45 protein-coding genes (1 of these 45 running past the window's edge) are annotated in these 48,734 nt (G+C 68.9%); 21 read left to right on the top strand and 24 right to left on the bottom strand.

Translation table 11 applies throughout. The annotated features are described in order from the left end of the window. Together rpsR and rplI are read left to right on the top strand one after the other, a co-directional pair. On the top strand, window positions 1–201 hold a 201-nt coding region (rpsR, locus tag ACWDAG_RS15525; protein ID WP_450696113.1), incomplete at its 5' end, for a 30S ribosomal protein S18. 18 nt (window positions 202–219) lie between these two features. Beyond that, the gene (rplI, locus tag ACWDAG_RS15520; protein WP_030938854.1) at window positions 220–666 is read left to right on the top strand and encodes a 50S ribosomal protein L9; all 447 of its coding nucleotides are present in this window, start codon (window positions 220–222) and stop codon (window positions 664–666) included. A 130-nt stretch (window positions 667–796) separates the two neighbouring features. Here the strand turns inward: rplI and ACWDAG_RS15515 are convergent, their stop codons facing one another. Further along, window positions 797–2,134: an MATE family efflux transporter gene (locus ACWDAG_RS15515; protein ID WP_450696112.1), complete on the bottom strand. Its 1,338-nt coding sequence runs from the start codon at window positions 2,132–2,134 to the stop codon at window positions 797–799. A 462-nt stretch (window positions 2,135–2,596) separates the two neighbouring features. Here ACWDAG_RS15515 and dnaB point away from each other — a divergent pair, with 462 nt between their 5' ends. Beyond that, a complete protein-coding gene (dnaB, locus tag ACWDAG_RS15510; RefSeq protein WP_450696111.1) occupies window positions 2,597–4,075 on the top strand; it encodes a replicative DNA helicase in 1,479 nt (492 codons plus the stop codon). 67 nt (window positions 4,076–4,142) lie between these two features. Next, on the top strand, window positions 4,143–5,534 hold the full coding sequence (locus ACWDAG_RS15505; RefSeq protein WP_450696110.1) for a serine hydrolase domain-containing protein: 1,392 nt from the start codon (window positions 4,143–4,145) through the stop codon (window positions 5,532–5,534). 53 nt (window positions 5,535–5,587) lie between these two features. Here ACWDAG_RS15505 and ACWDAG_RS15500 read toward each other — a convergent pair whose 3' ends face one another. Beyond that, entirely contained in the window at window positions 5,588–6,040 is a 453-nt protein-coding gene (locus tag ACWDAG_RS15500; protein ID WP_450696109.1) for an N-acetyltransferase family protein, read from the bottom strand. 39 nt (window positions 6,041–6,079) lie between these two features. After that, window positions 6,080–6,946: a GNAT family N-acetyltransferase gene (locus ACWDAG_RS15495; protein ID WP_450696108.1), complete on the bottom strand. Its 867-nt coding sequence runs from the start codon at window positions 6,944–6,946 to the stop codon at window positions 6,080–6,082. Between the two features lie 191 nt (window positions 6,947–7,137). Between ACWDAG_RS15495 and ACWDAG_RS15490 the strand changes: the two genes are divergently transcribed. Both ACWDAG_RS15490 and ACWDAG_RS15485 read left to right on the top strand, forming a co-directional pair. Further along, the gene (locus ACWDAG_RS15490; protein WP_450696107.1) at window positions 7,138–7,770 is read left to right on the top strand and encodes an HAD family hydrolase; all 633 of its coding nucleotides are present in this window, start codon (window positions 7,138–7,140) and stop codon (window positions 7,768–7,770) included. Between the two features lie 412 nt (window positions 7,771–8,182). Beyond that, on the top strand, window positions 8,183–9,685 hold the full coding sequence (locus tag ACWDAG_RS15485) for a globin domain-containing protein (RefSeq protein ID WP_450696106.1): 1,503 nt from the start codon (window positions 8,183–8,185) through the stop codon (window positions 9,683–9,685). 15 nt (window positions 9,686–9,700) lie between these two features. Here the strand turns inward: ACWDAG_RS15485 and ACWDAG_RS15480 are convergent, their stop codons facing one another. From ACWDAG_RS15480 to ACWDAG_RS15460, 5 genes are all read right to left on the bottom strand, one after another. Further along, window positions 9,701–10,183 carry an NUDIX domain-containing protein gene (locus tag ACWDAG_RS15480; protein WP_123966210.1) on the bottom strand — a complete coding sequence of 161 codons (483 nt, stop codon included), beginning with the start codon at window positions 10,181–10,183 and terminating at the stop codon, window positions 9,701–9,703. Between the two features lie 88 nt (window positions 10,184–10,271). Continuing rightward, complete coding sequence (locus ACWDAG_RS15475; RefSeq protein ID WP_450696105.1) at window positions 10,272–11,177, bottom strand: LysR family transcriptional regulator; 906 nt, start codon at window positions 11,175–11,177, stop codon at window positions 10,272–10,274. A gap of 242 nt (window positions 11,178–11,419) precedes the next feature. Further along, window positions 11,420–12,571, bottom strand: a complete 1,152-nt coding sequence (locus ACWDAG_RS15470; RefSeq protein WP_450696104.1) for a cystathionine gamma-lyase — start codon at window positions 12,569–12,571, stop codon at window positions 11,420–11,422. Then, on the bottom strand, window positions 12,568–13,059 hold the full coding sequence (locus ACWDAG_RS15465) for a low molecular weight protein-tyrosine-phosphatase (RefSeq protein ID WP_450696103.1): 492 nt from the start codon (window positions 13,057–13,059) through the stop codon (window positions 12,568–12,570). The genes ACWDAG_RS15470 and ACWDAG_RS15465 overlap by 4 nt, the downstream gene beginning before the upstream one ends. Window positions 13,060–13,066: 7 nt before the next feature. Continuing rightward, window positions 13,067–13,444 (bottom strand): phage holin family protein, encoded by a 378-nt coding sequence (locus tag ACWDAG_RS15460; protein WP_450696102.1) that lies wholly within the window; start codon window positions 13,442–13,444, stop codon window positions 13,067–13,069. A 59-nt stretch (window positions 13,445–13,503) separates the two neighbouring features. Between ACWDAG_RS15460 and ACWDAG_RS15455 the strand changes: the two genes are divergently transcribed. The 4 genes from ACWDAG_RS15455 (at window position 13,504) to ACWDAG_RS15440 (ending at window position 15,854) form a co-directional block, all read left to right on the top strand. Then, the gene (locus tag ACWDAG_RS15455) at window positions 13,504–13,821 is read left to right on the top strand and encodes a cupin domain-containing protein (RefSeq protein WP_099930040.1); all 318 of its coding nucleotides are present in this window, start codon (window positions 13,504–13,506) and stop codon (window positions 13,819–13,821) included. A gap of 149 nt (window positions 13,822–13,970) precedes the next feature. Continuing rightward, window positions 13,971–14,183: a DUF5326 family protein gene (locus ACWDAG_RS15450; protein ID WP_123966204.1), complete on the top strand. Its 213-nt coding sequence runs from the start codon at window positions 13,971–13,973 to the stop codon at window positions 14,181–14,183. Window positions 14,184–14,489: 306 nt separating this feature from the next. After that, on the top strand, window positions 14,490–15,317 hold the full coding sequence (locus ACWDAG_RS15445) for an IclR family transcriptional regulator (RefSeq protein WP_450696101.1): 828 nt from the start codon (window positions 14,490–14,492) through the stop codon (window positions 15,315–15,317). Between the two features lie 99 nt (window positions 15,318–15,416). Continuing rightward, window positions 15,417–15,854 carry an SsgA family sporulation/cell division regulator gene (locus tag ACWDAG_RS15440; protein ID WP_450696100.1) on the top strand — a complete coding sequence of 146 codons (438 nt, stop codon included), beginning with the start codon at window positions 15,417–15,419 and terminating at the stop codon, window positions 15,852–15,854. Window positions 15,855–15,990: 136 nt separating this feature from the next. On the opposite strand, the gene ACWDAG_RS15435 is transcribed toward ACWDAG_RS15440, so the two are convergent. Continuing rightward, complete coding sequence (locus ACWDAG_RS15435; protein WP_450696099.1) at window positions 15,991–17,475, bottom strand: YibE/F family protein; 1,485 nt, start codon at window positions 17,473–17,475, stop codon at window positions 15,991–15,993. 253 nt (window positions 17,476–17,728) lie between these two features. Between ACWDAG_RS15435 and thiC the strand changes: the two genes are divergently transcribed. Beyond that, complete coding sequence (gene thiC, locus ACWDAG_RS15430; protein ID WP_450696098.1) at window positions 17,729–19,531, top strand: phosphomethylpyrimidine synthase ThiC; 1,803 nt, start codon at window positions 17,729–17,731, stop codon at window positions 19,529–19,531. A gap of 149 nt (window positions 19,532–19,680) precedes the next feature. Here thiC and ACWDAG_RS15425 read toward each other — a convergent pair whose 3' ends face one another. The 3 genes from ACWDAG_RS15425 to ACWDAG_RS15415 all read right to left on the bottom strand — a co-directional run bounded on the left by ACWDAG_RS15425 (window position 19,681) and on the right by ACWDAG_RS15415 (window position 23,140). Then, on the bottom strand, window positions 19,681–20,550 hold the full coding sequence (locus tag ACWDAG_RS15425) for a hypothetical protein (RefSeq protein ID WP_450696097.1): 870 nt from the start codon (window positions 20,548–20,550) through the stop codon (window positions 19,681–19,683). Between the two features lie 193 nt (window positions 20,551–20,743). Continuing rightward, the gene (locus tag ACWDAG_RS15420) at window positions 20,744–21,826 is read right to left on the bottom strand and encodes a metallophosphoesterase (protein WP_450696096.1); all 1,083 of its coding nucleotides are present in this window, start codon (window positions 21,824–21,826) and stop codon (window positions 20,744–20,746) included. Window positions 21,827–22,027: 201 nt separating this feature from the next. Then, window positions 22,028–23,140 carry a LacI family DNA-binding transcriptional regulator gene (locus tag ACWDAG_RS15415; RefSeq protein ID WP_030938801.1) on the bottom strand — a complete coding sequence of 371 codons (1,113 nt, stop codon included), beginning with the start codon at window positions 23,138–23,140 and terminating at the stop codon, window positions 22,028–22,030. 400 nt (window positions 23,141–23,540) lie between these two features. Between ACWDAG_RS15415 and hisC the strand changes: the two genes are divergently transcribed. Then, window positions 23,541–24,620 carry a histidinol-phosphate transaminase gene (hisC, locus tag ACWDAG_RS15410; protein WP_450696095.1) on the top strand — a complete coding sequence of 360 codons (1,080 nt, stop codon included), beginning with the start codon at window positions 23,541–23,543 and terminating at the stop codon, window positions 24,618–24,620. A 7-nt stretch (window positions 24,621–24,627) separates the two neighbouring features. On the opposite strand, the gene ACWDAG_RS15405 is transcribed toward hisC, so the two are convergent. Then, the gene (locus ACWDAG_RS15405; protein WP_450696094.1) at window positions 24,628–25,029 is read right to left on the bottom strand and encodes a cyclophilin-like fold protein; all 402 of its coding nucleotides are present in this window, start codon (window positions 25,027–25,029) and stop codon (window positions 24,628–24,630) included. A 232-nt stretch (window positions 25,030–25,261) separates the two neighbouring features. On the opposite strand from ACWDAG_RS15405, the gene ACWDAG_RS15400 reads away from it, so the two are divergent. The 4 genes from ACWDAG_RS15400 (at window position 25,262) to ACWDAG_RS15385 (ending at window position 32,576) form a co-directional block, all read left to right on the top strand. After that, window positions 25,262–26,770 (top strand): cytochrome ubiquinol oxidase subunit I, encoded by a 1,509-nt coding sequence (locus ACWDAG_RS15400; RefSeq protein ID WP_450696093.1) that lies wholly within the window; start codon window positions 25,262–25,264, stop codon window positions 26,768–26,770. Window positions 26,771–26,788: 18 nt separating this feature from the next. Next, the gene (gene cydB / locus ACWDAG_RS15395; protein ID WP_450696092.1) at window positions 26,789–27,793 is read left to right on the top strand and encodes a cytochrome d ubiquinol oxidase subunit II; all 1,005 of its coding nucleotides are present in this window, start codon (window positions 26,789–26,791) and stop codon (window positions 27,791–27,793) included. A gap of 60 nt (window positions 27,794–27,853) precedes the next feature. Next, window positions 27,854–31,375, top strand: coding sequence for a thiol reductant ABC exporter subunit CydD (cydD, locus tag ACWDAG_RS15390; protein WP_450696091.1), 3,522 nt, complete (start codon window positions 27,854–27,856; stop codon window positions 31,373–31,375). Window positions 31,376–31,517: 142 nt separating this feature from the next. Continuing rightward, complete coding sequence (locus tag ACWDAG_RS15385; RefSeq protein WP_450696090.1) at window positions 31,518–32,576, top strand: peptidoglycan DD-metalloendopeptidase family protein; 1,059 nt, start codon at window positions 31,518–31,520, stop codon at window positions 32,574–32,576. Window positions 32,577–32,614: 38 nt separating this feature from the next. Here the strand turns inward: ACWDAG_RS15385 and ACWDAG_RS15380 are convergent, their stop codons facing one another. The 6 genes from ACWDAG_RS15380 to ACWDAG_RS15355 all read right to left on the bottom strand — a co-directional run bounded on the left by ACWDAG_RS15380 (window position 32,615) and on the right by ACWDAG_RS15355 (window position 38,861). Continuing rightward, window positions 32,615–33,484: an HAD hydrolase family protein gene (locus ACWDAG_RS15380; RefSeq protein WP_450696089.1), complete on the bottom strand. Its 870-nt coding sequence runs from the start codon at window positions 33,482–33,484 to the stop codon at window positions 32,615–32,617. Window positions 33,485–33,578: 94 nt separating this feature from the next. Further along, complete coding sequence (locus ACWDAG_RS15375; RefSeq protein WP_450696088.1) at window positions 33,579–34,490, bottom strand: LLM class flavin-dependent oxidoreductase; 912 nt, start codon at window positions 34,488–34,490, stop codon at window positions 33,579–33,581. 96 nt (window positions 34,491–34,586) lie between these two features. Continuing rightward, entirely contained in the window at window positions 34,587–35,135 is a 549-nt protein-coding gene (locus tag ACWDAG_RS15370) for an RNA 2'-phosphotransferase (RefSeq protein WP_450696087.1), read from the bottom strand. Between the two features lie 138 nt (window positions 35,136–35,273). After that, entirely contained in the window at window positions 35,274–36,206 is a 933-nt protein-coding gene (locus tag ACWDAG_RS15365; RefSeq protein ID WP_450696086.1) for a MerR family transcriptional regulator, read from the bottom strand. A 43-nt stretch (window positions 36,207–36,249) separates the two neighbouring features. Beyond that, entirely contained in the window at window positions 36,250–38,022 is a 1,773-nt protein-coding gene (locus ACWDAG_RS15360) for an SDR family oxidoreductase (protein ID WP_450696085.1), read from the bottom strand. Continuing rightward, complete coding sequence (locus ACWDAG_RS15355) at window positions 38,019–38,861, bottom strand: M24 family metallopeptidase (protein WP_450696084.1); 843 nt, start codon at window positions 38,859–38,861, stop codon at window positions 38,019–38,021. Before ACWDAG_RS15355 ends, ACWDAG_RS15360 begins: the two co-directional genes overlap by 4 nt. Window positions 38,862–39,095: 234 nt before the next feature. Between ACWDAG_RS15355 and ACWDAG_RS15350 the strand changes: the two genes are divergently transcribed. The 5 genes from ACWDAG_RS15350 (at window position 39,096) to ACWDAG_RS15330 (ending at window position 42,899) form a co-directional block, all read left to right on the top strand. Continuing rightward, window positions 39,096–40,058 carry an ABC transporter ATP-binding protein gene (locus ACWDAG_RS15350; protein ID WP_450696325.1) on the top strand — a complete coding sequence of 321 codons (963 nt, stop codon included), beginning with the start codon at window positions 39,096–39,098 and terminating at the stop codon, window positions 40,056–40,058. Next, entirely contained in the window at window positions 40,048–40,956 is a 909-nt protein-coding gene (locus tag ACWDAG_RS15345; protein ID WP_450696083.1) for an ABC transporter permease, read from the top strand. Before ACWDAG_RS15350 ends, ACWDAG_RS15345 begins: the two co-directional genes overlap by 11 nt. Further along, window positions 40,953–41,864 (top strand): ABC transporter ATP-binding protein, encoded by a 912-nt coding sequence (locus tag ACWDAG_RS15340; RefSeq protein ID WP_450696082.1) that lies wholly within the window; start codon window positions 40,953–40,955, stop codon window positions 41,862–41,864. The genes ACWDAG_RS15345 and ACWDAG_RS15340 overlap by 4 nt, the downstream gene beginning before the upstream one ends. 11 nt (window positions 41,865–41,875) lie before the next feature. Further along, window positions 41,876–42,595 carry an ABC transporter permease subunit gene (locus tag ACWDAG_RS15335; RefSeq protein WP_450696081.1) on the top strand — a complete coding sequence of 240 codons (720 nt, stop codon included), beginning with the start codon at window positions 41,876–41,878 and terminating at the stop codon, window positions 42,593–42,595. A 103-nt stretch (window positions 42,596–42,698) separates the two neighbouring features. After that, window positions 42,699–42,899 (top strand): SGM_3592 family protein, encoded by a 201-nt coding sequence (locus ACWDAG_RS15330; protein WP_450696080.1) that lies wholly within the window; start codon window positions 42,699–42,701, stop codon window positions 42,897–42,899. Between the two features lie 437 nt (window positions 42,900–43,336). On the opposite strand, the gene ACWDAG_RS15325 is transcribed toward ACWDAG_RS15330, so the two are convergent. The 5 genes from ACWDAG_RS15325 to ACWDAG_RS15305 all read right to left on the bottom strand — a co-directional run. After that, entirely contained in the window at window positions 43,337–44,140 is an 804-nt protein-coding gene (locus ACWDAG_RS15325; RefSeq protein WP_450696324.1) for an HAD family hydrolase, read from the bottom strand. Between the two features lie 11 nt (window positions 44,141–44,151). Next, window positions 44,152–45,429, bottom strand: a complete 1,278-nt coding sequence (gene serS / locus ACWDAG_RS15320) for a serine--tRNA ligase (RefSeq protein WP_450696079.1) — start codon at window positions 45,427–45,429, stop codon at window positions 44,152–44,154. A gap of 544 nt (window positions 45,430–45,973) precedes the next feature. After that, a complete protein-coding gene (gene pheA / locus ACWDAG_RS15315) occupies window positions 45,974–46,906 on the bottom strand; it encodes a prephenate dehydratase (protein WP_450696078.1) in 933 nt (310 codons plus the stop codon). A 34-nt stretch (window positions 46,907–46,940) separates the two neighbouring features. Further along, window positions 46,941–48,263, bottom strand: coding sequence for an iron uptake transporter deferrochelatase/peroxidase subunit (gene efeB / locus ACWDAG_RS15310; RefSeq protein ID WP_450696077.1), 1,323 nt, complete (start codon window positions 48,261–48,263; stop codon window positions 46,941–46,943). Between the two features lie 8 nt (window positions 48,264–48,271). Further along, a protein-coding gene (locus ACWDAG_RS15305; RefSeq protein WP_450696076.1) for a copper resistance CopC/CopD family protein crosses the window boundary here: on the bottom strand, window positions 48,272–48,734 show its final stretch. The gene runs 1,691 nt beyond the window's last position; the window shows 463 of its 2,154 coding nt (coding positions 1,692–2,154); its start codon lies off the right edge, out of view; it ends in the stop codon at window positions 48,272–48,274.

Raw genomic sequence — 48,734 nt, 5'->3', positions numbered from 1 at the left:
GTCTGCGCTTTCTGCAAGGACAAGGTCACGTACGTGGACTACAAGGACACGAACATGCTGCGGAAGTTCATTTCCGACCGCGGCAAGATCCGTGCCCGCCGCGTGACCGGCAACTGCACGCAGCACCAGCGTGACGTCGCCACGGCCGTCAAGAACAGCCGTGAGATGGCGCTGCTGCCCTACACCTCCACCGCGCGATAAGGGAAGGGTGACCGAAACATGAAGATCATCCTCACCCACGAGGTCTCCGGCCTCGGCGCCGCGGGCGACGTTGTCGACGTCAAGGACGGTTACGCTCGCAACTACCTGATCCCGCGGAAGTTCGCTATCCGTTGGACCAAGGGTGGCGAGAAGGACGTCGAGCAGATCCGTCGCGCTCGCAAGATCCACGAGATCCAGACCATCGAGCAGGCCAACCAGGTGAAGGCCCAGCTCGAGGGCGTCAAGGTCCGTCTGGCCGTCCGCTCCGGCGACGCCGGTCGTCTCTTCGGCTCCGTCACCCCGGCCGACATCGCCTCGGCGATCAAGGCCTCCGGTGGCCCCGAGGTCGACAAGCGCCGCATCGAGCTGGGCGCGCCGATCAAGACGCTGGGCGCTCACGAGACGTCCGTGCGTCTGCACCCCGAGGTTGCCGCCAAGGTCAACATCGAGGTTGTCGCGGCCTGATCGCCGCGCTCGGCTTGAACAGCTGAGGGAAGGGGCGGCACCCATGTAGGGTGCGGCCCCTTCTTCGTGCTCGGGTTCGGTACGGGACCGCACACGTTTCACGTGAAACGCCGGTTTCACGTGAAACACATCAGCGGGTGGCGCCCGTGACGATCCAGCGGCCCGAACGGGTCCGCAGCCAAAGGGTCAGCATGCGCACCGTCATCATCAGCGTCATCGCCGCCCACAGCGCGGTGAGGCCGCCGCCGAGCGCTGGGACCAGCAGCGCCAATGGGGCGAAGACGGCAAGGGTGAGCACCATCGCCCAGGCCAGATAGGGGCCGTCACCGGCTCCCATCAGGACGCCGTCCAGGACGAAGACGACGCCGCAGATCGGCTGGGAGAGAGCCACCACGAGCAGGGCGGGCAGCGCGGCGTCCTTCACCACGGTGTCGCTGGTGAACAGCGGCAGGAACACAGGCCGGGCGACCACTACCAGGACACCGAGCACGACACCCACCGCGATGCCCCACTGCACCATGCGGCGGCAGGCGTTGCGAGCGCCCTCGGCGTCCTCGGCGCCGAGATAGCGTCCGATGATGGCCTGACCGGCGATGGCGATGGCGTCAAGAGCGAAGGCGAGCAGGCTCCACAGGGACAGGATGATCTGGTGTGCAGCGATGTCGGCGTCGCCGAGTCGGGCGGCGACGGCTGTGGCGATCATCAGGATCGCTCGCAGTGAGAGTGTGCGGACCAGGAGGGGAACGCCTGCTTGTGCAGAGGCGCGTATCCCGGCCGCGTCGGGACGCAGTGAGGCGCTGTGTCTGCGGGCTCCGCGGACGACCACGGTGAGGTAGACGGCTGCCATGCCGCACTGCGCGATGACGGTTCCCCAGGCGGAACCAGCGATGCCGAGTCCGGCGCCGTAGACGAGACCTGCGTTGAGGACGCCGTTGGCGACAAAGCCGGCGACGGCGACCCGGAGTGGTGTCTTGGTGTCCTGCAGCCCGCGCAGCACACCCGTCGCGGCGAGTACGACGAGCATGGCCGGGATGCCGAGAGCCGAGATGCGCAGATAGGTGGTCGCGTAGGGGGCCGCACTGTCCGAGGCGCCGAAGAGTGCCACAAGGGCCGGTGCCGTGGGCAGCACGGTGACGATGACGGCGGCGCCGAGCAGAAGCGCGAGCCAGACGCCGTCCATGCCTTGCCGGATGGCGGCCTGGATGTCGCCGGCACCGACCCGTCGGGCGACGGCGGCGGTGGTGGCATAGGCGAGGAAGACGAAGATGCTGACTGCTGTCGTGAGGAGGGCCGAGGCGACACCCAGGCCGGCGAGCTGGGCCGTGCCGAGGTGGCCGACGATCGCGCTGTCGGCCAGGACGAAGAGGGGCTCGGCGACGAGTGCACCGAAGGCCGGGACGGCCAGCGCGACGATCTCTCGATCGTGCTGTCGCGGGGTGACCCTGGGGGTCGCGGGAGCCTGTGTCATGAGCACCAATCTAATCGTCCACAGGTAAGAGATGCAAAGCTTTTTTGACCCTTACCTTGTGTCTTGCTGCGTGGTCTTTCGTGCGTCGTTCGAAGCGATCTTGGCCCGACTGGGAAAGTTTTTCTTCTGCACAGCCGGTGGACGGGAAAGGTGCAGGTCAGGGCGGTTGGGGCGGAAGAGGCTGAGGCTTGTTCACAGGGCTGTCCACCGTGTCGTGCACAGGTTTTGCGGAGTTCTCCACAGCATCCGGGCCGTCGTCCACATGGCCTGTGGATAACCAGATTGGCTGACGGTGCCCGCAGGCCTACCGTGGTCCGGCGCCCGCTCCGTTCGTCGGCAAGGAAAACCAGCACAAAGCCGACGTGCACCAACCGGAGTTGGGCCTCTCATTTGTCAGTGCCGTGCCGTAGAAAAGAGGGCATGGCTAGGTCCGCGCGGCAGCGGACGGGAGGAGGTGGCTCGGTGAGTATTTCCGAGCCCTTGGACGATCCGTGGGCCGACAGCGGTCCAAGCGATCGCCTGCCTGCCTCCCGTCGACGCGGCGACGGGGGCCGGGGCCGTGACGACCAGCACGACCGCGGCCGGGACAACGGCGAATGGGACGGCGGAGGTACGTCCTTCGAGCGAGTGCCGCCCCAGGATCTGGATGCCGAGCAGTCCGTCCTCGGCGGCATGCTCCTGTCCAAGGACGCCATCGCCGACGTCGTGGAGATTCTCAAGGGCCACGACTTCTACAAGCCGGCGCACGAGACGATCTTCCAGGCGATCCTCGACGTCTACGCCAAGGGCGAGCCGGCCGATCCCATCACGATCGCCGCCGAACTCACCAAGCGTGGCGAGATCAACAAGGTCGGTGGCGCATCGTATCTGCACACCCTCGTGCAGACGGTGCCGACTGCGGCCAACGCCGAGTACTACGCGGAGATCGTCCACGAACGCGCGGTGCTGCGCCGTCTGGTCGAGGCGGGCACCCGCATCACCCAGATGGGATACGCGGCCGACGACGACGTCGACGAGATCGTCAACCGCGCCCAGGCCGAGATCTATGCGGTCACCGAGCAGCGCACCAGCGAGGACTACCTGCCCCTCGGCGACATCATGGAGGGCGCCCTCGACGAGATCGAGGCGATCGGCTCCCGCAGCGGCGAGATGACCGGTGTACCCACGGGATTCACCGACTTCGACTCGCTCACCAATGGCCTGCACCCCGGCCAGATGATCGTCATCGCCGCCCGTCCCGCGATGGGCAAGTCCACGCTCGCGCTGGACTTCGCCCGGGCCGCGTCGATCAAGCACAACCTTCCGAGCGTCATTTTCTCCCTCGAAATGGGGCGCAACGAGATCGCGATGCGTCTGTTGTCCGCCGAGGCCCGTGTCGCCCTGCACCACATGCGCTCCGGCACGATGACCGACGAGGACTGGACACGGCTGGCCCGACGGATGCCGGACGTCTCGGCCGCGCCGCTGTTCATCGACGACTCCCCGAACCTGTCGATGATGGAGATCCGCGCCAAGTGCCGCCGTCTCAAGCAGCGCAACGACATCAGACTGGTGGTCATCGACTACCTCCAGCTGATGCAGTCCGGCGGCTCCAAGCGTGCCGAGAACCGTCAGCAGGAGGTCTCGGACATGTCCCGTAACCTCAAGCTCCTCGCCAAGGAGCTGGAGATTCCGGTCATCGCGCTGTCCCAGCTGAACCGTGGTCCCGAGCAGCGCACGGACAAGAAGCCGATGGTCTCCGACCTGCGTGAGTCCGGCTCCATCGAGCAGGACGCCGACATGGTCATCCTGCTTCACCGCGAGGACGCCTACGAGAAGGAGTCGCCGCGTGCGGGCGAGGCCGACCTGATCGTGGCCAAGCACCGTAACGGCCCGACGGCGACGATCACGGTCGCCTTCCAGGGCCACTACTCGCGGTTCGTGGACATGGCGCAGACCTGATCCGGCAGATCCCCGTGCCGGACAAATGAACTCGACGGCCGAGTGTCCCGCGGGATGGACTGGGCCCATGACAACACCTCAGGAAGAGCTGCTCCCCGGTACGCGACGGGCGCTGCTGCACCGCATCGCAGTGGCGCAGGCCGAAGGACGTGCACCGTCGCTGGTCGCGGCGGTGGTGAGGGGCGGACGGCCCGTGTGGCACGGCGCGCGGACCTCGGTGGACGGGCATGGTCCGGACGAGACTGTGCAGTACCGCATCGGTTCGATCACCAAGACCTTCACCGCAGTTCTGGTGCTTCGGCTGCGTGACGAGGGGCTGCTCGATCTCGGCGACCCGTTGGAGAAGCATCTGCCGGGAACCGGTGCGGGGGAGGCCACCATCGCCGATCTCCTCGCCCACACGAGCGGGCTGGCGGCGGAGTCGCCCGCCCCGTGGTGGGAGCGCACTCCGGGATCCCTGCGTCCCGAACTCTCGGACGTCCTGGGAGAGCAGCCTCTCCTGCATCCGGTGGGCCGCCGCTTCCATTACTCCAATCCCGGCTACACCGTGCTGGGGGCGCTGGTCGAGAAGCTGCGTGCGGCACCGTGGGATGAGGTACTTCGGCGTGAAGTGCTCGAACCTCTGGGCCTCGACCGTACGAGTGGTCACCCTCAGGCGCCCCATGCGGGTGGATGGGCCGTGCACCCCTGGGCCGATGTCATGCTGCCCGAACCCGCCGAGGACCTGGGACGGATGGCCCCCGCGGGGCAACTCTGGTCCACCACGGGTGACTTGGCGCGTTTCGCTGCCTTCCTGGCACAGGGCGACGACCGGGTACTGAGTGCCGAGACCGTGAGAGAGATGCGAACGCCGGCTGCGCCGGCCGAGGCGGCGGATGTCGTGCAGGGGGTCGCCTACGGGCTGGGGCTGCAGATCCAGCACCGGGACGGTCGGCTGCTCGTGGGGCACTCCGGGTCGCTGCCGGGGTTTCTGGCGAACCTCACCCTCAGTGTCGAGGACGACGTCGCAGCTGTGGTGCTGGCCAACTGTACGTCCGGCCCCCTGCTGTCCACGGTCGGAGCCGATCTCGTGCGGATCGTCGCCGAGGCAGAGCCCCGCATTCCGGAGCCGTGGCGGCCGCTGCCAGAAGTCGATGCATCGGTGCTGGAGTTGGCAGGGCCCTGGTACTGGGGAACGCAGGCGTTCGCCCTGCGGTTGGCCGCAGCCGGGGGTGTCTCCCTGGAGCCGCTGTCGGGAAGTGGCCGCCGCTCGCGTTTCAGGGCGAACGGTGACGGTACCTGGACCGGCCTGGAGGGCTACTACGCCGGAGAGCTCCTGAAGGCCGTACGGCGCCCGGACGGGACCCTGAGCCATCTGGACCTCGGGTCGTTCGTGTTCACGCGTCAGCCGTACGACGAGGAGGCTTCCGTGCCCGGTGGAGTGGATCCGGACGGGTGGCGGGGGATCGGCCAGGCGTAGGTGCCCGGCAGCCGCGCTGTTTCACGTGAAACGTGACCCCTCATGTCACGGCCTCACAATTGGAGCTTGAAGCCCACGTGTGAGGCCGTGAAGCCGAGCCGCTCGTAGAAGCGGTGGGCGTCGGTGCGGGTGTTGTCGGAGGTCAGCTGGACCAACTGGCAGCCCTGTCGCCGGGATTCGTCGATCGCCCACTCGATGAGCTGTGTGCCCAGGCCGCTGCCGCGCTCATCGGCGTGGATGCGGACACCTTCGATGATCGATCTGACGGCGCCGCGTCGCGACAGGCCGGGGATGACCGTGAGCTGAAGTGTGCCGACGACGCGGCCCTCGCGAACGGCGACGACCAGATGCTGGTTCGGATCGGACGCAAGACGTTCCAGCGCGGCCAGATACGGGGTCAGGTCGTCCGGCGACTCACGCTGGGCGCCCAAAGAGTCGTCGGCGAGCATCGCGACGATCGCGGGCACATCGTCCGCTGTGGCGGGCCGTATCTCAAGATCTCCCATATCCCGCACCCTACGCATCCGAGCCCTGTAGGCCGGGGTTCAGCCCGCAGCCACCGTCAGCGGAGCGAATCGTCTGGTCCAGTCGCCAGGCAGTACCGGGATTCCGTACGTCATGACCGCGTTGAATGCGACGGACGCCAGCCCTCGCTCCTTGGCCCACGCCAGCAGCTCTTCGTGCCGTACGTCGATGTCGGTGCGCAGGGGGCGGTCGGTGTGGGCGGCGAGAGAGGCGATGAGTGCCTTTGCCGTCTCCGTGTCCCTGGCAATCAGCGGGCCCACGACATGGGTCTCCATATTGGGCCAGGCGGCCGCGTACCCGATGAGCCGGCCGTCCTCCTCGGCGACGCGCAGTAGGTCCGCGAAGGCGGGCAACCGTGTGATGACGGGTGTGCGGTCGGCGCCGAACACTTCCTCGTCGAGCCGGAGGATCGCAGGGAGATCCTCGGCGGTGGCCGCACGTGTGAACACCTGGGGCTCCGGCCCGCCGACCGTGAAATGCCCGCGGAGCATCTCGGCCCGGCCGATGACCTTGAAGCCGAGTTCTTCGTAGAGCGGACGGCCGTACGGCGTCGCATTCAGCGTCAGGGGGGTGGTGCCCATGGCCGAGACGATGTGCCGCATCAGGTGGCGTCCGATGCCTTGGCGGGCATGCCGTTCGGCGACCAACACCATGCCGATGGCCCCGAGAGCGGGGTGGTCCTGCGGCCCGTACTCGGTGACCACGCAGGCGCTGACAAGGCCGCCGTCGGGGGCGTCGATGCCGTATCCCTTCCCGGCTGTGAGGAGAAGTCCCCACTTGTGCTCCTCGCGCGGCCACCCCCGGTCCTCGGACAGGTCGGCGCAGGCGGTGAGATCGCGAAGCGTCAGACGACGGACGGCAAGAGGGGGCAGAGAAGGAGTCGGCACGCAGGTCAGGCTGTCCGACGGCTGCCCTCGGCGTCCACTTCTTTCCGGCGAGAAGCAGGAGCTTTTGGCCATGTGGTGGGCAAGTGCACAGGCGCGGACAGCAGTTGGGTGTTTCACGTGAAACACGGGCGAACACCGAGCATCACGTGGCACGCGAGGAGTCGCCATGGGTCCCGTTAGCCTCGGGTCCCATGGCGAGACTGCATCTCTTCGATCTCGACGGCACGCTGCTGCAGGGCACGACGGCGCCCGTGGAGATCTCACGGCAGCTGGGACTCGAAGCCGAGACGGTGGCGCTCGATCAGGCGATCTCGGCGGGGCTGATAGGCCCGCCGGAGTATGCGGCGCAGGTGTACGAGCTGTGGACGGAACTCACCGAAGTGCACGTGTCGGCCGCCTTCGAAGGTGCCCCGTGGCTGGAGCGCATCCGTGAGGTCTGGGAGGAGATCAGGCAGGTGGGCGACTACTGTGCCGTCGTATCGCTCTCGCCCTCCTTCTTTGTGGAGCGGCTCATCGGTTGGGGCGCGCACGCGGCATTCGGGTCCCTCTTTCCCGCCGTGCCGTTCACCGAGCCCGTCGATCCGTCCGGAGTTCTCACTGCCGCGGCCAAGGTCGAGATCGCCGACCGACTCTGCGGGGAGTTCGGCGTGGCCCGGGAGGACTGCATTGCCTATGGCGACTCGCTGTCGGACACGGATCTCTTCACTGCGGTGCCGGTCTCGGTAGCGGTCAATGCGGACCGCCATCTGTCCGGTCTCGCGACACACTCGTACATGGGTGGGGATCTGTGGGAAGCCTATGAATTGGTGCGTCACGCCCGGTAATTGAAGGAATTGCTGGTTCGCCCGCTCTCCCATTCGTGGTGGAGGAAGGGGGGACTTGTGATCGGAGCGTTGGCCGGTATGGTCGACTCCGGTTCGTTGCAGGGCAAGGCGTACACATCCTGTGTGGACCGAGGGCAGGGCGATGCAGCGTAACGGGACGGAGAGATCGAAGACCCGCATTTGCGGTTATGCGGTCGGAGTGTCCGTGCCGGATGGGATGCTGCGGTGAGAGCACTGCGGTCAATGTCACACTCTCGCCTTACTTGTCCGTACAGAACGTGAATCCGGGTTGAATGTGGCCGCATTGGCCGCGGCATGAAACGGGGAAAGCAAGCCGTCTGCGGGGGAAAAGGCACCTTCCGACCGAGGAAGTGCGCAGACCGACCGAAAGATGTTCGAGGCGAGGCACACCATGGACGCTCCGACCACCGCGTCGGCCGACAACGGCACTTCCGGCGGCGGGGGCGGCGGCTGGTTCACGCCGCGCACGCAGCCGGCGACGACTCCGGACGGCGAGCGTGAAGCGGCCGAAGGCAGCCGCCTCGCCGCGATGCGCCCGATGGGCAGGACCACGGCGGACACGGACAAGGACCAGCCGGCGAAGGACGTTCCGCCGTCGGTACCACCCGCCGAACCCGCTCCGGCGGCGGCCGCCCCACAGTCCTCAGTTGCGCAGCCCCCTCCGGCAGAGCCCACTTCCCCCGAGGCACTCTCCGCCGATCTGCGAGCGCCCGGCCAGCGCTCCACCGCTCCCGCAGGGCGGCCGCAGGAGCCCGCCGCTCAAGTCGGCGCCGAGAGCGCGTCACCGGACGCTCTTCTCATCCGTCGGACCATGGCCGAGGTGGCGCCGATCGCCGACAAGGTCACCTCGTACTTCTACGCGCTGCTCTTCGTCCGACACCCCGATCTGCGGTCGCTGTTCCCGGCCGCGATGGACACCCAGCGCGACCGGCTGCTCAAGGCGCTGCTCACGGCGGCCGAGCACATGGACAACACCGAGGTCCTCGTCGCGTATCTGCAGAACCTCGGCCGTGGTCACCGCAAGTACGGCACCAGGGCCGAGCACTACCCGGCCGTCGGCGAGTGCCTGATCGGCGCGCTGAGCAAGTACGCCTCAGACATCTGGGACGCGGAGACGGAGGCGGCCTGGGTCCGGGCGTACACGACCATCTCGCAGGTCATGATCGACGCAGCGGCCGTGGACGAACTGCGTGCCCCGGCCTGGTGGTACGCCGAGATCGTCGCGCACGACCTCAGGACTCCGGACGTGGCGGTCGTCACGGTCCGCCCCGACCAGCCTTATCCGTTCCTCGCCGGGCAGTACACGAGCCTGGAGACGCCCTGGTGGCCGAGGATCTGGCGGCACTACTCCTTCGCCTCGGCACCCCGCTCCGACGGTCTGCTGACGTTCCATGTGAAGGCCGTCCCCGCGGGCTGGGTCTCCAACGCCCTGGTGCACCGCGCCCGCCCCGGCGACATCATCCGCCTCGGTCCGCCGGCCGGTTCGATGACCGTCGATCACACCACCGACAGCGGACTGCTGTGCCTGGGCGGCGGCACCGGCATAGCACCCATCAAGGCTCTGGTGGAGGACGTCGCCGAGCACGGCGAACGGCGGACGGTCGAGGTGTTCTACGGCGCCCGCACCGACCACGACCTCTACGACATCGACACGATGCTCAGGCTTCAGCAGTCCCACCCGTGGCTCTCGGTCCGTGCGGTCATCGACCAGCAGGCCCATCTCCAGCTCCCGGACGCCATACGCGAGTACGGGCCGTGGAACGAGTTCGACGCCTATCTGTCGGGCCCGCCCGGAATGATCCGCAGCGGGGTGGACGCGCTCAGGAACATCGGCATCCCGTCGGAGCGAATACGGCACGACGCGGTGGAGGAACTCGTCGCCACCGGAGACTGATCCGGCGCGGGGGTATCAGCCCAGGTCCGGGGCGTGCATGGCGCGTACGCCCTCGATGTTGCCGTCCAGGTAGTGCCGCAGGGAGAGCGGTACGAGATGTACGGAGGCGATCCCGACGCGGGTGAACGGCACCCGCACGATCTCGTACTCACCGGCGGGTTCGTCCACCTCGGGGCCGTGCCGCAGGGACGTGTCCATCGACTCCAGCCGGCAGACGAAGAAGTGCTGCACCTTCACGCCGGTTGCGCCGCCGTCCTCGCCGATGTGTTCCACGGTGTCCACGAAGCAGGGCACCACGTCGGTGATCTTGGCGCCGAGTTCCTCGTACACCTCGCGGTGCAGAGCGTCGACGACGGTCGTGTCGCCGGGCTCGACGCCGCCACCGGGAGTGACCCAGTAGGGATCGACACCGGGTTTGGTGCGCTTGATCAGGATCAGGTTGTCGCCGTCCAGCAGAACGGCACGTGCGGTGCGCTTGACCACGGGTCGGACGGTCATGGGAGAAATGTGGCCCGGTTGGTTCCACGTGAAACATCGCGGGATGTCACCGGTCGAGCTCACCCCGTGATGGCCGGGAAAGTGCTGGTCAGCACCAGTCGACGGCCGCTCGCAGCAGCCATTCGTGAGCCCTCGCGATGTGTGGCATCGCGAGGGTGCCGGTGCGGACCACCAGGAAGTACGTGCGCAGCGGAGGTACCGGGGGTTCGTGGAGGGCGACGATCTCGCCGCGATCCAGGGCGTCCCCGCACAGATAACGGGGCAGTACCGCGAGCCCCGCGCCCGCGACGGCGCAGGCCAGGACCGCACGCAGGTCGGGAACGATGACCATGCCCGGCGCCGCCGGACGGGAGTCGAAGACGGAGGCCCAGTAGCGGGAGACGAAGGGCAGCGACTCGTGCACCTCGATCACGGGGACGTCCTCCAGGGCGGGTGCTCCCTTGCGGCGCGGCTTCCCGGGGCCTATCTGCTCGGCCCGCTCCGGGGCGGCGACAAGGACATGCTCTTCGTCGCAGAGCGGAGTCGCCGTGAGCAGGGCACCGCGTGGGCGGGCCGTACAGATGGCCAGATCGTGATGTCCGGCGGCGAGTCCCTCCAGGGCTTCCTCGGCGTTCCCGAAGGAAGCGCGCAGCGCGAAGCCCTGGCCGTCCTCCCCGGTCAGCTCCGTGAGGGCGGGCAATGCCCGTTCCGCGGTGAACTCAGGAGGACCGGCGAGATGCAGGGTTCGTAAGGCGGACTCGTCGTCGAGGCCGGTCTCGGCGATCTCCACCAGGGCGTCGAGATGCGGAGCGGCCTTGTGCGCGAGTTCGTCCCCGATGGTCGTCGGGGTCACTCCGCGGGCCTGACGCAGGAACAGAGGGCGGCCCAGCTGCCGCTCCAGTGTGCGGATCTGCGAGGTCACGGCCGGCTGCGACAGGCCGAGCAGCGCGGCGGCGCGGGTGAAGGAGCCGGCCCGGTGCACGGTCACGAAAGTGCGCAGCAAGGCCAGATCCATGGTTCGCCCTCCCCAGTTCCCTGCCCTTCTCCCGGCCCCCAGGCAGGGCCCAACTATAAATAAGTCGATAGGTCTCTGTCGCTACTGTGATTGGACACTGACACAGAGTCAACTAGCCTTGGTCGCGCGGTTCTTCGCGCGCGGAACCGAGGACGGTCCGAGCCACGAGGGGGGAGGCTCGGACCGTCCGTTGTGCGTAGCCGGGCATCGACCCGGCGACCGTAAGGCAGTCGCCGATGCCGTCATTGCGCCGACGCGTCCAGCGCGCGGAGCACATCCGCCACCAGGTCATCGGGGTCCTCGGCGCCGACCGAGAAGCGGATGAAGCCCTCCGGCACTGCGTCCCCGCCCCAGCGCCCGCGCCGCTCGGCCGTCGACCGCACCCCGCCGAAGCTCGTCGCGTCGTCCACGAGCCGCAGGGCATCGAGAAAACGGTCGGCACGCGCGCGCGTGGGCAGCGTGAAGGAGACCACGCATCCGTAGCGGCGCATCTGCTGCGAGGCGATCTTGTGCGAGGGGTCTTCGGGCAGGCCCGGGTACCGCAGGCCTGTCACCTCGGGCCGCTTCCGCAGCGCCTCGGCGACGGTCAGAGCCGTCGCGCACTGCCGGTCGACGCGCAACTGGAGCGTGGCGATCGAACGGTGCGCGAGCCAGGCCTCCATGGGCCCAGGAATCGCGCCGACGATCTTGCGCCAGCGGCGTACGGCAGCCATGGTTTCCGCGTCGCGGCCGACGACATAGCCGAGCAGGACGTCCCCGTGCCCGGTGAGCTGTTTGGTGCCGCTGGCCACGGCGAAGTCCGCGCCGAGTTCCAGCGGACGCTGGCCCAGCGGCGTGGCGAGGGTGTTGTCGACGGCGACGAGGGCGCCACGCGCGTGTGCCGCCTCGACGAGCCGCCGGATGTCGCACACGTCGAGCCCCGGGTTGGAGGGCGACTCGATCCACAGCAGCTTCGCGCCGTCGAGGACGTCGAGCTGGGCGTCGCCGCCGGTCGGTGCCGTGCGCACCTCGACGCCGTACGCCTCCAGCTGCTCGCGCACCATGGGGAGCACCTGGTAGCCGTCGCTGGGCAGGACGACCGTGTCGCCTGCGCGCAGTCGGGAGAAGACCACCGCCGAGATGGCGGCCATCCCGGAGGCGAAGGCGAGCGTCTCGACGCCCTCCTGCCCGGGTGCCTCCAGCTCGCCGATGGCCCGCTCCAGCAGGCTCCAGGTCGGGTTCTGGTCGCGCCCGTAGGTGTACGGGCCGTCGACGTCACCCGGCAGGTGATAGTGGGCGGCGAACGCCGGCCCGGGCAGGTGCGGCTGGTTCTTCGCCGGCTCGGGCAGCCCGGCCCGCACTGCGCGGGTGCCGTCACCGCTGCCCGTCGACGGGCCCGTTCCGGGATCGCTCATACCGCCTCCACCTCCACTTGCTCACGTACTGCGGCGAGCAGACCCTCGCTCGCCGCCTCCACCATCTCAAGGCACTCCTCGAAGCCGTCCATGCCCCCGTAGTACGGGTCCGGTACGTCGAGGTCGTCGCCCGCCACGGGATCGTAGGAGCGGAGCAGCCGCACCTTCGCCGCGTCCTCCTGAGTGGGTGCGAGGCGGCGCAGGGCCCTGAGATGGCCGGTGTCGAGGGCGATGACGAGGTCCAGGCGGGAGAACCACGACGGCTGGAACTGCCGTGCCGTGTGGCCGCTGTCGTAGCCGTTCTCCTCCAGGACGGAGACGGTGCGCGGGTCGGCGCCGTCGCCCTCGTGCCAGCCGCCCGTGCCGGCGCTGTCGACCTCGACCAGGCCGTCGAGTCCCGCCTCCGTAACGCGGGCACGGAAAACGGATTCGGCCATCGGGGAGCGGCAGATGTTGCCGGTGCAGACGAAGCAGACGCGGTAGCTCATCGCGTGCTCAGTCGTTGTCGGGCAGGACGACGTGGAGCGCCCAGGACACGATGGAGATGATCAGGCCGCCCAGGACCGCCGTCCAGAAGCCCTCGACGTGGAAACTCAGGTCGAGCTTGTCGGCCAGCCACGAGGTGAGCAGCAGCATCAGTGCGTTGACCACCAGGGTGATCAGACCCAGCGTCAGAATGAACAGAGGGAAGGTCAGCAGCTTCACGATCGGCTTGACCAGGAAGTTCACCAAGCCGAAGATCAGAGCGACGACGATCAGGGTGCCGGCCTTCTTGCCCGTGCTGTCACCGGTCAGGGTGATCTTGTCGAGCAGCCATACGGCGACCGCCAGGGCACCTGCGTTGGCGATCGTCTTGACTACAAAATTCTTCATGTGTCTGATCGTGGCAGACGAGATCGGTCACGAGCAGTGGGACGAGGGCGACAAGGGCGATGAAGGCATTCCGGCTGGACGAACTGGAGGCGGAACGTGCCGCCAACGAGGGTGCCTACCTGCAGTTTCTGCGTGAGCGGCACATGTCCGTCGGTCTGTATGCGCTCAATGCCGGCGAACATGATCCACAGAAGCCGCACAACCAGGACGAGGTCTACTTCGTCGTGAGCGGCCGCGCCTCGATCACCGTCGGCCTGGAGACCACCGAGGTCGCCCGCGGCAGCGTGGTGTACGTGCCGGCCGGCGTCGCCCACAAGTTCCACCACATCAGCGAGGACCTGCGGGTGCTCGTGGTGTTCTCTCCGCCGGAAAGCTGACCCGCCGTCTCGGGGTTCCCTAGGGGATCGGTCAGGGGAGGACAAGGGATGCGAGGCCCCCGCCGGGGCCCCTGTCGGCCCTAGCATCGAGTGCAGGACATCAAAGGGCCCCTGCACAGCAGCCGGGCGGAGAGGTAAGGACGAGCGCAATGGGTGAGATCTTCGGCGGACTGCCGTGGTGGGTGAAGTGGATCGCGGTGCCGGTCATCGCCCTCGTCGTGTTCGGCGGGCTGATAGCCAGCGTCGTCGGCTTCGTCATCGGGCTGCTGTTCAAGGTGCTGGTCTTCGTGGCACTGGTCGGCGGACTGATCTACGTCGTGCGGAAGTTCACGTCGAGTTCCTCGTCGCGCAGCGACTGGTGAGGGCCCTGGGAAACCGGTGATCGGTAACAGGAATCACCGGTTCCCTCGCGCGAGGGAAGTTTTCCGGACAGGGCGCCTGAAGGCGCCATCTGGCCATTAGAGTCCGGAATTCGACGCGGGGGCGACCCCGCGAGCGGCGTACACCCCTCCCGTGTTCCCCACAGCACGGGCAGCCCCCTCGCGCTTCGGGAGTGCCCCTTGGCCACGGTAGACACCGCACCCACGGACCCCCACGTACCCCCCACCCCCGCCCCCGGACGCCGCATCAGGCCCCCCGAGCAGCCAGGCCCCTCCACTCAGGAGCGCGTGACGGCACCACCCGCATCGTCGCGCCTGACCGCACCACCGGTGCAGCCGGCACCGGAAACCGCTCCGGCGCAGCCGCAGTCCGCGACACTCATCGGATCCGTCCAGCGCGCGATGCGCCTACTGGAATGCGTCGCCGGGCACGAGTACGGAGCCCCCGCCAAACAGCTGGCCCGCGAGACGGGACTGGCGCTTCCCACGGCGTACCACCTGCTGCGCACCCTCGTCCACGAGGGCTATCTGCGCCGGGACAAGGGCCTGTTCTTCCTTGGTGACGCGGCGGTGCGACTGAGCAGCAGCGGAGCCCAGCAGAAACGTCGCAGCACGATCGTCGACGCACTCGCGGGCTGGCGGGACGCGATCGGTGTGCCCGTGTACTACGCCGTGTACCGGGACGGCGAGATCGAGGTCATGTGTGTCTCCGACACTCCGGGCAATCCGGCCGTCGAGGAGTGGGCCGACTTCCGCGAGACCGCACACGCGCATGCGATCGGCCAGTGCCTGCTCTCGCAGCTGGACGACGCGGCCCGCCGCGACCACCTCGACCGTTACCCCGTGCAGTCCATCACCCCGTACACCGTCCGTGACAACCAGGCCCTGCTGCGGCGGCTGGAGCGGACCCGGCGGATGGAGCCGGTGACGGAGCGGCAGGAGTACGCGCTGGGCACGGTCTGCGCAGCTATTCCGATCACCGTGGGCACGACGGCCGCGACGATGGCCATTTCTCTGCCCTCCCATCAGGCCGATCGGCTGATGTCCGCGGCCCGGCAACTGCAGAGCGAAATCGGGCGGCTGATGGGGTCACTCGCGCTCTCTATCAGTATCTGAAAACTCACTCCTTGTGATCTGTCGTGTACGTTCAGCAAGATTCCACCAGTGTCAGGGGATCACTCCCAGCCGGTCGGCTTCACATGACGGGGTTAGGCGATGCGCGAGTCCGTACAGGCAGAGGTCATGATGAGCTTTCTCGTGTCCGAGGAACTCTCCTTCCGCATCCCGGTGGAGCTGGGCTACGAGAGCTGTGATCCCTATGCCGTGAGGCTGACCTTCCACCTGCCCGGCGATGCGCCGGTGACCTGGGCATTCGGTCGTGAGCTGCTCATCGACGGGGTGTGTCGGCCGTGCGGGGAAGGAGATGTGCGCGTCTCACCCGCCGAACCGGACTCCCTGGCCGAGGTGCTGATCCGGCTTCAGGTCGGCCGCGACCAGGCGCTCTTCCGTGCGTCCACGGCCTCGCTCATCGCTTTCCTCGATCGCACCGACAAGCTGGTGCCACTCGGTCAGGAGGGCTCCCTCGCCGACTTCGACGCCCACCTCGACGAGGCCCTGGACCGCATCCTGGCGGAGGAGCAGAGCGCGGGCTGAGGCGTGACCACGGGGGGACCGGAACGCTTCTGCGTGGGATGCAGAGGGCGAAGTAACGCTTCTCCATGCGCAGGGCGGCTGGAGCCCGAACTGCCTCAACCATCCGTTCACTCGTGTCGGAGTGCCCCTCCTGGCCTCACCGCTTGCGCCGTCGGCCCCGCCCCGTGCGCGCCACACCAGGTGCTGCGCCCATCGTGCCTGCCGCCTGCTCAGGGCCGGGACGGTCGGCCGCGACCACCAGTGCCGCGAGCAGCGTCGTGACCGGCACCGAGGCGACCAGGCCGATCGAGCCCACCAGCGTGCGTACGATCTCTTCCGCCACCAGTTCGCTGTTGGCGACCGTCCCCACACCGCTCTGCGCGATGGAGAAGAGCAGCAGCAACGGCAGGGCGGCGCCCGCGTAGGCGAGGACGAGGGTGTTGACGACGGAGGCGATGTGGTCGCGGCCGATGCGGATGCCCGCCCGGTACAGCCCCCGCCAGCCCATCGACGGATTCGCTTCGTGCAGTTCCCAGACCGCCGAGGTCTGGGTGACCGTCACATCGTCGAGGACACCGAGCGAGCCGATGATGACGCCCGCGAGCAGCAGGCCACTCATGTCGATCGACGGATACAGGCCATGGATCAGACCGGTGTTGTCGTCCGTGTTGCCGGTCAGCGCGGCCCAGCCGATGAACTCGGAGCCGAGCAAGCCGATCAGCACCAGCGAGAGCAGCGTGCCCAGCACTGCCACGGATGTACGGGCCGACAGGCCATGACACATGTAGAGCGCGATCAGCATGATGGCGCTCGATCCGATCACCGCCACGAGCAGTGGATTGGATCCCTGCAGGATCGCGGGGAGGATGAAGAAGGTCAGCACCATGAAGCTGACGGCCAGCGCGATCAGGGCCATCAGCCCGCGCATCCGGCCCACCACCACGACGGCGAGCGCGAAGATGCCGGCCAGCAGCGCCATGGGGAACCTGCGGTTCACATCGGCGACCGAGTACTGCAGGTCCTTCGGCGCGGAGGGCTCATAGGCGGCCACGACCTTCTCGCCCTCGTGCAGTTGCCGTGACTGGTCCGGCTGCACGATCTCGGTGAACGTGCGGCCCTTGTCCTTGCCCGAGTCGACGCGGATCGTCGCCTTCTTGCAGGTGCCGTTCGCCTGCTGCTGGGCGGAGGCTCCCTCGGCGGTGGAGGTGTCGCCCGTCGGGGTCTCGCCCGAGGCGTTCACCGACTTGCAGCTCACGCTCACGACCTGGGTGACCGTCGCCTGCTGGGTCTGCCGGTCGAAACCCACACCGGTGCGCTGGTGCGGTGGGGCACCGCCGGGCCACAGGACCACGAGCCCGACCGCCACGGCCGCGGCGAACGGGATGAGGATGGCGGCGATGACCTTGCGCAGGTGCTTGGAGACGGGGGTCGCGGGACCGTGGCTGTGCGAGTGACCGTGCCCGCCACCGGAACCATGGCCGTGTCCCGGCTCGTGCCTGCCACCGGACTCGTGGCCATGTCCCGCGCCGGCTCCCGGCCCGTGGTGGTGCCCGGCCCCGGGACCGAGACCGCCGCCGGCACCGGAGCCGTGCCCGCGGGGCGGCTCCGGAGGGGGGTACGGGGGCTGATGTGTCGTGGTCACCGCCCGATCATCGCAAGAACGACAGGGGCCCTCTGTTCAGCGCGCCCGAATTGAGGCTAGCGTGGAGGCACCTTTGCACACGCGGGAGCTCGGAGCACCGGGCTGAGAGGGCGCTGACCTCCGTCCCAGCGATGTTTCACGTGGAACATCACCGAAGTCGAGTGATGTTCCCCACGAAACGTCGACAGACGGAAACCGCTGCGTCGACCGCCGAACCTGTTACCGGGTAATGCCGGCGTAGGGAGTAGGTCTCATGACCAACAAGGACGCACGCACGCCTGCCTCCAGCCAGGACGAACAGCCCATTCAGGGCGAAACGTCCGAGGAGGTCAGGAAGTCCATCGGCTGGCACAAGGCGTATGTCGAGGGCTCACGCCCCGATCTGCGGGTGCCTGTCCGTCAGGTGCATCTCACCAACGGGCAGTCGGTCACGCTGTACGACACGTCGGGCCCGTACACCGATCCGCTCATCGACACCGATGTGCGCAGGGGGCTCGCACCCCTGCGCGAGAACTGGATCATCGCCCGCGGGGACACCGAGGAGTACGCGGGCCGGCCCGCCCGTCCCGAGGACGACGGGATCAAGCACACCTCTCCGCGAGGCGGTCTGCGCAACCTCGACGCGGTCTTCCCGGGCCGGCCGCGCCAGCCGCGCCGTAGCCGCGACGGCAAGGCGGTCACGCAGCTCGCGTACGCCCGCCGCGGAGAGATCACGCCGGAGATGGAGTACGTGGCCATCCGGGAGAACGTCTCGCCCGAGGTCGTCCGCCAGGAGATCGAGGCGGGCCGTGCCGTGTTGCCGGCCAACGTCAATCACCCGGAGATCGAGCCGATGATCATCGGCAAGCGGTTCCTGGTGAAGGTCAACGCCAACATCGGCAACTCCGCGGTGACGTCCTCCATCGAGGAGGAGGTCGAGAAGATGACCTGGGCGACCCGCTGGGGCGCCGACACGGTCATGGACCTCTCCACCGGCCGCAACATCCACACCACGCGTGAGTGGGTGCTGCGCAACTCCCCTGTCCCCATCGGCACGGTGCCGCTCTATCAGGCCCTGGAGAAGGTGGACGGCCGCGCGGAGGAGCTCACCTGGGAGATCTACAAGGACACCGTCATCGAGCAGGCCGAGCAGGGCGTGGACTACATGACCGTCCACGCGGGCGTCCGTCTGCCGTACGTCCCGCTGACCGCGAACCGCAAGACCGGCATCGTCTCGCGCGGCGGCTCGATCATGGCCGCGTGGTGCCTCGCGCACCACAAGGAGTCGTTCCTGTACGAGAACTTCGAGGAACTCTGCGAGATCCTCGCCGCCTACGACGTCACGTACTCGCTGGGCGACGGCCTTCGGCCGGGGTCGATCGCGGACGCCAACGACGAGGCGCAGTTCGCGGAGTTGCGCACGCTCGGGGAACTCAACCGGATCGCCAAGCGTTTCAACGTACAGACCATGATCGAGGGTCCGGGACATGTCCCGATGCACAAGATCAAGGAGAACATCGACCTTCAGCAGGAGATCTGTGATGAAGCTCCGTTCTATACGCTCGGCCCGCTGACGACGGACGTCGCGCCGGCGTACGACCACATCACCTCCGGCATCGGTGCCGCGATGATCGCCTGGTGGGGCACGGCCATGCTCTGCTACGTCACGCCCAAGGAACACCTGGGCCTGCCCAACCGTGATGACGTCAAGACCGGCGTCATCACCTACAAGATCGCCGCCCATGCAGCCGACCTCGCCAAGGGGCACCCGGGTGCGCAGGAGTGGGACGACGCGCTGTCCGACGCCCGCTTCGAGTTCCGGTGGGAGGACCAGTTCAACCTCGCCCTGGACCCGGACACGGCACGGGAGTTCCACGACGAGACCCTCCCGGCGGAGCCGGCCAAGACCGCCCACTTCTGCTCGATGTGCGGGCCGAAGTTCTGCTCGATGAAGATCTCCCAGGACATCCGCCGTGAACACGGCGGAAGCCGGGCCGAGATCGAGCAGGGAATGGCCGAGAAGTCGAAGGAGTTCGCGGCCGCGGGCAACCGGGTGTACCTGCCGATCGCGGACTGACGTATGCCGGTGTGAGTGGATCCTCCGACGTGGAAAGACGGTCCCGCTCTTCGGCGTGAGGTGCCGCAGGGCGGAGCCGTCGGGGGGATCGGTGTTCGGCTTGCGCTCCCCCTGCGGGCCTTTCTGATGCGGGGGGCGCAAGCCGACGGTTACTCCGGCTGGTGTTCCGGGCCTCCGAAGTCCGGGCTGGTGTAGTCCGGGCTGGTGAAGCTCGGGCGCGAGCCGGGGGCCGAGCCGTCGTCCGGGCTGCTGAAGCCCGGCCGGTCGTAGCCGAGGTGAGGCATGCGGCCGGTCGACGTCGGCGGTGTGACGCTGTGCAGCGCCGCGGCGGTGCCGGGGTCGGCGAGTGCCTCCCGAAGGAACGGCATGATGCCCCGCTCCAGGAGTGCTTCCCGCCAGGCCTCCCTGGCCAGGGCCACTTCCCCGCTCAGTTCGCCGTACGGTCCGGACTCCAGCGAGGGCTGGTTGCGCAGCGCGGTGAGCAGGAGCCCGACAGCGGCGACGAGGATCGCGGCCGCGGTCATGGCACCGAACACCCAACCAGCGGTGATCATGGTCTTGCCGAACACCTGTTTGGGTTCAACCGACTTGATGATGTACCCGACGAGCAGGAAGATCACCGCAGCCGTTCCGGCGAGGACGGGGGTGAGGACGGCGGCGACGGCGACGGCGCCCGCGCCGGCCGGCTCGGCGGCCTCGCCGAGGGTGGTGGCGAGCCCCACCGCCGCCGCGCCCGGCTCCGCGGAGCCGGATTCGCGGGTGGACGGCGGGGTGGACGGCGCCGGCTGGCGCAGTTCCTCGCGAACCTTCACGTAGTGCTGGTACTCGGCCGCAGCGGCCACCGTGATGAGTGCGGTGGCGTTGAGTGCCATCGTGCGCAGCTGTTCGGGGTTGAGCCGCTTACCGACAGCGGCCAGTTCCGGGCGGTTTGGGGCGGAGCGCAGCGCCTCATCGAGGACCCGCTCGTACTCCTGGCGGTCCTCGCTCAGCAGGTGCTGCGGAACGCTGTTCATGTGCATCCCCCGATGCTCCGTAGGGCTTGGGGCTCGCATGCCAACGAGCCGTCGGGCAGAAACGGAGGGGAGCCTGCTACGGATAAGCCGATGGTAGAGCGGGGACGGCACACGGTGACAGGGGGTTTGAAGAAATTGGGCCCTGGCCTGCGCCGTTTATCGCGATTCCTCCGTGGGGGGACGCCTGCCCTGTGAACGTTCAGATATCCAGGGGCAGCTGTTGGACCAGCAGCTTTCCGGCCATGGTCACTCCGCCGTCCATCGCGATGGCCAGGCCTTCGGCGTAGACGTGCGGTCCTTCGACCACAGGACCTGCGCTGTCCTCGCCGTCCTCGGAGCCGACCTCGCCCAGCAGATACGGAATGGGGCTGTGGCCGTGAACAATCCGGGTGCCGCCGTACGTATCCAGCAGGGAGCGTACGGCGTCTGCACCGCCTTCGTCGCGGAAGGAGAACCGCTTGGTGAACTTGCGGAACAGATCCCAGCATTCGTCGGCGTCGTTGCGCGTGAGCGTTTCGCGGACGGTGTCGTTGACCGCCTCGATCGAGTCGCCGTAGTCGAGGTAGGCCGTGGTGTCGGAGTGGACGAGCAGATAGCCGTCGACCTCCTCGACGGCGTCGAGACGGGCCATCCACTGGAGGTGGTGGTCCTGGAGGCGGTCCATGTCGGTCTTCTGGCCGCCGTTGAGCAGCCAGGCCGCCTGGAAGGTGGCAGTCCCCGCACCGGAGTTGACGGGGGTGTCGCCGAACCGCTTGGCGCCCAGCAGCAGCAGTTCGTGGTTGCCCATGAGCGCCTTGCAGTAGCCGCCGGCCGCGGCCGCCTCGGCGGACAGGCGCATCACGAGGTCGATGACGCCGATGCCGTCCGGGCCGCGGTCGGTGAAGTCGCCGAGGAACCACAGCCGGGAGGTGCCCGCGCACCAGTTGCCCGCCGCGTCGACGAGGCCCTGCTCCTGGAGGGCGGCCAGCAACTCGTCGAGATAGCCGTGCACATCACCGACGACATACAGCGGGCCCGCGCCGTCCGTCTGCTGCGGGATGGGGAGGGACGCGGGGTCGACGGGCACCTGAAGCGTGTCACCGCGGTTGATGACCGGCAGGTCGCGCTGCGTGGGGGTGTACCCCTCCGGGTGGTCGGCCGGCTCCTCGACGGGTCTGTCGACGTCGCCGGGGTATGTGCTGTGGCCGTACGGACCGGTCTCGTGGACATACGCCGGTACCCGGAAGTCGCGCAACGTCGCCGTCCGCTCCGTCTCGGGTCCCTGACCGGCCCCCTGAGTCATCAGACCCCTCCACCATCGCGCCGCATCTGCACCGCTTCGGACTGCCTGGTCGCAGCGGCCCGCGGTGTCGTGGGCCCATCATAGGAATGCCGATCGCGCCATGTGATGACCCAGGGGTGGTGAATCGGAGGAAGAGTCCAGTTCACCGCGGCTTTCGCCCCGATTGGGCAGGGCTTCGACCGCCTGCTGACGGCCTTGGTTCTACTCCTCTTCGGGCGACCGCGGCGCGCTGACGGTCGTACGCGGCGGACGTCGCTGGGACGAGGTACGCACGATCAGCTCCGTCGGTATCACCTGCTCGACCGGTTGGTCCGATTCGACCCCCTCGATCGCGTCGATGAGGAGCTGCACCACAGCCGTGCCGATGCGGCGCGGCTTGAGCGAGAGCGTGGTGATGGGCGGTTCGGTGTTGGCGTACACCGTGGACTCGCTGCAGCAGACCAGAAGCAGGTCGTCCGGTACGCGCAGGCCGTAGCGGCGGGCCGCGGCGAGCAGGTCGGTGCCGTTCGGGTCGAACAGGCCGTAGACGGCGTCGGGCCGGTCGGGGCGGGCGAGCAGCCGGTCGGCGGCGACGGCGCCCGCGCACGGGTCGTGCGCCGGGTAGGCCTCGTACACCGGGTCCTGTCCGACACGTTCGCACCAGCGCAGATACGCCGTGGTCGACAGGTGGGTGTACGTGTCGGTCGAGGTCCCCGTCAGCAGTCCGATGCGGCGGGCGCCGGCGTCGGCCAGGTGGTCGAGGATGCCGAGTACGGCGGCTTCGTGGTCGTTGTCCACCCATGCGGTGACCGGTAGCGAGCCGGCCGGGCGGCCGTCGGAGACGACGGGCAGACCCTGCCGGACCAGTTCGCTGACCACCGGATCCTGGTCGGAGGGGTCGATGACGACGGTGCCGTCCAGCGCGACGTTCGACCACACGTCGTGGCGGGAGGTCGCGGGCAGGATGACCAGGGCGTAACCGCGGGCGAGCGCGGCCGAGGTGGCGGCGCGCGCCATCTCGGCGAAGTACGCGAACTCGGTGAAGGTGAAAGGTTCATCCCCGTATGTCGTCACGGTCAGGCCGATGAGGCCCGACTTGCCGGTACGGAGGGTTCGGGCCGCCGCCGACGGGCGATAACCCAGCCGGTCGGCGACCTCGCGGACATGGCGTCGGGTGGCGTCCGGGAGCCGGCCCTTGCCGTTGAGGGCGTCGGAGACGGTCGTGATGGAGACTCCGGCGGCGGCGGCAACATCTCTGATGCCCGCCCGGCCCGGCCTGCTGCCTCGGCGTGAGGTTTCCGCGCGGCTCACCTGGTGCTTCCCTGCTGCTGTCATGGCGAGCCGATAGTAGGGCTCATGGAGTGGGGTAGGGCGGACGCATATGCACGCGTTGACAGGCACGTTTCTGCAAGGTCATTTACCGTCAACTACCTTTGAAACAAAGTCAGTTGAACGATCCAATGGGGCTACGTGACTTGTCGGCGCGCATGGGCCTGCCAAGTCCCCGATGTTTCGAAGAGGTCTCAACTCACCTGCATGGGCGATGCGCGCCAGGGCGCGAGCCACCGGCGCATAGATATATGTGACCGCGCCCCCCGGTTCGTCTGGCTACGGGTGGTGATGCCCCTGATGTGTGTGTGACGGATGTGGTCTGTCCTCAGCTGTACGCAGCGGCGCCGAATCCTCATAAGGTGAGCAGTATTGGAAGCCGGTGGTGGTCATGAGGAGGACTGCGGTGAGCGAGACGAGCCCCAAGCTGCGCGCCGAGCTGGAGGGTATCCCCACCTACAAGCCGGGCAAGCCTGCCGCGGCCGGCGGTCCGGTGGCCTACAAGCTGTCCTCCAACGAGAACCCGTATCCGCCGCTGCCCGGCGTGATGGAGACGGTGACGGCCGCGGTCTCGTCCTTCAACCGCTACCCGGACATGGCGTGCACGGGCCTGATGAACGAGCTGTCGGACCGCTTCGGCGTCCCCCTCTCGCACCTGGCCACCGGCACGGGTTCGGTAGGCGTCGCCCAGCAGCTGATCCAGGCGACCAGTGGCCCGGGGGACGAGGTCATCTACGCCTGGCGGTCTTTCGAGGCGTACCCGATCATCACGCAGATCAGCGGTGCGACCTCGGTGAAGGTGCCGCTGACCCCGGGCGATGTGCACGACCTGGACGCCATGGCGGACGCGATCACCGACCGCACGCGCCTCGTCTTCGTCTGCAACCCCAACAACCCGACCGGCACGGTGGTACGGCGCGCCGGGCTGGAGCGGTTCCTGGACCGGGTGCCCGGCGATGTACTGGTCGTACTGGACGAGGCGTACCGCGAGTTCATCCGCGACCCCGAGGTGCCGGACGGCGTGGAGCTGTACCGCGAGCGGCCGAACGTCTGCGTGCTGCGTACGTTCTCCAAGGCGTACGGTCTCGCGGGCCTGCGCGTCGGCTTTGCGATCGCCCATGAGCCGGTGGCGGCCGCGCTGCGCAAGACGGCGGTGCCGTTCGGGGTGAGCCAACTTGCGCAGGAGGCGGCGATCGCCTCGCTCCGCGCCGAGGACGAACTGCTCGGCCGGGTCGGTTCGCTGGTCTGTGAGCGCAACCGCGTGGTCGACGGGCTGCGCGCCCAGGGCTGGACCGTGCCCGAGACCCAGGCCAACTTCGTGTGGCTGCGGCTGGGGGAGAGCACGGTCGCGTTCGCGGCGGCGTGCGAGCAGCACGGCGTGGTGGTCCGGCCGTTCCCGGGCGAGGGTGTGCGGGTGACGGTCGGAGAGACCGAGGCGAACGACATCTTCCTGAAGGTGGCGGAAGGGTTCCGCAAGGAGCTCTGAACCAGCGTCAGCCGCCTACGAGTTCCACGCGCACCGGATCGCCGTCGCGGACCGTGGCGAGGAGCCCGGGGTCGCCGTCGAGGCGGCCCAGGATGTTGCAGGGGCTCGCGAGGCGGCATTCTCCCCCAGACTCCGTTCGGGGGGACCCCCAGCCTCGCGAGATCGGGGTGGGGCCGTAGGGGAGTGCGAGGGCGTCGCCGTCGGTCCAGAAGGCGACCGTGCCCGGCTCCACGACCTGCTGAGCCGATGTTTCACGTGGAACCGAGAGGCCCGTGTCGAAGTAGACCTCCTCGCCCCAGGTGCGGGCGGTGGAGGCGAGCGGCAGTGCCTTGGTGAGGGCCTGGGCGGTCGGGGTGTCGTCGAGGGTTGCGGTGAGGTGGCCGGCGGGCCATGAGATCCGTACCTGCACGGCAGATAATTCAACAAGATGTTGAAGATGATGCCAAGAAGGGTGCCGAACGGCCCAAGCTGGGCGCCCTTGAGGCCCATGTGGGACCCCCCTTCGAGCTCCGACAATCAGTGCGTCATAATTGCTTGTGAATGTGAACGCGTTCACAAGCGTGTCCCGGTTGCTCCAATGATGCGTGTGACATAAGGGGCAAAATGCCGCTGTACCACGGCGACCGAAGGAGACTGACGACGTGGACCTGGCTTTGGCGCCGGAGACACTGGCGCGATGGCAGTTCGGCATCACCACCGTCTACCACTTCCTCTTCGTCCCTCTGACGATCTCGCTGGCGGCCCTCACGGCCGGCCTGCAGACCGCCTGGGTGCGCACGGAGAAGGAGAAATACCTCAGAGCGACCAAGTTCTGGGGCAAGCTCTTCCTGATCAACATCGCGATGGGTGTGGTCACCGGCATCGTGCAGGAGTTCCAGTTCGGCATGAACTGGTCGGACTACTCGCGCTTCGTCGGTGACATCTTCGGCGCCCCGCTCGCCTTCGAGGCCCTGATCGCGTTCTTCTTCGAGTCGACCTTCATCGGCCTGTGGATCTTCGGATGGGACAAGCTGCCCAAGAAGATCCATCTGGCCTGCATCTGGATGGTCTCGATCGGCACGATCCTGTCGGCGTACTTCATCCTCGCGGCCAACTCCTGGATGCAGCACCCCGTCGGCTACCGGATCAACAAGGCGAAGGGACGTGCCGAGCTCACCGACTTCTGGCACGTGCTGACCCAGAACACCGCGCTCGCCCAGGCGTTCCACACGCTCTCCGCGTCCTTCCTGACCGGCGGCGCGTTCATGGTCGGCATCGCCGCCTTCCACCTGTTCCGCAAGAAGCACGTCTCCGTGATGAAGACCTCGCTGCGGCTGGGCCTGGTCACCGTCGTCATCGCCGGCCTGCTCACCGCGATCAGCGGCGACACGCTCGGCAAGGTCATGTTCAAGCAGCAGCCGATGAAGATGGCCGCCGCCGAGGCGCTTTGGGACGGCCAGAACTCCGCGCCGTTCTCCGTCTTCGCTTACGGAGACGTCAGCAAGGGCCACAACACGGTCGAACTGTCGGTCCCCGGAATACTGTCGTTCCTCGCCGACGACAACTTCAACTCGTATGTCCCCGGCATCAACGACACCAATAAGGCCGAGCAGCAGAAGTACGGTCCCGGGGACTATCGGCCCATCATCCCCGTCACCTTCTGGGCGTTCCGCTGGATGATCGGCTTCGGTATGGCGTCCTTCGCCATCGGCCTGGTCGGACTCTGGCTGACCCGCAAGAAGTTCATGCTGCCGCAGCATCTGAGGGTCGGCGACGACGAGGTGCCGCATCTGGTCCTGTTCCGGAACAAGGCTCTGAGCCCCAAGTTGGGCAGGCTCTACTGGCTGGTGGCCATCTGGACCCTCGGCTTCCCACTGATCGCCAACTCCTGGGGCTGGATCTTCACCGAGATGGGCCGTCAGCCGTGGGTCGTCTACGGCGTCCTGCAGACCCGGCACGCGGTCTCCCCCGGCGTCTCCCAGGCCGAGGTCCTCACCTCGATGATCGTCTTCACCGCGCTCTACGCCATCCTCGCCGTGATCGAGGTCAAGCTGCTCGTGAAGTACGTCAAGGCCGGCCCGCCCGAGCTCACCGAAGCTGACCTCAACCCGCCTACGAAGATCGGCGGCGACACCCGTGACGCCGACAAGCCGATGGCCTTCTCGTACTAGGCCGAGGGAGATCGAGTCATGGAACTTCACGACGTCTGGTTCGTCCTGATCGCCGTCCTGTGGACCGGCTACTTCTTCCTGGAGGGCTTCGACTTCGGGGTGGGCATCCTCACGAAGCTGCTCGCCCGCGACCGGCCCGAGAGGCGGGTGCTGATCAACACGATCGGTCCCGTTTGGGACGGCAACGAGGTGTGGTTGCTCACCGCGGGCGGAGCGACCTTCGCTGCCTTCCCCGAGTGGTACGCCACCCTCTTCTCCGGCTTCTACCTCGCGCTGCTGATCATCCTGGTCTGCCTGATCGTGCGAGGTGTCGCCTTCGAGTACCGGGCGAAGCGGCCCGAGGAGAGCTGGCAGCGCAACTGGGAGACGGCGATCTTCTGGACCTCGCTGATCCCGGCGTTCCTGTGGGGCGTCGCCTTCGGCAACATCGTGCGCGGAGTGAAGATCGACAAGAACTTCGAGTACGTCGGCAGCTTCTGGGACCTGCTCAACCCGTACGCTCTGCTCGGCGGGCTGGTGACCCTCACGCTGTTCACCTTCCACGGGGCTGTGTTCACGGCGCTCAAGACGGTCGGGGACATCCGGGAGCGGGCACGGAAGCTGGCGACCGTGGTGGGTCTCGTCACCGCCTTGCTGGCGCTGATCTTCCTGCTGTGGACGCAGGTCGACAGTGGCGACGGCAAGAGCCTGGTCGCGCTCGTTGTGGCTGTGGTCGCGCTGGTCGCCGCCCTGGTGGCGAATCAGGCCGGGCGTGAGGGCTGGTCGTTCGCGCTGTCCGGGATCACGATCGTGGCCGCGGTGGCGATGCTCTTCCTGTCGCTCTTCCCGAACGTCATGCCGTCCTCGCTCAATGGGGACTGGAGCCTCACGGTCACCAACGCCTCGTCGAGCCCGTACACCTTGAAGATCATGACCTGGTGCGCGGCGATCGCCACGCCGATCGTGCTCCTCTACCAGGGGTGGACCTACTGGGTCTTCCGTAAGCGGATCGGTACGCAGCACATCGCAGACGCTGTGCACTGAGTCCGAGGTGGGGCGTGTTTCACGTGAAACACGCCCCTTGAGGAAAAGGGTGTGTTTCACGTGAAACCGATCGACCCGCGACTGCTCCGCTACGCCCGTGCCACCCGCCTCTTCATGGTGGCGGTCGTCGGCCTGGGCATCGCCGGTGCGGCGCTGGTCATCGCTCAGGCGATGCTCATCGCCGAGGTGGTGGTGGGGGCCTTCCAGCACGGGATGTCGGTTCACGAACTCGGCACTCCCCTGCTGCTGTTGGCGGCCGTCGCCGGTGGTCGCGCCCTGGTTTCGTGGCTCACCGAGCTCGCGGCGCACCGGGCGAGCGCGGCGGTGAAGTCGGAGCTGCGGGGCCGGCTGCTGGGGCGTGCTGTCGAGCTGGGGCCGGGGTGGCTGAGCGGGCAGCGGACCGGCTCGCTCGTCGCCCTTGCCACCCGTGGAGTCGACGCCCTCGACGACTACTTCTCGCGTTGTCTGCCGCAGTTGGGGCTCGCGGTGGTCGTGCCGGTGGCGGTGCTGGCCCGGATCGTCACCGAGGACTGGGTCTCGGCGGCGATCATCGTGGGGACCCTGCCGCTGATCCCGGTCTTCATGGTCCTGATCGGCTGGGCCACGCAGTCCCGGATGGACCGTCAGTGGGGGCTGCTGTCCCGGCTGTCCGGACACTTCCTGGATGTCGTCGCGGGACTGCCGACGCTGAAGGTGTTCGGGCGGGCCAAGGCGCAGGCCGAGTCGATCAAGCGCATCACCGGCGAGTACCGGCAGGCGACCATGCGGACGCTGCGGATCGCCTTCATCTCGTCCTTCGCGCTGGAGCTGCTCTCCACGCTGTCGGTCGCGCTGGTCGCCGTGACGATCGGCATGCGGCTCGTGCGCGGCGAGATGGACCTGTACACAGGCCTCGTCATCCTCGTCCTCGCTCCCGAGGCCTATCTGCCCCTGAGGCAGGTCGGCGCCCAGTACCACGCGGCGGCGGAGGGGCTCGCTGCGGCCGAGGAGATCTTCGCCGTCCTGGAGACGCCGGTGCCGGCGTCGGGCTCGGCGGCCGTACCGGCGGGGGGTATTGCCTTCGAGGGGGTGACGGTCCGGTATCCCGGGAGGTCCGAGGATGCCGTGTCGGATGTGTCCTTCGCCGTCGAGCCCGGCGAGACCGTCGCGCTCGTGGGGCCGAGCGGCGCGGGCAAGTCGACGCTGCTGAACGCACTGCTGGGGTTCGTGCGGCCGACCGAGGGGCGGGTACGCGTCGGGGGTGCCGATCTTGCCGAGGTCGATCTCGAGCAGTGGCGGTCGAGGATCGCCTGGGTGCCGCAGCGGCCGCATCTGTTCGCCGGGACGATCGCCGAGAACGTACGGCTGGTCAGGCCCGACGCCGACGACACTGCCGTACGCAGAGCGCTGAGCGATGCCGGTGCCTTGGACTTCGTGGACGCGCTGCCTGCGGGCGTCGAGACCGTGCTCGGGGAGGACGGGGCCGGGTTGTCCGCCGGGCAGCGGCAGCGGCTCGCGCTGGCCCGCGCGTTTCTCGCGGACCGACCCGTACTGCTGCTCGACGAGCCGACGGCGGCCCTGGACGGAGCCGCCGAGGCCGAGGTCGTGGAGGCGGTACGACGGCTGGCGGTGGGGCGGACAGTGCTGCTGGTGGTGCACCGGCCGGCGCTGCTGGGGGTTGCGGACCGGGTGGTACGGCTGGAGACGGCGGACGCGGCAGCGCCGCTGGAGGGACCCGCATCCCCCGCCGCTTCCGTGCGGCCCGGAGCTGTGACGTCCGAGGTTCGTCCCGCCGGGGCCGCCGCCGGCGCTCCGGAGGGGACCGGGACAACCGGTCTCAGGACAGGCACGCGCGCTGTCCTCGCCCGTGTCCGTGCCATGTCCGGCCCCCGGCGCAGTCGTCTCGCTCTCGCCCTGCTGCTCGGGAGCCTTGCGCTCGGCAGTGCCATAGGGCTCATGGCCACCTCCGGGTGGCTCATCTCGCGGGCCTCGCAGCAGCCGCCCGTGCTGTATCTGATGGTGGCCGTGACCGCGACGCGGGCCTTCGGTATCGGGCGGGCCGTCTTCCGGTACGCCGAGCGGCTCGTGTCGCACGACGCGGTGCTGCGGATGCTCGCCGACACCAGGGTCGCCGTCTACCGGCGGCTGGAGCGGCTGGCGCCCGCGGGGCTGCGCAGCACCCGCCGGGGCGACCTGCTCTCACGGCTCGTCGCCGACGTGGATGCGCTGCAGGACTACTGGCTGCGCTGGTTGCTGCCCGCGGGATCCGCGGCGCTCGTGTCCGCCGCGTCCGTCGGCTTCACGGCCTGGCTGCTGCCCGAGGCCGGCCTCGCCCTCGCTGTCGGGCTGGTGGCGGCCGGAGTCGGTGTCCCACTGGTCACCGGTGCCGTGGCGCGCCGCGCCGAACACAGGCTGGCCCCCGCCCGAGGTGCGCTCGCGACGCGCGTGACCGATCTGCTCACCGGCACCGCGGAGTTGACCGTCGCCGGCGCCCTGCCCGCCCGTACCGCCGAGGCACGGCGCGCCGACGGCACGCTCACCCGGATCGCCTCGCGCGCCGCCACCGCCACCGCGCTCGGCGACGGACTCACCGCGCTGCTCTCGGGGCTGACGGTCGCTGCCACCGCCCTCGTGGGCGCCCAGGCGGTCACCGACGGCCGCCTGGGCGGCGTGGCGATGGCCGTCGTCGTGCTCACCCCGCTGGCCGCCTTCGAAGCGGTCCTCGGGCTGCCGCTCGCCGTGCAGTACCGCCAACGGGTGCGCAGAAGCGCGGAGCGCGTGTACGAGGTCCTGGACGCGCCCGAGCCGGTGCGGGAGCCGGAGCAGCCCCGGCAGGCTCCCAGCTCCCCTTTCCCGGTTGCCCTGAAGGGCCTGACCGCCCGGTACGAAGGGCAGGAGCGGGATGCGCTCGACGGCCTCGACCTCACTCTCCACCAGGGGCGCCGGATCGCCGTGGTCGGGCCGTCCGGCTCCGGCAAGACGACGCTGGCACAGGTTCTGCTGCGCTTCCTGGACCCTGTAGTGGGCTCGTACACCCTGGCCGGCGTGGACGCCCACGCGCTCGACGGCGACGACGTACGACGGCTCGTCGGGCTGTGTGCCCAGGACGCGCACCTCTTCGACAGCTCGGTACGCGAGAACCTGCTGCTGGCGAAGAAGGACGCCACCGAGGACGACCTGCGGGACGCGCTCGCCCGGGCCCGGCTGCTGGACTGGGCCGACAGCCTGCCCGACGGGCTCGACACGCTGGTCGGCGAACACGGGGCCCGGCTGTCGGGAGGACAGCGGCAGCGCCTCGCGCTGGCCCGCGCACTGCTCGCCGACTTCCCGGTTCTCGTGCTCGACGAACCCGCCGAACACCTCGACCTGCCGACGGCCGACGCCCTCACCGCCGACCTGCTGGCCGCCACCGAGGGCCGTACGACGCTGCTCATCACGCACCGGCTGGCCGGCCTGGAGGCGGTCGACGAGGTCGTCGTACTGGACGAGGGGCGGGTGGTGCAGCATGGGAGCTACGCCGAACTGGCCGCCGTAGCCGGGCCGTTGCGGGCGATGGTGGAGCGGGAGGCGGCAACGGAGTCGCCGGCCGGAGCGCCGGCGTAGCACGAGCGCAGCCCTCATCGTGCGACAGGTGCCGTACCGACTCCTCACGATCCGTCCGTACTGAGCCATCCGGGGTCCTGCTTCCCCCAGGCGTAGGACTTGAACATGACCGGCCCCGGCCGGTGGGGTCACGATCGCTGACATGCGCTCATTCCGCCGTCGCCCGTTGCTCGTTCCGGCCCTGTTGTGTGCGCTCGTCATGCTCGTGGCCCGGTCCACGGAGGCGATGGGTGTGGGCGACGGGGACGAGAGCGGCAGTGACATCAGCGGCCGGGTCGAGCAGCTCTACGAGGATGCGGCACTGGCGACGCAGCAGTACGAAGCGGGTCGGCAGGAGGCCGACGTGCGGCGGGCGCAGGCAGAGCAGGCCCAAGCGTTGCTGGATGGCGAACGGCGCGAGATCGCCCGCCTGCACGAAGACCTGGGCCGGATGGCGCGCGCCCAGTACCGCACCGGCGGAGGTCTCCCCGCGGCCGCGCAACTGATCCTCGCGGACAGCCCCGACGCACTGATGCGCGGTCAGCACGTCCTGGCGCAGGTGAATCTTGCCCTGGCCGGCTCGGTCACCAGGAGCCGCCGGGCCGAGGCACGCTTCGCCGCCGACGAGGCGAAGGCCAAGGCGGCGTGGCAGGCGCTGGAGAAACGGAACATCGAGCTCGCCGCCGTGAAGGGCACCATCGAGCGCAAACTCGAGGAGGCACGTGGGCAGTTGCAGGGGCAGGCGGCGGCTTCCGTCGCGGCCGGCAGCTGCCGCGGCTCCGTGCGGCTCCAACAGCCGACGACGCACGTCACGCAGCCGTGGGTGGCGCCCGTGGAGACGTACGAACTGTCCGCCGGCTTCGGCAGCGGCGGCGACCGGTGGGCGAACCGGCACACCGGGCAGGACTTCGCGGTACCGATCGGCACGCCGGTACGGGCGGTCGGCGCGGGACGCGTGGTGAGTGTGTCCTGCGGAGGCGCCTTCGGCATCGAGATCGTCATCCAGCACCCGGGCGGCTACTACACGCAGTACGCCCATCTCGCCGCCGTCGCCGTCGACCAGGGCGAGTGGGTGGACACCGGGCAGTGGATCGGTCAGTCGGGCACCACCGGCAACTCCACCGGCCCGCATCTGCACTTCGAGGTGCGCGTCACTCCTCAGATGGGCTCCGCGGTGGACCCGGTGCCATGGCTGGCGGCACGAGGCGTCCCCCTCGCATGACCAGCGCGAGCAGGGGCTTCCCGGATCACCACGGACGGCTAGCGCCGCTCTGCCAGCATCCGCTCGATGACAAGCGCCACCCCGTCGTCGTTGTTGGCGACCGTGCGGCCCGAGGCCGCGGCGATCACATCCGGATGCGCGTTGCCCATCGCATAGGACTGGCCCGCCCAGGTGAGCATCTCGACATCGTTCGGCATGTCCCCGAAGGCGACGACCTCCTCGTGCGAGATGCCGCGCTCCGCGCAGCACAGGGCGAGCGTGCTCGCCTTGGAGACGCCGGGGCCGCTGATCTCCAGCAGGGCGCTGGGACTCGAGCGGGTCACGGTGGCCCGCTCACCGATGGCGAGACGGGCGGTGGTGAGGAAACCGTCCGGGTCCAGGGTCGGGTGGTAGGCGAGGATCTTCAGCACCGGCTCGGCGGCGCCGGGCCCGTCCGGCGCCAGCAGCTCCTCGGCCGGCATGAGGTTGTCCGGGATCTCCATGTGCAGCTTCGGATAGTCCGGCTCCTGGTGGAAGCCGTACGTCTGCTCCACCGCGTACACCGTGCCCGGCGCCGCGTCGCGCAGCAGCCGTACGGCGTCCAGCGCGTTGTCCCGGGCCAGCTCCCGTACTTTCACGAACCGGTGCGCGCCCGGGCCGCCGTGCAGGTCGACCACGGCCGCACCGTTGCCGCAGATCGCCAGGCCGTGGCCGTGGACATGGTCGCTGACGACGTCCATCCAGCGGGCCGGGCGGCCGGTGACGAAGAAGACCTCGATGCCCGCGTCCTCGGCGGCGGCGAGGGCGGCGATCGTGCGTGGGGAGACCGACTTGTCGTCCCGCAGGAGGGTGCCGTCGAGATCGGTGGCTATGAGCCGCGGCGCGGCGGCGGCGGCCGGGGTCTCGGGCTGTCGAGTCGCTGAGGTCACCCGCTCATTCTCCCGCATATGCCCGCACGGCCGTGCAGGAGTCCGCACAGGTGAGTGGTTACCGTCCTCATCAGCCCCGTCACAGCCCGTCCGATCAGCCGAGCTGCGCCCCCGCCTCCATGGCGATCTGCTCGAAGACCTTCTCGTCCGCGGCGAAGTCGGAGTCGGGTATGGGCCAGTGGAGCACGATCTCGGTGAAGCCCAGCTCCCGGTGCCGGCCCGCGAAGTCCACGAACGCGTCGAGCGACTCGAGCGGTCGGCCGCGGTCCGGGGTGAAGCCGGTGAGCAGGATCTTGTCGAGGCCGGCCACGTCCCGGCCGATCTCCGCACAGGCGTCGGCCAGCTTCTCGGCCTGGCCGCGAATGGCTTGAATCGACTGTTCGGAAGTGCCGTTCTCGTACAGCCTGGGGTCGCCCGTGGTCACCCATGCCTGTCCGTACCGTGCGGCGAGCCGCAGCCCCCGCGGGCCGGTCGCCGCCACCGCGAAAGGCAGCCGGGGACGCTGCACACAGCCCGGTATGTTCCGCGCCTCGTGCGCCGAGTAGAAGTCGCCCTCGTAGGACAGCCCCTCCTTGCCGTCCTCGGTCAGCAGCCGGTCCAGGAGCTGGACGAACTCGGCGAACCGGTCCGCGCGCTCCCGCGGGGTCCAGGGCTCCTGCCCCAGCACGGTGGCGTCGAAGCCGTTGCCACCCGCGCCGACGCCGAGGGTGAACCGGCCCGAGGAGATGTCGTCGAGGGAGATCAGCTCCTTCGCGTACGGCACCGGGTGGCGGAAGTTCGGCGAGGTCACCAGCGTGCCCAGCCGCATCCGCTCGGTGACGGCCGCCGCCGCGGTCAGGGTCGGTACGGCACCGAACCACGGGCCGTCCCGGAAGCTGCGCCAGGACAGGTGGTCGTAGGTGTAAGCGGTGTGGAAGCCGAGCTGCTCCGCGCGCTGCCATGCCGAACGGCCGCCCTCGTGCCAGCGGCGGTACGGGAGGATCACAGTGCTCAGACGCAGACTCATGTCCCCGAGACTAAGCCGCCCCACTGACAACGGACGAAACGGTCACCGTGCGCGGTCGCACGGCCACACGCCGAGGGGGGCAGGGGGTGTGCGGCGTCAGTGCGGCTGAGGGAAGCGCAGGTACTGAGGCGGCACGGCCCTGGTGAGCCATACGCCGTTCTCGCTGACGTGGAACACGTGGCCGTCGCGGTGCATGGCGGCGGCGTCCACCGAGAGCACGACGGGCCGGCCGCGGCGGGCGCCGACCCGGGTGGCGGTCTCGCGGTCCGGCGAGAGGTGCACGTCGTGCCGGTTCATGGGGCGCAGCCCCTCGGCGCGGATCGCGTCCAGGTTGCGGGCCACGGTCCCGTGGTAGAGGTACGGCGGCGGCGTGGCCGGGGCCAGTCCGAGGTCGATCTCGATGCTGTGGCCCTGACTGGCGCGGATCCGGGTGCCCTCGACGGCAAAGCGCTTCTTGTCGTTGACGGCGACGACGTGGTCCAGCTCCTCGCGGGTGAAGCGAAAACCGTGCGCGGCGGCCGCGGCGATCAGCACATCGATCTCGACCCAGCCGGCCTCGTCGAGCGTCAGCCCGATCCGTTCGGGCTGGTGGCGCAGGTGTTTCGAGAGGTACTTCGACACCTTTACGGTGCGTCTTTCATCCATGCGTCTTTCGTCCATCCGTTCAGCATGACGGGAGAGACGTGGATCACGCAGATTATTTTGGCGTGCAGGTTTGATCCACAACCAACTAGTGTTATCCACAGCCCAGTTGGCGGTTCTGTGGACAACTCCGCTTACATGTCAGCCGTGTTCGTCAAGATCGGCTGGGGCCACCTCTCTTGATGTGAGCGCGTCCAACGCCCTTGCCCGCACCTCCCGTTCAGCCGCCAGCCGGATGAACTCCGCCGCCAGCTCCGGCCCAACCAGCCCTTCCACAGCCCGCATTGTCTCCGCCGGCAACGACACAGAACGTGACGCAGGGCGGTCCGGCGCCGGTTCCCCGGCGCCGAGCTGCTGCCGTAGCTGCCGTACCGCCAACAACCGCATCGCCCGCGCGAGTTCCGCATCCACCGTCTGCTGCGCGAGCGGCCGCAGTCGCCGTACGAGCGAGGCGGCTTCTGTCGCGTCCGCGTCCGTCGGGCGGTGCGGTCCGTCGAGGTAGCGGGCGAAGACGTGCTCGGTGGTGAACTCCAGGAAACGGGCGGCGATGTGCTCGACCTGCACCCTCAACTCCCGTAGATGGCCTGAGATCGCGGCCAGCGGGACACCGGCTGCGTGCAACTCGACGGCCACAGCGAGCTCTTGGGGGCTCGGCACGAGGAAGGAGTCCTCGTCGCCGGGAACCGGCTCCAGCACGCCCAGTTCCACGGCGTCGGCAACCGCCGCGTCGTCGGGGTCGCCGCCGAAGCGCTCGTCCAGATCGGCCCGCGAGATCCGTACCGCCTTCTCGTCGGTCCACGGGCCGTCGACCTCGGCGACCAGCCCGAGCACTCCGCCCAGGCCGCGGCCCGCATCCCACGCCTCCAGGAGCTCCTTGATGGAGGCCAGGGTGTAGCCGCGGTCCAGGAGGTCGGCGATCTGGCGCAGGCGGGCGAGATGCGCGTCGGAGTAGAGGTTGGCGCGGCCGCGGCGCTCGGGACGGGGGAGGAGGCCGCGGTCCTGGTAGGCGCGGATGGTGCGGACCGTGGCGCCGCTGTGGTGCGCCAAATCCTCTATCCGGTACGGCGGCTGCATGCCCAGTGCCTCCGTCCGCCGGGTTTTCCGAGCGAATGCACCCTCACAGGGGTGGCTCCATGCGTGCGATCGCCCGCAACGCGCGCGGGGTGAACCTGGACATGAGGTGGGCGCCCCGGGCCTCCGGTGTGACCGGCACGACCGCCTCGTTGCGCACGACCGCCCGAAGGATCGCGTCGGCGACCTTCTCCGGCGGGTAGTTGCGCAGGCCGTACAGCCGTGCCGACTTCTTCTGGCGCCGCTTCTCCTCCTCGGCGTCCACGCCCGCGAAGCGTGCCGTCGAGGTGATGTTGGTGTTGACGAAGCCGGGGCAGATCGCGCTCACTCCGATTCCCTGGCCCGCGAGTTCCGCGCGCAGGCACTCGCTGAGCATCAGCACGGCCGCCTTGGAGGTGCTGTAGGCGGGCAGCGCCTTGGACGGCTGGTACGCGGCCGCCGACGCGGTGTTGACGATGTGGCCGCCCTGTCCGCGCTCGGCCATCTGCCTGCCGAAGAGCCGACAGCCGTGGATCACGCCCCACAGGTTGACGTCGAGGACCTTCTTCCAGTCCTCCGGGCTGGTGTCGAAGAAGGAGCCGGACAGGCCGATCCCGGCGTTGTTCACCAGGACGTCCACGATGCCGTACTCGGTGGCGACCTTCTCGGCGAGCTTCTCCATGGCGTGTTCGTCGGAGACGTCGGCCGTCTCCGCCCAGGCTTCGGGGGCGCCGACCAGGCGGGACAGCTCGGCAGTTCGCGCGGCGGCCTCGGCGTCCCGGTCGACGGCCACCACGCGTGCGCCGGCCTCCGCGAAGGCGAACGCCGTGGCCCGCCCGATGCCGCTTCCCGCTCCAGTGACCAGGACGAGTTGCCCGCCGAAGCGCTCGGCGTGTCTGCCGGTGGCCGTCACCCTGTTCTTTCCTCCTTCGGTGGCGGTCACGAACTCGGTGATCCAGGCGGCCAGTTGATCGGGCCGGGTGCGCGGTATCCAGTGCTTGGCGGGGAGTGTGCGACGGGTCAACTGCGGGACCCATCGCTCCAGTTCGTCGTAGAGCTTCTCCGACAGGAACGCGTCACCCAGGGGCGTGATGAGCTGCACGGGCGCGTGCGCGTAGGCGTCCGGGCGAGGTCTGCGCAGTCTGGCCCGGACGTTGTCCCGGTACAGCCAGGCGCCGTGCGCCGCGTCGGTGGGGAGTGAGGGGGTCGGGTAGTCGCCGCCGGGCACCTTCTCGAAGCGCTCCAGGATGCGCGGCCAGCGCTTGCCGAGCGGTCCGCGCCAGGCCAGTTCGGGCAGTACGGGCGTGTGCAGCAGGTACACGTACCAGGACTTGGCGCCCTGGCCGAGGAGCTGGCCGACACGGCGCGGGGTGGGCCGTTTGACGCGCTTGTCGATCCAGTGCCCGAAGTGGTCGAGGGACGGACCGGACATCGAGGTGAAGGACGCGATGCGGCCCTCGGTGCGCTTGACGGTGACGAACTCCCAGGACTGCACCGAGCCCCAGTCGTGGCCCACGACGTGTACCGGCCGGTCCGGGCTGACGGCGTCGATCACTGCCAGGAAGTCGTCGGTGAGCTTCTCCAGGGTGAACCCGCCGCGCAGTGGCTGCGGGGCCGTCGACCGGCCGTGTCCCCGGACGTCGTAGAGGACGACATGGAAGCGTTCGGCGAGCCGCGAGGCGACCTCGGACCACACTTCCTTGCTGTCGGGGTATCCGTGCACGAGGACCACCGTCGGTTGCCCGGAGTCCCCGAGTTCGGCCACGCACAGTTCCACGCCGCCGGTCCGTACCCGGCGCTCCCGTGCGCCCTTCAGCACCGACTGGGAAAAGTTCGTCACTTGTCCTCCGCCCAGCGCCGCACGTGCGGCAGATCGTCGTCCAGCCAGAAGGCGCTCTGCTCGGGGTCCTCGGAGTCGGTGACGACCAGGATCTCCTCGAACTTCGCGCCCGTACCCCGGAAGCCGAGATGGGGTTCGACCGCCCACAGGCCCGGCTGGGGCGGGTGGTCGGAGAAGCGGTACGGCGACCACAGCGGGGACCAGCCGTCGCGGTGGCCGTGCAACGCGTCGGAGGCGAGCCCCTTCAGGGACTGGGTGCCGAACCCGAACAGATGCGGTGACCAGCGGCGCTGCTTCACGCGGTCGACCTTGTGCGCGATCACACCGAAGGGGTAGGCGCGGTGCCGGTTGGCGTAGCCCTGGCGGACCATGAGGCGGTCCACGTCCTCGTAGATCGCCCGCAGCGGGCGCCGCTCGCGCACCTCGCGCAGGATCAGCTCGCGGTGCGCCTCCAGGTCGGCCATGAGCTTGTCCTGGACGGGGTTGATCCCGAGGGAGCCCGAGTAGCCGATGTCGGCCGTGAAGCCGTCGTACACGGGAGCCATGTCGAGGATGAACGGCATCCCGGGCTCGAGCCGCCGGTCCGTCGGGAAGAACTGGAGCGGGACGCGGAAGTTCACGAACGCAGTGCGGTCGCCGAACCAGGCGAAGGGCAGATGGAACCAGTCCCGCACGCCCCGCTCACGCAGCCAGGCGCGCTGCATTCGAGCCGCCTCGCGCTCGGTCATCCCTGGCTGAAGCTGTGCGGCGACCGCTTCCGCGCACTCGTAGGCGAGGCGCTGCACCTGCCTGAATCCCCGCAGCTGCGCGGAGAGTTCGCCTGCCACTGCCGTCGTCATGCCACCGCCCACCTCGTCCACGCCGACTGCGGTACGTGCCCGTAACTTGACACTGGTGAATGTGACAGTTGTTAGAGGCTGCGTCAATAGGCGCGGTCGGGCCTGTGGATAACTCTGCGTAGCTCTCAGGTAGGGGAATCCCCTACGGACCCGTACGCCTGGAGTCTGATGCCAGTACAGCTCTGCGGTCTGACGACCGGCGTGGTCCGCGTCACTATCGTCGAAGGCGTGACTGTGATCGCGACCGAAAGCCTGAGCAAGCGGTTCCCCCGGGTGACCGCGCTTGACCGGCTCTCCGTCGACGTCGGGCCCGGGGTGACCGGACTCGTCGGAGCAAACGGAGCCGGCAAGTCCACACTGATCAAGATCCTGCTGGGTCTGTCCCCCGCCTCGGAGGGCCGCGCCGAAGTGCTCGGGCTCGACGTCGCGACCAAGGGCGCCGACATCCGCGAGCGGGTCGGCTACATGCCGGAGCACGACTGCCTGCCGCCCGATGTCTCGGCCACCGAGTTCGTCGTCCACATGGCGCGCATGTCCGGCCTGCCGCCCACGGCCGCGCGCGAGCGCACCGCGGACACGCTGCGCCATGTCGGTCTGTACGAGGAGCGCTACCGCCCCATCGGCGGCTACTCGACCGGTATGAAGCAGCGCGTCAAGCTGGCGCAGGCGCTGGTCCACGACCCGCAGCTGGTCTTCCTGGACGAGCCGACCAACGGCCTCGACCCGGTCGGCCGCGACGAGATGCTCGGCCTGATCCGCCGCATCCACACCGACTTCGGCATCTCGGTCCTGGTCACCTCGCACCTCCTGGGCGAGCTCGAGCGCACCTGTGACCACGTCGTCGTCATCGACGGCGGCAAGCTCCTGCGCTCCAGCTCCACCACGGACTTCACGCAGACCACGACCACCCTCGCGATCGAGGTCACCGACAGCGACGAGCACCCGGACGGCACGCGCGCGGTGCGCGAGACGCTGCACGCGCGCGGGGTGGACGTCGCCGACGGAAGCGACGGCCTGCCGGGTGCCGGGCACATCCTGCTGCTCACGGCGCAGGGCGAGGAGACGTACGACCTCGTACGCGACGTCGTCGCGGATCTCGGCCTCGGCCTGGTGCGCATGGAGCAGCGCAGGCACCACATCTCGGAGGTCTTCAACAGCGAGGCAGAGCGGAAGGAGGCGGTCGGCCATGGCAGTTGAGCATCCCGCGGCGGCTGCGCCGGGTGACCAGACCCGCATCCACAACATCGGATACCGCAGCTACGACGGCCCCCGTCTCGGCCGCTCCTACGCCACCCGCTCCCTGTACTCGCAGTCCCTGCGCGGCGCCTACGGCCTCGGCCGTTCGATCAAGTCCAAGGTGCTGCCGATGCTGCTGTTCGCGGTGATGTGCGTGCCGGCGGCCATCATGGTGGCCGTCGCCGTCGCCACCAAGGCGCACGCACTGCCGGTCGAGTACACGCGCTACGCGATCATCATGCAGTCCGTCATCTGCCTGTACGTCGCCTCGCAGGCCCCCCAGTCCGTCTCGCGCGACCTGCGCTTCAAGACCGTGCCGCTGTACTTCTCGCGGCCCATCGAGACCGCCGACTACGTGCGCGCGAAGTACGCGGCGCTGGCCTCGGCGATGTTCATCCTGACCGCGGCTCCGCTGATCGTGCTCTACGTGGGTGCGCTGCTGGCCAAGCTCGACTTCGCCGACCAGACCAAGGGATTCGCACAGGGACTCGTATCCGTGGCACTGCTCTCGCTGCTCTTCGCCGGCATCGGCCTGGTCATCGCGTCGGTCACCCCGCGCCGCGGCTTCGGCATCGCGGCCGTGATCGCCGTCCTGATCGTCTCCTACGGCGCCGTCTCGACGCTCCAGGCGATCGCCGATTCACAGGGCAGCACGAGCGCCATCCCCTGGATCGGTCTCTTCTCGCCGGTCACGCTCATCGACGGCGTGCAGTCCGCCTTCCTCGGCGCGACCCCGGCCCTCCCGGGGGGCCACGGGCCCTCGACCGGTCAGGGCGTGGTCTACGTCCTGCTCACCCTGGGCCTGATCGCCGCGAGCTACGGCCTCCTGATCCGCCGCTACAAGAAGGTGGGACTGTGACCACGCTCCAGATCGACCACGTCTCCCGCTGGTTCGGCAACGTGGTCGCCGTCAACGACATCACCATGACGATCGGCCCCGGCGTCACCGGCCTGCTCGGACCGAACGGCGCCGGAAAGTCCACCCTCATCAACATGATGGCCGGCTTCCTGGCCCCCTCCACCGGCACCGTCACGCTCGACGGGCAGCAGGTGTGGCGCAACGAGTCGATCTACCAGCACATCGGCATCGTCCCCGAACGCGAGGCGATGTACGACTTCCTCACCGGACGCGAATTCGTCGTGGCCAACGCCGAGTTGCATGGCCTGGGCGCCAAGGCCGCGCAGAAGGCGCTGGCCACGGTCGAGATGGAGTACGCACAGGACCGGAAGATCTCCACGTACTCCAAGGGCATGCGCCAGCGCGTGAAGATGGCGAGCGCCCTGGTCCACGACCCCTCGCTCCTCCTCCTGGACGAGCCGTTCAACGGCATGGACCCGCGCCAGCGCATGCAGCTCATGGACCTGCTGCGGCGCATGGGCGACGAGGGCCGCACCGTGCTGTTCTCGTCGCACATCCTCGAAGAGGTCGAGCAACTCGCCTGGCACATCGAGGTCGTCGTCGCCGGACGCCACGCGGCCAGCGGTGACTTCCGCAAGATCCGCCGCCTGATGACCGACCGCCCGCACCGCTACCTGGTGCGTTCCAGCGACGACCGCGCGCTTGCGGCCGCGCTGATCGCCGACCCGTCGACATCGGGCATCGAAGTCGATCTCGCCGAGGGCGCGTTGCGCATCCAGGCCGTCGACTTCGGCCGTTTCACGGCGCTGCTGCCGAAGGTCGCCCGCGACCAAGGCATCCGGCTGCTGACGGTCTCGCCGTCCGACGAGTCCCTAGAGTCCGTGTTCTCGTACCTGGTCGCGGCGTAGGAGGCCGAAAGATGTACGACCCCACAGTCGCCCGGCTCACCTACCGGGCCCTGCTCGGCCGTCGCCGGGCCCTCATCCTGGGCGCACTGCCCCTGCTGCTCATCGCGATCTCCGTCGTCGTCCGCGGCCTCGCAGGCGCCGACGACCAGACGGCCTCCGACCTGCTGGGCGGGCTCGCGCTCGCCACGATGGTGCCGCTCATCGGCGTCATCGCCGGCACGGGCGCGATCGGGCCGGAGATCGACGACGGCTCGGTGGTGTACCTGCTCTCCAAGCCGCTGAAGCGGCCGACGATCATCTTCACCAAGCTGATCGTGGCGATCGCGGTGACGATGGTGTTCTCCGCGCTGCCCACCCTCATCGCGGGCTTCATCCTCAATGGCAACGGGCAGCAGATCGCCGTCGCCTACACGGTCGCGGCCCTGGTCTCCTCCATCGCCTACGCGGCCCTGTTCCTCCTGCTGGGCACGGTGTCCCGGCACGCGGTGGTCTTCGGACTCGTGTACGCGCTCGTCTGGGAAGCCCTGTTCGGCTCCCTGGTGCCCGGCGCGCGCACGCTGAGCGTCCAGCAGTGGTCGCTGGCCGTCGCCCACAAGGTCGCCGGCGGCGACCTTGTCACCTCGGACGTCGGCCTGACGACGGCCACGGTCTTCCTGGTCGCGGTCACCGTCCTGGCCACCTGGTTCGCCGGGCAGAAGCTGCGCACGCTGACGCTCGCCGGTGAGGAGTGACAAGTCCTGCCCTTGACGGGGACTTCACCTCTGTCCGGGCAGACTGGGCAAATGGGGATGTACGGCTGAGCAACCTGGGGATGTACGGCTGAGAGGAACGGGAATGGCAGACGACTGGGACGAGCTGGTCCTGGACGAGGACTTCATACGGGGCGCCGAGACCTCCGAGCCGTCTGCCCGTGCCCGCATGCTCGCCGCACGCTGGCGCAACGAGGAGCCCGAGCCGCAGCCCTGGCGCTCCGACGAGCCGCCCGCGGGCTGGTTCTTCAGCAAGGGGCGGCGGCGCAAGTGGCGGCGCCGCTGATCCCCGTACGGCCGTTGTCCGGTCGTTTTATTCAGTGGCGTCCAACTCGTCCGACAGGCACAGTGGTTGTGTCCACACCGCCGGACGCCCGCACTTTCGGATGCTGCGCCGGCGCCACGTTCTGGGAGAGGAGCCGGGCGATGTCCATGCACGACAGTACGTCCAGCTCCCGACAGGGCAGCCCGCGGCGGGTTCCGGTGTAGTTACCCCACCGTCGAACCCGCTCCGCACGGGGAGCTGCCCGGGGCGGCCGCTTCGAGCACGCGATGTCGCTCTCGCGTGGGCCGCCTTCCCACGTCGCCCCCGCTGCAAGGGGGCACCCTCCGCTGGGGTGGCCGGGTCGGTCGCGCAACTCGGCGCTCACGAGGCGCCGCTGCGCCCACCCGTGCCGCCCCAGTGGCACGACTGCCCGCAGCTACGGACGTAAGACGTCGCTGCTACGACAGCAACCGCTCCAGCACCACCGCGATCCCGTCCTCCTCATTGGAGGACGTCACCTCGTCGGCCACTGCCTTCAGCTCCTCGTGGGCGTTGGCCATGGCCACGCCCCGCGCCGCCCAGGCGAACATCGGGATGTCGTTGGGCATGTCGCCGAAGGCGATCGTTTCCGCCGCCTTGATGCCCAGGCGGCGGGCCGCCAGCGACAGGCCCGTGGCCTTGGACAGACCCAGCGGCAGCAGCTCCACGATGCCCTCGCCCGCCATCGCGACCGTGACGAAGCCGCCCGCGGCCTCGCGTGCAGCCTCGGCGAGCTCGTCGTCGGACAGCTCCGGGTGCTGTATGTAGATCTTGTTCAGCGGGGCCGACCAGAGGTCCGACGCATCCGTGAACGGCGTCACGGGGAGCTCGCCGGTGAGCGCGTACCCCGGCCCCACCAGCACGTCCCCGTCCAGGCCGTCGCGGCTCGCCGCCAGGTGCAGCGGGCCGACCTCCGCCTCGATCTTGGCCAGGGCCACACCCGCCAGCTGCCGGTCCAACGTCACCGACGTCAGCAGGCGGTGCGCCCCGGCGTCGTAGACCTGCGCGCCCTGGCCGCAGACCGCGAGGCCCTGGTAGCCGAGGTCGTCGAGGATGTGCCGGGTCCAGGGGACCGCGCGGCCGGTGACGACGATGTGAGCGGCGCCCGCCTCGGTGGCCGAGGCGAGCGCGTCACGGGTGCGCTGCGAGACCGACTCGTCGGAGCGCAGGAGCGTTCCGTCGAGGTCGGTCGCGATGAGTCTGTACGGGAAGCCCCCGGTCACGGACGCCTCGCTCACTTGGCGACCGGCTCCAGGACCTCTCGGCCGCCCAGGAACGGGCGCAGCACCGGCGGCACATACACGGAGCCGTCGGCCTGCTGGTGGTTCTCCAGGATCGCCACGATCGTGCGCGGCACGGCGCACAGTGTGCCGTTGAGCGTCGCGAGCGGCTTGACCTGCTTGCCGTCACGGACGCGGATCGACAGGCGGCGGGACTGGAACTCGGTGCAGTCCGAGGTCGAGGTCAGCTCGCGGTACTTGCCCTGCGTCGGGATCCACGCCTCGCAGTCGAACTTGCGGGCCGCCGAGGAGCCCAGGTCGGCCGAGGCGACGTCGATCACGCGGAACGGCAGCTCCAGCGAGGTCAGCCACTCCTTCTCCCACTGCAGCAGACGCTGGTGCTCGGCCTCCGAGTCCTCCGGGGCGACGTAGGAGAACATCTCGACCTTGTCGAACTGGTGGACGCGGAAGATGCCCCGGGTGTCCTTGCCGTGCGAGCCGGCCTCACGGCGGAAGCAGGGCGAGAAGCCGGCGTAGCGCAGCGGCAGACGGTCGGCGTCGAGGATCTCGTCCATGTGGTACGCGGCGAGGGGGACCTCGGAGGTGCCGACCAGGTAGAGGTCGTCCTTGTCGAGGTGGTAGACGTCCTGGGCCGCCTGGCCGAGGAAGCCCGTGCCCGCCATCGACTGGGGGCGGACCAGGGCGGGCGTCAGCATCGGGGTGAAGCCCGCCGCGGTGGCTTGGGCGATCGCCGCGTTGACGAGCGCGAGTTCGAGCAGGGCGCCGACACCCGTCAGGAAGTAGAAGCGGGAGCCGGAGACCTTCGCGCCGCGCTCCACGTCGATCGCGCCGAGGAGCGTGCCGAGCTCCAGGTGGTCCTTGGGCTCGAAGCCCTCGGCGCCGAAGTCGCGGATCGTGCCGTGCGTCTCGAGGGTGACGAAGTCCTCCTCGCCGCCGACGGGCACCTCGGGGTGGACGAGGTTGCCGAGCTGGAGGAGCAGCTCCTGCGTCTCGGTGTCGGCGGCGTCGCGTTCGGCGTCGGCGGCCTTGACGTCGGCGGCGAGCTGGCTCGCCTTCTTCAGCAGCTCCGCCTTCTCGTCCGCGGAGGCCTTGGGGATGAGTCTGCCGAGCTGCTTCTGCTCGGCACGCAGCTCGTCGAAGCGGACGCCGGACGACCTGCGCCGCTCGTCGGCAGACAGGAGAGCGTCGACGAGCGCGACGTCCTCTCCACGGGCGCGCTGGGACGCGCGCACACGGTCGGGGTCCTCACGAAGCAGGCGAAGGTCAATCACGCGGTCAAGGCTACCGGTGCGGGGATACGGCCCACGACTCACCATTCCCAACAGTCGGCTATTGCGGCCTACGTTCCGTTATGAGCGAATTGCGCACAGTGTCAACAAAAGGCGTCTCACTCCCTGGAACGGGGCAGGCGGTTGGCGCCCGGTTGACTCGATTCCCTTGTGGGGAACGGGACTTGGGATTTGGTTGTCCACAGCAATCCACACCCTCCCAAGAGTTATCCACAGGCTGTGCGGAGGGTCTGTGGATTTCGGAATTGATCACTCCGAAACCGGTGGGTTACGCCGAGGAATCCTGCCCCAGACCCTGATTTACCACCACTTTCGAGTGGAAACGGGTCGCTCCAAAGGATTGCCTAAAGGAAACAGGTGGACGAACGGTGACATGCGAGCCGGTGGACGCGAGAGGGACTCACAGGCAGATTTGTCGACAGAGTCATGCTTCGGTGTCGACTTGTCCCCAGGTCGAGAAGCTCGCCTGTGGATAACTTCTGTGGATAACGAAAATCTGCAGGTAGGACCGGCCCGACGGGACCGGCTAGAAGCGGCCGTCCTGGCAGCGCGCGACCCAGTCCGACGCCGCGACGAACTCCTCGTCCGACGTCCCCTGGCGCGGTGCGCGCACCTCCTCGACGCCGATGTCCGCGCGCGGGTACGAGCCGAGGAAGCGCACTTCCAGGCAGATCCGCTTGAGCCCCATCAGGGTCTCGGCCACCCGGCGGTCGGAGATGTGGCCCTCGGCGTCGATGCAGAAGCAGTAGTTGCCGATGCCGGCACCGGTGGGCCGGGACTGCAGCAGCATCAGGTTGATGCCGCGGGTGGCGAACTCGCCCAGCAGGTCGCGCAGGCCGCCGGGGTGGTCGTCGCGCTGCCACAGCACCACGGACGTCTTGTCCGCGCCGGTGGGTGCGGCGGGCCGGGCGGGCCGGCCGACCAGCACGAACCGGGTCTGCGCGTTCTCGGCGTCGTGGATCCCGGTCTCCAGGGCTTCCAGGCCGTACCGGGCGGCCGCGAACTCGCCCGCGAAGGCGGCGTCGTACTGGCCCTCCTGGACCAGACGTGCCGCGTCCGCGTTCGATGCCGCCGACTCCCAGTGGGCGTCCGGGAGGTTGTTCTTCAGCCAGTTGCGCACCTGCGGCTGGGCGGCCGGGTGGGCGGAGACCGTCTTGATGTCGGAGAGCTTCGTACCCGGCCTGACCAGCAGCGCGAAGGTGATCGACAGCAGCACCTCGCGGTAGATCATCAGCGGGGCGCCCGCGACCAGCTCGTCGAGGGTGGTGGTGATGCCGCCCTCGACGGAGTTCTCGATCGGCACGAAGGCGGCCTCGGCCTCGCCGGCGCGGACGGCGTCCAGCGCGGACTGGACGGAAACGTACGGGATCAGCTCCCGGGTGGCCGCTTCGGGAAGGGTGCGCAGGGCGACTTCGGTGAAGGTGCCCTCGGGGCCGAGATACGCATAGCTCGCTGGCATGACCTCACCCTAATGGGCCTTATGCAAACGCGGCTCACCCCTCCAGCAGCCGCTGCCCCACGTATTCGCCCCGGGCTGCCCCGCCCGGTACCGCGAACAGGCCGCTCGCCTCGTGGCGGATGTACTTCGACAGGGCGTCGCCGCGGTCGAGCTTGCGCTGGATGGTGACGAAGCCGCGCAGCGGGTCGGCCTGCCAGCAGACGAAGAGGAGACCGGCATCGGGGACGCCGTCCGCGTCGAACCCGTCGTGGTACGAGAAGGGGCGGCGCAGGATCGCCGCACCGCCGTTCTGGTCGGGGCGGGAGATACGGGCGTGCGCGTTGCCGGGGACGACGTAGTTGCCCTGCGCGTCCGTCTTCTCCAGGTCCATCGCGGTCGTCTCGGTGCCCCCGGACAGGGGGGCTCCGTCGGACTTGCGGCGCCCGATGACGTTCTCCTGGGCCTTGAGGGAGAGCCTCTCCCAGTCGTCGAGGAGCATGCGGATGCGGCGTACGACGGCGTAGGAGCCGTTGGCCATCCAGGCGGGGTCGTTGGATCCCGAGGACGGCACGAAGATCCGCTTGTCGAAGTCGGACTCGGTGGGCTTGGGATTGCGGGTGCCGTCCAGCTGGCCCATGAGGTTGCGGGCCGTCATGGGATGGGCGGTGGCGCCCGGAGTGCGGTTGAAGCCGTTCATCTGCCAGCGGATGCGGGCCGCGCTGCCCGCGTCCTTCTGAATCGCACGCAAGGCGTGGAAGGCGACCAGGGCGTCGTCGGCGCCGATCTGCACCCACAGGTCGCCGTTGCTGCGGGCCTTGTCGAGGTGGTCGGAGGAGAAGTCCGGCAGGGGGTCGAGAGAGACGGGTCGCTGCTTCTCCAGGCCGGTGCGGGCGAAGAAGCTGTGGCCGAAGCCGAAGGTGATCGTCAGGGACGACGGGCCCGCGTCCCGCGCGACATCTGTGTCGTCGCTCGCTGCAGCCTCGCCCGCCATCAGCCGCTCGGCCGTCGCCGACCAGCGGCGCAGCAGTGCGGCAGCCTCCTTACGGCCCCCGCCTGCCGTCAGGTCGAAGGCGACGAGATGGCCACGGGCCTGGAGGCCCTCGGTGATGCCGGGCTGGTGTTTCACGTGAAACATCACCCGGTTGGAGCCGATTGAGCTGAGCGGGGTGGCCTCGGAGGGGGCGGCGGCGTACCCCACGGCGCCGCCGGCCGCGCCGAGCACGAGGCCGGTGGCGCCGGCGGTGCCGAGCAGCTTCCGTCGCGAAATGCCGTCCCTGGAGAGCGCGTTTTCGGGAGCGCCCTCCTCTGGAGCGGCGTCCGCAGCTGTGTCGGGAGCTGGGTCGGGAGTGCGGGCCTCTCGAATGGACTTGTCAGCCATGGTGCGATTCAGCCGATCTGAGCGTTCTTGGAGACGGTCACCTGGTCGATGTCGGAGGTGCGCACGGTCACGGCGACCTTCCAGTCGCCGGCCATGGGGATCTGCACGCCGTTGGTCGCCCAGTGTCCGGTGGCGATGTGGTCCGGGTTGACGGGCAGCGGCCCGATCTTCTTGGCCTCCAGGGTGAAGGCGACCTTCACCTCGGGGACGTCGAAGGCGCGTCCGTTCGGCCGCTGTACGTAGACGTGCATGTCGTTGCCGCCCACGCGCGCGGGGTCGAGGTCGACCGACACGATGCCCTTTCCGTCCGTGCCGCCCGTGTCGAAGGGCATGGTCAGGGTCAGCGCCCCGGACGACGAGTCCGCCGTCGAGGAGGCGGACGAGGACGACGAGGTGGCGGCCTTTGCCTCCTGTTCCGTGCGTCCCGGCTCCGTCTGGGTCAGCACGGTGGTGACGGCGAGCAGGACGACG

It is taken from the genome of Streptomyces sp. NPDC001157, from assembly GCF_053598255.1.
This window is presented reverse-complemented; position numbering and strand designations above follow the sequence as displayed.

Coding starts and splice junctions, on each gene's coding strand:
- rplI (WP_030938854.1), top strand. CDS start 220: ATGAAGATCATCCTCACCCACGAGGTCTCCGGCCTCGGCGCCGCGGGC.
- ACWDAG_RS15515 (WP_450696112.1), bottom strand. CDS start 2,134: ATGACACAGGCTCCCGCGACCCCCAGGGTCACCCCGCGACAGCACGAT.
- ACWDAG_RS15505 (WP_450696110.1), top strand. CDS start 4,143: ATGACAACACCTCAGGAAGAGCTGCTCCCCGGTACGCGACGGGCGCTG.
- ACWDAG_RS15500 (WP_450696109.1), bottom strand. CDS start 6,040: ATGGGAGATCTTGAGATACGGCCCGCCACAGCGGACGATGTGCCCGCG.
- ACWDAG_RS15490 (WP_450696107.1), top strand. CDS start 7,138: ATGGCGAGACTGCATCTCTTCGATCTCGACGGCACGCTGCTGCAGGGC.
- ACWDAG_RS15485 (WP_450696106.1), top strand. CDS start 8,183: ATGGACGCTCCGACCACCGCGTCGGCCGACAACGGCACTTCCGGCGGC.
- ACWDAG_RS15480 (WP_123966210.1), bottom strand. CDS start 10,183: ATGACCGTCCGACCCGTGGTCAAGCGCACCGCACGTGCCGTTCTGCTG.
- ACWDAG_RS15475 (WP_450696105.1), bottom strand. CDS start 11,177: ATGGATCTGGCCTTGCTGCGCACTTTCGTGACCGTGCACCGGGCCGGC.
- ACWDAG_RS15470 (WP_450696104.1), bottom strand. CDS start 12,571: ATGAGCGATCCCGGAACGGGCCCGTCGACGGGCAGCGGTGACGGCACC.
- ACWDAG_RS15465 (WP_450696103.1), bottom strand. CDS start 13,059: ATGAGCTACCGCGTCTGCTTCGTCTGCACCGGCAACATCTGCCGCTCC.
- ACWDAG_RS15460 (WP_450696102.1), bottom strand. CDS start 13,444: ATGAAGAATTTTGTAGTCAAGACGATCGCCAACGCAGGTGCCCTGGCG.
- ACWDAG_RS15455 (WP_099930040.1), top strand. CDS start 13,504: ATGAAGGCATTCCGGCTGGACGAACTGGAGGCGGAACGTGCCGCCAAC.
- ACWDAG_RS15450 (WP_123966204.1), top strand. CDS start 13,971: ATGGGTGAGATCTTCGGCGGACTGCCGTGGTGGGTGAAGTGGATCGCG.
- ACWDAG_RS15440 (WP_450696100.1), top strand. CDS start 15,417: ATGCGCGAGTCCGTACAGGCAGAGGTCATGATGAGCTTTCTCGTGTCC.
- thiC (WP_450696098.1), top strand. CDS start 17,729: ATGACCAACAAGGACGCACGCACGCCTGCCTCCAGCCAGGACGAACAG.
- ACWDAG_RS15425 (WP_450696097.1), bottom strand. CDS start 20,550: ATGCACATGAACAGCGTTCCGCAGCACCTGCTGAGCGAGGACCGCCAG.
- ACWDAG_RS15420 (WP_450696096.1), bottom strand. CDS start 21,826: ATGACTCAGGGGGCCGGTCAGGGACCCGAGACGGAGCGGACGGCGACG.
- ACWDAG_RS15415 (WP_030938801.1), bottom strand. CDS start 23,140: ATGACAGCAGCAGGGAAGCACCAGGTGAGCCGCGCGGAAACCTCACGC.
- cydB (WP_450696092.1), top strand. CDS start 26,789: ATGGAACTTCACGACGTCTGGTTCGTCCTGATCGCCGTCCTGTGGACC.
- ACWDAG_RS15385 (WP_450696090.1), top strand. CDS start 31,518: ATGCGCTCATTCCGCCGTCGCCCGTTGCTCGTTCCGGCCCTGTTGTGT.
- ACWDAG_RS15375 (WP_450696088.1), bottom strand. CDS start 34,490: ATGAGTCTGCGTCTGAGCACTGTGATCCTCCCGTACCGCCGCTGGCAC.
- ACWDAG_RS15370 (WP_450696087.1), bottom strand. CDS start 35,135: ATGGATGAAAGACGCACCGTAAAGGTGTCGAAGTACCTCTCGAAACAC.
- ACWDAG_RS15365 (WP_450696086.1), bottom strand. CDS start 36,206: ATGCAGCCGCCGTACCGGATAGAGGATTTGGCGCACCACAGCGGCGCC.
- ACWDAG_RS15355 (WP_450696084.1), bottom strand. CDS start 38,861: ATGACGACGGCAGTGGCAGGCGAACTCTCCGCGCAGCTGCGGGGATTC.
- ACWDAG_RS15345 (WP_450696083.1), top strand. CDS start 40,048: ATGGCAGTTGAGCATCCCGCGGCGGCTGCGCCGGGTGACCAGACCCGC.
- ACWDAG_RS15335 (WP_450696081.1), top strand. CDS start 41,876: ATGTACGACCCCACAGTCGCCCGGCTCACCTACCGGGCCCTGCTCGGC.
- ACWDAG_RS15330 (WP_450696080.1), top strand. CDS start 42,699: ATGGCAGACGACTGGGACGAGCTGGTCCTGGACGAGGACTTCATACGG.
- pheA (WP_450696078.1), bottom strand. CDS start 46,906: ATGCCAGCGAGCTATGCGTATCTCGGCCCCGAGGGCACCTTCACCGAA.
- efeB (WP_450696077.1), bottom strand. CDS start 48,263: ATGGCTGACAAGTCCATTCGAGAGGCCCGCACTCCCGACCCAGCTCCC.